Here is a 50,504-nt window from a genome sequence, read left to right as displayed (position 1 = left end):
AGCCCCGGTGGCGGTGTCAACCATCGTCGCAAAGTTGTTGAGCCCGAGGTCGATAGCAAGATACTGATCGGGGTCAAGGGGTTGAGGTTGGGGGGGAGCGTCGTAGCAGAACTCGATCTTGTACGCCTTCCCCCCGTGGACCGGCAGGATCGTGACCTCCCGGATCTGGTGTGGCTTGATGCACGGCGGGATCGGGAAGGTGAGTTCCTTGCCCGTCAGGCCGTGCTGCTTCCGGAACTTGTGGGACATCCCGAGCGTCACGGATCCGTTGCGGATCGTCAGGTGCGCCCGGGGGAACGCCAACTTGAACCGGCCATCTTTCGGCAGATACTTCGGGGAACCGGGGCGGTATTCGAGCTGCCCCTTGCGATACAGTTTCATCAGCTCGAAATACCCTTTGTAAGCTTCTTCAACCGACCGCAAGGTCTGCTGAGCGGTGTCGCTGTGCAGCAATCCGTAGTTCTCGTTCTCTTTTGACTGCACAGAAGTGCTGTACTCTTTGAAGGGGAAGTCCTTCTTTCGGGTGTAGGGGAGATAGGATCCGACCAGCACGTCAACCCTGGAGGTGAGGTCCGGTCGGATCCTCTGAAGGATCTGGCTGTTCTCCTGGTGCGTGGCATAGTGCTGCCGGACGTTGTACAACCCCACGTTGTACATGCCCTTGGCATGGTACGCGAGCGTGTCGAGGATCTGGAACGTCTTCTTGGGAAGACGCAGATAGTTACTGACCGCTCGCAGTGCCATTGGTTCTCAGATATGGCTCTCATCGGTCTATAATCTAACTCATGCGGGGCGAAAGTGTACGAGGCTTGCTGGGGGCAATTCCTCCCCCCGCTTGCGCAGGGGGTCTCCTTGCCCAAGCGAGATGAAACGCATCATCGCAGCAGTCATGATCGTCTTCCTCGTCCTCCCGGGGGCCACGGCGACCCCAGGGGAGAGTTGATCGGGAACGATGAGATGAATACGACACCGGGGGGAGAACACCGGGTGAAGATGGAGGAGAACAGGGCCCCTAAGATCACAGAGAATGAGACTCCAGAGATTGCGGAGAATGAGACCCGGGTGGACAGGGTTCACCGTGACCAGAACCGGGTCAGGCTCGCCGTCCACGCCCTGCTCGCCGCAGAAAACCGGACCGGCGGCATTGGCCGGGACGTCTCCATCATCGCCCGGGAGTTCGACAACTCGGTCCAGAAAACGGTCCAGGCCGAGGAGCAGATCCGGGCCCGGCACGGCCTCGTGCGGTTCTTCTTCGGGGGCGACGAGGACGCCGCACGCCTGATCGTAGAAGAGGCGCAGCGGAACCGGGAACGGGTCACTGAACTTCGGCAGTCAATCGGGAACTGCACCTGCGACGACGGGACCCGGACGATGCTCCGGGAGCAGGTCCGGACGATAGAGCAGGAGCAGGACCGGCTCTCGGCACTCGCAGAAGAGGAGATGCGGGCCCGGGGCCTCTTTTCCTGGGGGTAGGAACCCCCAACCTCTTATTGCCGCTCTTCTAACCTATCGTGGAGCGTCAGGTGGTCGCACTCCGGGCAGGTGGTGAAGACCCCGCAGGCGGAACAGTCCTCGCCGGTGCAGGGCTGCACCCGGATGGTGACGCTCGTGCGGGGGAACTCCCCTTTGACATCGGTCTCCACGTGCTTCACGATACCGTAAGCCTCCTCAAGGGTCGCGGTCTTCGGGACGACCAGGTGGAGGTCCACGAACCGGTTCGGCCCCGACCGGCGGGTCCGGAGCCGGTGGAAACCGATGACGGCCGAGCAGTGTTCGTTGATAATCTCCCGGATCCGGGCCTCCTCCTCAGGGGGGAGGCTCCGGTCGACGAGGTCCTCGAACGAACGCCGGATAAGATCGAATGCCGCCTTCAGGATGATGACGGCGACCCCGAGCGCGACGAAGGAGTCGAGGATCGTAAGTCCGGTGAGCCGGATCAGGACGAGACCGCCCACGACCCCTGCGGAGGTGTAGACGTCCGTCCGGAGGTGCCAGGCGTCGCTCTCAAGCGCAATCGACTCGGTCTTCTTCGCCACCGCCATAAGCCGGGAAGAGACGTAGAGGTTTATCCCGGCCGAAAGCAGCATGACGGCGATACCGAACCCCAGCGCCTCGACGTTCAGCGTCTCCTCTCCGCCGAGGAGGTTTCTCACCGCCTCGTTGATGATCAGGATGGCGGCCACGAGGATAAGGACCGCTTCGAGGAGGCCGGATATGCTCTCGTACTTCCCGTGCCCGAAGGTGTGGCACTCGTCGGGGGGCTGGGCCGAGCGCCGGACCGAGAAGTAGGCAATGATCGCGGCTATCAGGTCGATAGCGGAGTGGATCGCCTCGGATATAATACCGACCGATCCAATGGCGACGCCGACGGTCAGTTTTGTTACGACGAGAAACGTGTTCGATGCAACCGAGAGGCGTGCGGTCTTCTCTTTCAGCACGCCATCCAGGCCCAGAGCATCCTCCTTTCCCGCTCCCGGAGCGATCTCTCCCATGATTGATAAGTGTTCGACCTCCACCGGGATAGGGTTTTTCGTCCCCGGAGGGAGGGGCTCTCAATCGACCGTGAGGATGATGAGCGAGTCGGTCCCCTCGCGCCCGGGGGATACCCCCTCGGTGAGCACCACGCGCTCCCCGGGCTGGATAAGCCCTGAGTCCCGGATCGAATCGAGGATCGCCCCATGCCAATATTCTTTCTCGCTCCGGATCAGGAACGGGCAGACCCCGTAGGAGAACGCCAGGAACTTGAGGGTGCTCGGGTTCCGGGTGAACGCAAGGATCCAGGCCTCGGGCTTGAACCGGGAGATGCTCCGGGGCGTGCTCCCGGAGCGGGTGGGCGTCAGCACGAACCGGATGCCGAGCGCATCCAGCGCCTCGATGACGTTTAAGGAGACGACGTCGTTGACAGTGATCTTCTCCCGGCCCTTCCCCTGCCGGAAGTAGTCGAGCGGGGCGCACCCGGCCCCGACGGTTGTGCGCTTCTCCTCGGTCGAGCGGGCGATCTTCGCCATCATCGCAACCGTCTCGACCGGGTACTTCCCGATGGTCGTCTCCTCGGAGAGCATGACGGCATCCGTCCCGTCGAGGATGGCGTTGGCGACGTCGGTCACCTCCGCCCGGGTTGGGCGGATGTTATCGGTCATCGACATCAGCATCTGGGTAGCGGTGATCACCGGCCTGCCGAGTATGTTGGCTTTCTGGATGATCCGCTTCTGCACCGCCGGAACCTCCTCGATGGGGGTCTGGACCCCGAGATCGCCCCGGGCGATCATGACCCCGTCAGTCTCCCGGAGGATCTCGTCGAGGTTTGCGAGCGCCTCCTGCCGCTCGATCTTGGCTATCACACGGATGGACTTCCCGGATCTGGCCGCATACTCCCGGGCCTTCCGGATATCCTCCACCCGCTCGATGAACGATATGCCGAATGTGTCAAGTCCTTCGGCGAGCCCGAAATCGATGCACTCGAGGTCGCGGTCGGTCACGGCGCTGAGCGCAACGATCCCTCCGCCGCCGACAAGGCTCATCCCCTTGCGCGAGAGGAGGGGGCCGCCGATGACCACCGTCGCCCGGACATCGCTCTCGGTGACCTCGTCGACCCGGAGTTGGAGGAACCCGTCGTTGAGGAAGACGGTGCTCCCCTCTGAGACCAGCTGCGGAAACTGCTCGAACTCGACAGGGATCCGCGAAGGGTCCCCCGGCGCCGGGGAAGTCGTGAGGGTGACGACCTCGCCCTTGTGGAGTTCCATAGGCTCGTTCGCGAGGTCGCCGATCCGGATCTTCGGCCCCGGGAGGTCGATCAGGATCGTGACAGGGATCCCGGTATCCTCCGCTGCGGCCCGAATGTTTTTGATGTTCTCCCGGTGCTCGTCGAACGTACCGTGGGAGAGGTTGAGTCGGGCGACGTTCATGCCGGCGCGGACCATCCGGGCGAGCACCTCCCGGGATCGGGATGCGGGCCCGATGGTACAGACAATCTTGGTCTTCTGGTCAGGCAGGGTCATCCGCTTCCGTTTTGCCTGCTCGGATATCCGCTGCAGCACCTCTTCGAGCATCATAAAGTATCTTCAGGTTCCGACATCGGATTAACCTTCGCCCGACAGGGTCGGCAGGCCTCGGGAAAAAAGAGTATGCAGGGGTTACGCGCCTGTCCGGGGGCGGTGCGGCTCCATCACTCCAGGACGGATTCCTGGCCGGGCCCGGTGCTCCCCGGCTCCCGCACCGGGGTCACAGCGAGCGCCCGCCCGCTCTCGGCGCTGTACTCCCCGATACGCCGGTGGACGTGCTCGACCATGCCTCCGGTGGTGATGATGAGCGAGTTCTCCCCGATGAGGGCTTTTAAGATGCACTTATCGATGACCCCATAGGTGTAGTCGAGGAGGATCCGCTCCCGGTTGGCGAACTCCTTGGCGCGGGTGCCCATCGCCCCGACGTGGTCGACCGTGCCCTGCTCCACGAGCGCCCGCAACTTGTCGCCGCCGGTCCGGTCGGCGTTGCAGAGGTAGATCGTCCCGGGGTCGTCCCGGGCCGGGGCGTGGCCGTGCATCGCCCGCTCGATCCGGTCGGTGAACTCGAGCACACTCTTCGGGGGAACGCCCCGGTCGATGACGCCCCGGAGGCCGAGCTCGTTGTAGAGGTCGAGGAGGGCCGGCGGTTTTAAGCGGGCGGCCGCGAGGAGGCTCGCGTCCGAGAAGACCTCCTCCGGCGGCCCCCTGGCAAGGACCCTTCCGCGCTCCATGAGGATGACCGAGTCGGCCCAGCGGTACGCGAGTTCGACATCGTGGGTGGATATGAGCACCGTCCGGCCGCCGGAGGCGAGTTCGTCGAGGAGTTCCATCACCTCCTCGGAACTTGCGGGGTCGAGGGTGTTGGTCGGTTCGTCGAAGACGAGGACCGCTGGCTCCATAGCGAGGATGCCGGCGATGGCGACCCGCTTCTTCTCACCGCCGGAGAGGTGGTGGGGAGGCCGCTTCTCGTAGCCGTGGAGCCCGACGTAGCCGAGGGCGTCCCGGACCGCCCGCCGGACAGCGTCGGGGGGGAGACCGAGGTTCACCGGCCCGAAGGCCACGTCCTGCTCGACGGTCGGGGCGATGATCTGGACGTCGGGGTTCTGGAAGACGAACCCGACACGGCGGCGGAGGTCCCGGAGACTCCGGTTGTCGTAGGCGAGCGGTCGGCCGGAGAAGCGGATCTCGCCCGTGGCGGGCCGGAGCATACCATTGAGCATCAGGAGGAGCGTCGACTTCCCGGCACCGTTCGGGCCAACGAGGGCGGTCTTTGACCCGGCGGCGATCCGGACGCTCACCCCGGCAAGGGCGACAGGGCCGTTTGAGTAGGTGTAGGTGACGTTGTCGGTTTCAAGCAGTGGTGTCATACGAGTACAAGACCTCCGGTGCAGAGTGAGGCGCCGAAGACGACCCCGATGTAGAGCAGGGCCGCCGCGAGCGCAAAGCAGGAGACCGGCCGGGTATCGCCCGGGATGCAGAGTCTGCCGTCGTAACAGCGTGCGTCCATCGCGAGGACCAGGGCTTCACCGCTCTCCCAGGTCCGGAGGAAGAGTGCTCCCGAAAGCATCCCGAACGACTGCACCGACTCCCGGAACCGGCCGTAACCGAGACGCATCACCTGCGAGCGGTAGATCTGACCGGCCTCCTCGATGAGGATGAAGATAAACCGGTAGGTGAGCATGGCGAGATCGATGAAGACGGTGGGCACCCGCAGCCTCCGGAGGATATCGAAGACCTCGGTCATCGGCGTCGTGAGCGCGATGAAGTAGAGCGAGCACATGCCGCCGAAGACCCGGGCGAGGAGGAGAACGGCGAGGTTCACGCCGTCGGCCGTGATGGCGAGTGGGAGGCCGGGGACCTCGAGGAGCACCGCCCCGCCAGCGGTGATGAAGAGGACCACGGCGATGCTCATCACAGCAAATGAGACCGGGATGAGGAGAAGCCGGGCGTAGAACCGCACGGGGATCCTCGCGAGGGCGAGGATGACGGTGCTCATCGAGGCCGCGACCAGGAGGGGGGCGACGGGGGCCGGCGAAGAGACCGAGAGCAGGATGCTCGAAAGTCCTATGAGGAGTTTGAGGCTCGTGCTCGTCTGCCGGAGGCCGTTTTCCTGGGCAAAATCTTCGAGCACCTCGTACATCCTTCCAGTCCTCTTATCAGGTTCGTGGGAGTACCAAAAAAATCAAGCGGTTTTCCTGCTGCCCTGCCAGTAGCCGAAGATGTAACCGATGATCACGGCACCGATGGCAGCCTGCAGGGCGAAGAGGAGCGACTCAATCTCGCCGCTTGGGGGTTCCCAGAAGGGCTTCGCCCAGGGCTCGTAGCCGGAGGCCTCGATGAGGTCGGCGGCGTTGCCGTCGGCTCCGCCCCAGGCCTCCTCCCCGGTGGCCCTGATCGCGGCGTCCTGGAGGAGGAAGACAGCGGCAAAGACGAGGATAAGCGCAGCGACCGCAATCTCCATACCGTATTTCATGCGGCGGCCTCCTGGAGTTTCCGGATTGTGCTCTCAGGGAGGAGGTTTAGGCGGGTGAGGATCTCGGGTTTGAGCTGGACGATGTACTTGAAGACGAGCGCGATGACCGCGCCCTCGACGATGGCGAGCGGGACCTGGGTAACGGCAAAGATCGCGGCGAAGGCCGAGAACGCCCCAAGGAACCCGGCGGTCCCGGGGAACGCGAGTGCGAGCTGGACCGAGGTGACGACGTAGGTGGCGAGGTCGGCGAGGGCTGCGGCACAGAAGACCGTCGCGTAGGTGTTCGCGCCCGCCCGGATCCCGACCTTATAGATTAGATAGGCGACGGCCGGGCCTGCGATCCCCATGGAGAAGACGTTCGCCCCGAGGGTGGTGATCCCGCCGTGCGCGAGGAAGACCGCCTGGAAGACGAGGACGATCAGCCCGAGAACGGCGGCGATGCAGGGGCCGAAGAGGACGGCGCCGAGCCCGGTCCCCGTGGGGTGCGAACAGCTCCCGTTGAACGAGGGGAGTTTGAGCGACGAGAGGACAAAGACGAAGGCACCTGCGACCGCAAGGAGCGGCAGGGCTTCCCGTTTCTCCTGTACGAGTTTGTTTACCTGGTAAAGTCCGATGACGATGAAGGGCAGGGAGACGAGAAACCAGACCTGCCACCAGGGGCTAGGTAAAAATCCTTCCATGATGTGCATGATTATCCACCAGTAGACCGCCGTGCCGGCGCGTCAGCCAAATTAACTTGAGTTAATACAAATTAATCTGACATATCGAGGTTATCTCAGGTCATATTTATCTTCTGCGGTATTCAACACTACTGGAACGATATGCGCCCGATTCCACGAATTGTCGTCGCCGGAACCCACAGCGGCTGCGGCAAGACAACGCTTGCAAGTGGCCTGATGGCGGCGCTCGCCGCCCGGGGACTCGCTGTCCAGCCATTCAAGGTGGGCCCGGACTTCATCGATCCCGGTCACCACTCGGCCATATGCGGCCGGATGTCGCGCAACCTCGATCCGTTCATGATGGGGGAGGCGGGGGTGCGAGAGACGTTTGTCCGGGCCTCTGCCGGCGCCGACGTCGCCGTCGTCGAAGGCGTGATGGGACTCTATGACGGCCTCGACGGGACCGATACCGCGAGCACGGCGCACGTCGCGAAGATCCTCGACGCCCCGGTTCTCCTCGTGGTAGACGCGAAGGGCGCGTCCCGGAGCGTCCATGCGGTGGTCCGGGGCTACGCAGGGTTCGACCCGGCGGCCCGGGTTGCCGGGGTCGTCTTCAACCGGATCGGGAGCCCCCGTCACCGGGGGCTGATCGAGGCCACACAGAGCCTCCCGGTCTACGGGTGGGTCCCCCGGCGGGACGACCTCGTGGTCGCGAGCCGGCACCTCGGCCTCGCTATGGCGGCCGAGACGGGAATACTTGCCGGGTTCGGCGCGGTTGTGGAAGAGACCTGCGATCTTGACAGAATTATAGGCCTCGCCCGGGCGGTCCCGCCCCTCCCGGAGCTGCCGGAGGTGTTGGATCGGCCGGAGGCAGGGATCCGGGTCGGCGTCGCCCATGATGCGGCGTTCTGCTTCTACTACCAGGACAACCTTGAGGGGCTCGCGCGAGCCGGGGCGGACCTGGTCTCTTTTTCGCCGGCACAGGACCGGCTCCCGGACGTGGATGCACTCTACCTCGGGGGAGGCTACCCGGAACTCCACGCAGAGGCGCTCGCGGCTTCCCGGTGCCGGGATGATATTCGTCGGGCGGTCGACGACGGCATGCCGGTCTACGCGGAGTGCGGCGGGCTCATCTACCTCACAGAACGACTGGTGACCGGCGACGGCGACCACCCGATGGCGGGGGTCCTCCCGGCGGTGGCGGAGATGACGGGCCGCATCCAGGGTCTCGGCTACGTGGAGGCCCGGGTGGTCGGCGGGGCGCCGGTCCTTGCGCCGGGTTCCGCCTTCCGGGGCCACGAGTTTCACTACTCACGCATCGAGTGTGCTCCCGACGCAAGGTTTGCCCTGGAACTCCTCCGGGGCCGGGGGATCGACGGCGGTCGTGACGGACTTGCCGTGCAGAACACTGTAGGGCAGTATACCCACGCTTACTTCCCGGTCGGGTTTGCCGAAACACTGGTGCAGGCTGCCGCGGCATACCGGCGGGCGTAGGGGAAGTCCCCCGCACCCCGCCGGTACGGGCGAAAAATGAGGGTTAAGCGGTTGTGTTGCTGGTGACGATGATCGTTCCGACAAACCCGGACTCCTGTGACTGGTAGGTGTAGTTGTCTTCTGTGGAGAAGGTGTAATTATACGAGTCCCCCGGCTGGAGCATCCCCGAGTTGAAGAACCCGGCTGCCCCGGTTGCCGAGACGGTCTCATTCGTGGCGGCGTCGTTGGTCCATGTCACCGTGGTGCCCGGGGAGACGTTGAGCGTCTGCGGTACAAATCCACTATCGGTGATGGAGACGGTCTCTCCCCCGGCTGCCGGCGGTGCGGGCGGGGTCTCCGTCACGTTCGTGGCGGAGGTCGTTGTGGTCGCTATGGTGGTCCCTGTCCCCATGGGCGTCGCCGTCGTCGCCGTCGCCATCGGGGTCTCGGTTGACATGGTCGTCGTTGTCGCTGCAGGAGTCTCGGTCGTCACGGGCGTTGTTGTCGCCATTGGGGTCTCGGTGACTCCCGGTGTTGTTGTGCCAGGGGTCACCGTCTGGTTACCCGCCGGCTGCACACACCCTGCGATCATGATGCTCGCGATCACCATGAGGGCAAGGATACCAAATATGTTCTTCATGGGGTGGAGGATGCTTCTTAGCGTAAATAAACTTTACCCCACACTTTGAAACTAAAATACGGGGTTTAAATTCGTCGTCGGATGATTACGACCGGCGATCCCGGCATCTAAAGGCGACTGGATGCTCTACCGCGGATAGCGTGACGCACGCGCAGCAACCAGCTGGATAGTGGCTAATACGCCTCGATAAGTCCTGAGGAGAGGGGGCGCACCAGTTGGACGATATACCGGTATGGTGGGCACCCCGACAGGGTCGCCGTGAAGCGTCTCCCAGTTTCCAGGAACGCTACAGGACTGCGAACATCCTCTCCTGGGACAGTCTGGGTCCCGGCCGGGACTCCGGGCACTGTGTCACGCATCCGCGCCTCAATCTCCTCGCGATCGCTCCGGAACGGCATCCACTTCCCGGAGCAGGAAGGAGAACGCCGCTCCTTCTCCGGGGCGGCCCGGCACCCGGTCTTCCACCCAGAGCCTGCCGCCATAGCGGTCGATGAGTATCCGGACCAGGTAGAGCCCGAGCCCTTCGCCCACGCCCCGCTGCTTCCTCTCGTAGCGGTGGAAGATCTCCTCTTTCCGGTCGTCAGGGATGCCCCGGCCGGTATCCGCAACCGTCACCCGGAGAAACCCGTTACCCTCCGCCTTGACCCGGATGGATACCTCGACGTCGGGACCCCCGTGCTTTACGGCGTTGCCGATCAGGTTCATGAAGACCTCGCAGAGGAGGTCGTCCGCAAGAACCTGCCGGGGAGCGCCCTCGTAGCGGATGGAGGTATCCGGGAAGTGGGCGATCTCCGCCTGGATGACTGCGTCGAGGTCGGTAGCCCGGAGCCCGGGCGGCCCTGCGTGAATCCGCCGGATCTTCGAGACGGTCCCGAGGATCTCGATGCTCTTTGCTATGCTCCGCTTCAGGTTCGCCACGTACCCGGCAGCCTCGCCCTCCACGGAATCGACGAGTAATTCGGCATAAAGGTTCGAGACGTTCTCGGTGTTCCCGATGTCGTGGGTCAGGATGTCGAGGTAGAGGTTCGCCTCCCGGTGCGCAGATTCAAGGTCCCGGTGAATCCGGGCGAGTTCACCGGCGTGGCGCATAATAGCTTCCTCCGTCCGCCTGCGCTCGGTGACATCACGGACGATGCCACCCCGGAAGAGCGGCTGGCCAATCGAGTCGGGGATCACCGTGAAGTGGTCCTCGAGCCAGCGGTACCGGCCGTCTTTCGCCCGGAACCGGTAGACGAGGAGCCCCCTGCCCGAGGCGGCAGCGGTGTTAAGCTCTGCTTCAACCGGCAGGCGGTCGTCGGGATGAATGCGGTCCACGACCTCTTCAAGGTTCATGGCAGCCATCTCCTCCGGTGTAAAGCCGAGGATCTGCTCGATGACCGGGCTCATGTAATCGTAGCGGTCCGCCTGCAGGTTGCGCCGGTAAGCCGCATCGAGGGAGTTTTCCAGGACCGCCCGAAACCGCTCCTCACTCTCCCGGAGAGCCTCCTCAGCCCACTTGCGCCTCGTGATGTCGGTGAAGAACGCTGTAATATATCCCCGCTGAGATGAAAACGCAGTGACTTCATACCATCTCGAGAGAGAAGGCAGCGGATATTGAAACGTCGCCGGTTCGCCTGTCAATGCCACGTTCCCGTAGCTCGCAATAAGATCGCCGATCTCATCCGGGGCGAAGATCTCAGTCGCCCGCCGGTTCAGAATATTCTCCCGAACAAGCCCGGTAAATTCTTCAAACGTCCTGTTAACCCTTAAATAGACAACATCGACGGGTCTCCCGCTGCCATCGGTGATGATCTCGCAGAAAGCGTACGCAACGAGGGGGTTATCAAGAGCCTGCCGGTACCACTCCATGTTCTCCTGGAGAGCATCCTCAGCCCGTTTACGCTCAGAGTCGTCGTAGATGTAGCCCTGGGCCTCGAGGAGTTCGCCGTCCGGACCGAAACGTCCGACCACGTTCTCGACGACATGGATCCGGGTGCCGTCCCGGCGCTTCCGCGTTCGACCCTCGTTCTCTACCTTCCTCTCCCTCCGGATGCGCGCGAGAAGCCAGTCCCGGTCCCCGGGGTCTTCGTAGAGATCCCCGATATTGGTGTCCAGCGCTTCTTCTACAGAGGCAAACCCGAATATCCTGACAAACGCCGGGTTGCAGGCGAGTATCCGGCCATCCAGGGCGGTGACAAAATCTCCAGTGAGATCGTCTTCAAAGAGCCGCCGGTACCGTGCTTCGCTCCCTCGCAGGGCTTCTTTTACAGACTGCAACGCGGCGTTCTCGCGCCGGAGCATCTCGTTCTCGGCCTGGATCGCGGCCATGCACTCATGGGCCGGCCGCTCCCCCGCTGCAGTGTTAGGCGATTTCCTGATCGATTTATCTGAGCGTGCCGGCATCAGAACTCCAGGGACAACTTCACTGCTGATCCTAGCTGAATTTGCACGGGGAGTATTAATGCTACCTCCCGGCAGGCAGGGTCAGAGGATTCTTCGTGCACCGCCTGTGAAGGCAAAAGCCAATCGGGAACTGGTGGATATCTTATGGTCATACAGCCAAGATGATGTACGTTACAACCCGGAATATTTGTAACCACACTGATATCGCCACAGAGCGTTCGCGAAGCCCGCAGAGGAGAAACGTATGAAGTTCGAGGAGATCAACGGCAACATCTTCTACAACGGCGATTGCATTCCTGGGGCAAGGGAGCATATCCCCGACGGCACGATCGACCTCATCGTCACCGATCCTCCATACGGCATCAACGGCGACCGGTTGCACCGGCACTACAACCGGGATGAGGGGTTCGTCGTAGAGGGTTACGTCGAGGTTCCCGCATCCAGCTATGGAGAGTTCAGCCAGAACTGGATACAGGAAGCCGAACGCATCCTCAGGCCGGGCGGAACAATCTACATCGTCTCGGGGTACACGAACCTCTACCACATACTCCATGCCCTGCGGCAGACAAACCTCCGCGAGGTCAATCATATCATATGGAGGTACAACTTCGGCGTCTACACCAGCCGGAAGTACGTCTCCTCCCACTACCACATCCTGTTCTATGAAAAGCCGGGCGGCAAGAGGACGTTCAACCTGGAGTCACGGTACGGGGTCAGGGAGAGGGCTCCGGATGATGGGTCGCTGAATTACCGGGACCGTGAAGATGTCTGGATGATCAACCGCAAATACAAACCCGGGCAGGTGAAGAACAAGAACGAACTGCCGGCAGAGTTGCTCATGAAGATGATCCAGTACAGCAGCAGCGAGGGCGACCTCGTCTGCGATATGTTCCTTGGCGGGTTCTCGACTGCCAGGGTGGCCATCGGCCTCAACCGCCGGGTGACCGGGTTTGAGGTATCGGGGTCGGTCTTCGACCTTCAGGTCGAAGAGTTGAGGGATATCAGGCAGGGATACTTGCTGCCGTCGGTAAGGGTTCCCCGGATCGAGGACCAGGAGAACCGGGGCAAGCCCTGGACAGACAGCGACCGCGAGACCCTGGTCTGCCGGTTCACCCGACTCATCGAATCCGGCAAGACGAAGAAGAAGGCCATCGAGATACTGGAGGGAGAACTTGGCCGGGGCCGCTGGTCTATCGAGAAGATGCTGAATAAACAGGGTATTAAGGCCGGCGGCAGGCGGGGCGGGCTGAAGAACAATGAGAACGCTGATAACTCCAAACCATCGTTGGCCCTTCGTTCCCGGGATGAATGAAGTTTATCCATGCAAACGGCTGCTATGTGGGGAGGTCGCCGGGGTGGTGGTGGTGCCGGTGCGGGTGCTCGGCAGGGAGTGGACTGGAACACCTGGCAGAACACGGAGAGAGGCGGACTACCGGCGCACGGGACCGGGCCGGTGAAGGTCCGGGTGAGTAACTACACTGGAACACGGTCGTCGAGCATCGGCAACACTAAAACGGTTCAAAAAAAATGTTTTACGGATACCCCGGAGAATTCACGCCGGATGGAAGATACCGATGACAACACCCACCGCGCGACCGTTCCTCAAGTGGGCAGGCGGAAAGGCGCAGCTGCTCGATGTGTTCACCCGGAGAGTCCCTCAGGGACTCAACGAGGGAACCCTCCCGGTCTTTGTCGAACCGTTCATTGGCGGTGGGGCGGTCTATTTCAAATTTAACAGCATCTTCAGATTTAAGGAGTGCCACATATTCGATATCAACGAGGAACTGGTCCTTGCCTACAGCGTTGTGAAGAACGATGTTCGGGGTCTCATCGACTACCTTGGCGACGTCTCGGATGACTTTTTATCCCGGAATGATTCCGGGCGGAAGGATTACTATTACACCATGCGGGATACATTCAACCGCGCGAAAGGAGCCATCAATTTCACGCAGTATGGTGAGGAGTGGATAGAGCGGGCAGGCCAGCTCATCTTCCTCAACAGAACGTGCTTCAACGGTCTTTACCGGGTAAACTCCCGGGACGAGTTTAACGTCCCGTTTGGCAGGTACAGGAACCCGAGGATCCTGCATGAAGGTGCGCTCCGGGCCGATTCCGTTGCGCTCCGGAATACGACCGTCCATCTCGGCGATTTCACACTGGCAGAGCCCTACATCTCAAAAGACACGTTCGTCTACTTCGACCCGCCGTACCGGCCCCTGAATCAGACATCATCGTTCACGCAGTACTCGAAGGACAGGTTTACCGACGAGGAACAAGAGCGTCTCGCGGCATTTTATGCCCAATGCGATGCCCGGGGGGCCAGCCTGATGCTGAGTAACTCTGATCCGAAGAACATCGACCCGGACGACGAATTCTTTGATGATCTCTACGCCGGATACAACATTGACCGGGTTCCGGCGAGGAGAACGATCAACTGCGACGGAACCAAACGAGGGAAGATTCACGAGATCATCGTCACGAACTACAGTCGGGAATGACCCCAAAGGACGATAGCGCCAGGGCATACGCTCTATTCGGGAGCGTGAACGCCCGGGTCAGGACCATCCCACAACTATAAGACCTCCCGAAGATATGCGGACCCATGGCGTTCCGGGAGATCGACGACGACCTCTGGGAGATCGTCCTGAGACACCTTCCGCCCCAGAAACCCCACGTCGGCCGGCCGCGCCGGGATCCCCGGCACCTCTTCAACGGGGTTCTGTACGTCCTCTCCACCGGGTGCACATGGAGCGATGTGCCGGCGAAGTACGGGACGAAATCGACGGTGCACCGTTACCACCTCGAACTGTGTGAGCGGGGGGCATACCAGGCGATCTTCCTCGACCTCCTCCGGTCGGGCTACGAGTTCCGGAAGGGGGAGGCGGACCGGTGTGTTGTGAGGAGGCTCAGGGCTCCCGTGCCGTAGGCAGCGATGCTGGCAACCACTCTAAAACTCCCCCGCCACCACCACAAACAGGTCCCCACGGGGGGCCGGGGGCTCTGCCCCCGTCCCGACGACGATCCGCTCCTCCGGGTAGCCGAGATCCTCGCAGACGGCGATCCGGGTCCCCGGCGGGAGGGCGGCCGCGAGCGCCTTAACGTCGAAGGCCGGGTCGGCTATGAGGAAGACGACACGGCCCCGCAGGACCTCCTCCCGGGTGTCGGCGACCGCCCGGGCATGATCTTTCCCGTGGGCCGAGACGACCACCGCCCGCGTCAGCGGGACCTTCAGGCGGGCGAAGGCGACCTGGAGCGAGGATATCCCCGGAACCACCTCGCCCGGGAGGTAGCCAAGGCCGGCAAGCATCGGGTCCCCTGTCGAGAGGACGACTGCATGGGCCGGGAGGGACCGGAGGCTCCGGTAGTCCGTGATCTCGTGGACCTCGCACCCCGGCGGGACGACATCCCGCGCAAGCGTGATCGCCCGGGCCGAACCGTAGATGAGCGACGCGCCCGCGATGACCGCCACCGCCTCCGCGGTCAGCATACCCGGGCCGCAGCCCACCCCGACAACCTTCACGGCGACTCCCCGATGACCCGACCGTCACGGTCGACGATCACGACCCGGAGACGGGGGTAGCGGAGACAGAACGCTGAAATTTCCCGACGAGCAACCTCCTCCCAGAGCGGAGTCGCCGAGAGTTCTTCCACCGTCGCGCACCCGGTCCCCTCGAGGACATCAGGGTTCATGAACTTCAGGATCAGCCCTGGAAGCCCGCAGATCACTGCATCGCCATCGACCGCCCGGAGCGCCTCCTGAAGCTGGCTCCCCACGAGGACCGCCTCCCGCTCCGGAAAGAGGAGCCGGGAGTAGCGGAGCCCGAGCCGTCCGGTCGTCAACACGACCGCACGAGCCCGGGCGATACGGTCAAGCACCCCCTCCGCCATGTGGTCATCCCAGGGCTCCACGAGTCCGGTCGTCCCGAGGACCGATATACCGGCCTGCACTCCCACCCTCGGGTTCAGCGTCTTCTGCGCCACCTCCGCCCCCCGGGGGATCGTGAGTATGACCGTCGTCCCGTGGAGGCCCGCCTCCTCCACCGCCTCGTCGATCGATCGCCGGATGCAGTTGAGCGCCGGAGCGCTGATCGCCGGCGTCCCCTGCCGGTGGCGGGGAGTGTCGCGACCGAAACTCCCGATGCCCTCGCCGGGGACGAACTGGACCCCCCCCGAGAGGGAAGGAACCGCGGTCGCGACGAACTCGAGCCCCGCGGTCACGTCCGAGGGGTAGTCCCCGGCGTCCTTCCAGCACGATGCCCGTCCCCGGTAGGCGTCCACCGGGATTCTGACCGCAATACCGCAGGGAAGGGTGACACCCACCCCCGTGACCGTGTCAAGGGCAAGCGAGAGAACCGCCGCCTTACAGGCCGCGGCCGCCGTCGTCCCGGTCGTGAACCCCCTGCGGAGGACCGTTCCCGACGCCGTCAGGACAGCAAGGCCCCGCCGGACGTCGGGGAGGAGGTCGGGAGAGCGGCAGGCCGAAACCCACGCCTCGGGGTATTCGAAGTCAGTAATCGGGTCCCGCATGACCTGCACGCTCGGCGAGGATCGTTATGATCTCGTTTATCGCCGCCACCGCGACCGGTGTGCCGCCCCGGGTGCCGGCGTTGGATACCGACGGCACGTCGAGGGCACGGAGCGCCTCCTTCGACTCCGCCGCGTTCACGAATCCCACCGGGGTCCCGACGACCAGTGCCGGCCGGACATTGGCCCGCACCATATCGCAGACAACGAGAAGCGCCGACGGGGCGTTCCCGATGATCACGATTGCACCTTCTATCCGGTCCCGCAGGGCGACAAACCCCGCGGATGTCCGGGTGATCCCGCGCTCGCGGGCGATATCCTCACCGAAGTCAAGGGCGCAGAGGACCTCGCTCTCGTGCCCGCGCTTCAGGATGCCCGCCTGCACCATCCGGATATCAGTGATGATCGGCGCCTGCCGCTCGAGCGCAGAGAGCCCTGCCGCGACCGGGTCGCCGGTAAAGCGCATCAGGTCCGCCATCGCAAAGTCGCCGACCGCGACCGAGCACCGCTGCCGGACCCGGTCCTCGGGGGTGGCGTTTCCCACCCGCTCCCGGGCCAGATTCCGGCTCTTGCTCGCTATCGCGTAAGCCTCCGGGGTGACCGCCGCAAGGTCAGTATACGTATTTCCGGTGGTATCCCCGGGGCGTGATGATTCCTCTCTCATCAGTCTCACTCCTCCAGATCCTCGTCTCTTCTCCGCCGACCAGGACAATCGAGTGCATGTCCACGAAGGCGAAGTGGTCTTCAAACTCACCGAGCGTCGTTACCAGCCGCTCCTCACCCTCCCGGTAGGCGTTCCTGACCACCCCGACCGGCGTTCCGTCGGGGAGGTGCCGGCGGGCGATCCCGACAGCAGCGTTCAGGTTGTGCGGCCTTCCCCGGGAACGGGGGTTGTAGAGGACGACCGGCACCCGCATCCGGAACGCGAGGTCGAGCCTCCGCTCGATCTCCTCCCAGGGCGTCAGGAGGTCCGAGAGGCTCATCGTGACGTAGTCGCCTGAGAGCGGCGAGCCGAGGAGCGCCGCCGCCGAGACCGCGGCCGTGATGCCGGGGATGATCTCGACAGGGACCTTCGTCGCTGATCGCTCAGCCACCTCGAGAACGATGCTCGCCATCCCGTAGACCCCGGCATCGCCGCCGCTCACCATCGCGACGACGCGGTCCTCCGCGAGGGCGAGCGCCTTCGTCGCCCGGTCGACCTCCCGGCCCATGCTGCTCCGGATAACTTCTTTCCCGGCGAGCATCGGCAGGACCAGGTCAAGATAGAACCCGTTGCCTATGATGCAGTCGGCCTCCCCGAGGGCTTTCAATGCCCGGGGCGTCATCTGCAGCAGGTTGCCGGGGCCGGTACTGACGATATACAGTCTTCCTCCATTATCGCGCGATTGCAACGGTAACACTCCCATAGGCCTGCTTGGCAAGCACCAGTTCTTTCCGCTTCGAGGCCGCGAGGGCCGAGGGTTCCGCGACCCCGGCAAGCCCGATCAGGGCGGCCCGCGAGGGGGTAGGGCCCTCCTGTGCGTTCAACATTTCGTCGTCCAGGAAGACAAGGTTGCCGCCGAGGTCCGCGACGGCACGGAGGAGCCCTGCCTCCCCGCGCTTCTTCACGGTCGTCGCGTAGACGAGGACCTCGTCAGGGGCGATCCCGACCTCCTGGAGCGCCCGTCCGACAGCGGCAGCCACATCGGCCGCCGGGACACCCTTCCGGCACCCGACACCGACAGCGTACTCTCCCTTCCGGACGAGGAGGGAGACCCCCGGACCCGCGACGACGATCCCGGGGCCGGTGACGGCGTAGAGGGGCACGTCGGCGTCCAGCACCGCGGCGTTCACCGCACGGGTGGAGTCACGATTCACGATATCGCATCCCGACCGGGCGGCTATCCCCTCGACCGACTCCTTTCCCCGGGTCTCGGTCGCGGTCGTGATAACCGGTTTGATCCCAAGAAGAGCAAGTTCCCGGGCAAGATCGTTTCCGCCGTGGTGCCCGCCGACGACCGGGACGGCGTAGCGCAGGTCCGGGCCGACCACCACCACCGCCGGGTCCCGCCACTTGTCGGTGAGGAGGGGGGCGATCCCCCGGACGGCGATCCCGGCCGACATCAGCGCGACGATCCGGCGGTATCCGGTAAACGCCGCCCGGAAGGCTTCCGGACCGTAGGAGATAACATCCGCGCCGAGCGAATCGGCGATCCGATGTGCGTCAGGAAGGAACCGCTCGAGCGCTATCACGGCCGTCTTCCCGGTCATGAGTAGAGGACCGACCTCCCGAACCCCGACATCGCCCCCTCGACCACCTTCCCGATGACGATCAGCGCCGTCCGCTCGATCCCGGCCGCCCGGGCCTTGGCCGCGATATCAGATACCGTTCCCCGGACGACCTTCTGGTCGGGCCACGAAGCGTGGTAGACGACCGCCGCCGGGGTATCGGAAGGGCACTCCACCCGGGCAAGGACCGCCTCCATCCGCTCGGTCCCGAGGAAGACCACCAGCGTCTGCCCGAGACGGGAGAACTCGGCGATCCGGTCCTCCGCAAGCGTCGCTCCCGCCGGACGGGTGACGATCAGGCTCTCGGAGACGTCGCGGAGCGTGAACTGGGTCTCGAGGGCCGCCGCGGCCGCAAAGAGCGACGAGACACCGGGGACAATCTCAGCCTCGATCCCGCGCTGGCGGAGTTCCGCCATCTGCTCGACGATAGCCCCATAGAGCGCCGGGTCGCCCGAATGGAGTCGGACGACGAGTTTTCCAGCCCGGACATGCTCCTCGATAGTGCCGACGATCTCCGGAAGTGCCATTCCCCAGCTGTCGAGTTTCAGCCCGGCACCGGACTCCGCAACAAGCACCGGGTTCACGAGCGAACCCGCGTAGATGAGAACATCCGCCCGCCGGAGGAGATCCATCCCCCGGACGGTGATGAGGTCAGGCGCCCCCGGACCGGCACCCACGATGTAGACCTTATGCATCCGACCGCCTCGCAAAGAGAATCGAGAAGTAGTCGCTCTCCTCGGGGATGTCGTCTCCCCGGTAGACCCGCTGTTCTGGCAGGTACATCCGCTCGACAAGGACGAACTCCGAGTAGCCCTTCCCCTTCAGGTCAGCAGCGAGCGCCGCAGGCCTCCGGACCTTCATGAAGATCCGGGACTCGGGACCGTTCCCGTCCGAGACCAGAAACCCGCCGGCCACCGGGACGTTCGCCACGGAGGCGAACGCGGTGATGGAGCTGATCCCGGGCGCTGTCGCAAACGAGACCTCCGGGTAGCGCCCGGCGATCACATCGCAGAGACGGGAGAAGGTCGAGTAGAAGTTCGGATCCCCGATGATCCCGAAGACCACAAGGCCATCCCTGGCCCGGGGGGCGATCCGGTCAGCATTCTCTTCGAGACACTCCCGGATGTAGCCCTCGTCGCTCGTCATCGGGAAGTTGAGGACGGCCGCGTCAGGACGGTAGGGCCGCACCAGTTCATAGGCAAGGTTTCCAGGGACAAAGACCGCCGCCGCCTCGCGGAGGAGGCGGACTGCCCGGAGCGTCAGGAGTTCCGGGTCGCCGGGGCCGAGCCCCACGCCTACGAGCATCCGGCACCCCCGACGATGATGTAGACAGGGTTTACAGGCTTGAACATCATCCCGCCGGCGATACCGGCGGACCGGGAGACCTGCAGGTGGACGGCCTCGATGAAGATCCCGAGGCGCTGCATGCTCGTTATCGCCTCAGAGAGTGTCCCGACCATGACCGCGTTCACGACGATCCTCCCCTGCACGTTCGCGGCGAGGAGGTCGAGGATCTCCGGCAGGCGGCGGGACCCCCCAACAAAGGCGGCGTCGAGCCGACCGATGCCCGGGAGCACATCCACCGCGTCGCCCTCGAAGAACTCGATGTTACCGGCACCGGCGACGGCCGCCTCCTGCCGGGCATAGGTGACCGCCTCCGGCCGTTGATCGATCGCGTAGACCCGTTCTGCCACCTTTGACGCGGCGATGGCGACCTTTCCGGTCCCGCACCCGACATCGGCCACCCGGTCACCCGGGCGGATACCGAGTTTCGCGAGCGAGACCGCCATGACTTCGTCCTGCGTAGGTCCACCCTTCAGTCCCATAGCATCCCCATTTCCCAGATAAATTTGTGCTAACTCCTATTAAATAGGCCAGTGAACAACTCCGCCGCCCGGGGCCCCGGGGCAGGGGATGACAGTCCACCGATACCCCCATCGGGCAGAGATTCCGGGGTATCGCCGGAAGCGAGGATCATAAAAGTATTTGCGAGACCAACAACAACATGAGTACAATGCTCAGGATAAACCGAGACAAGTGTGGATACTGCGGCACCTGCGTCGCAGTCTGCCCAGAGGATGCGCTCGAGCTGATCGACGCCTATCTCAGCCTTGAGCGGGAGTGCATCGCCTGTGGCATCTGCGCACGGGCATGCCCGCTCGGAGCACTGGAGGTCGTCCATGAAGAGTAACTACGACATGCTCGTCATCGGGGGCGGACCTGCTGGCGCTCTTGCGGCAAAAACAGCAGCCGAGGCGGGGAACTCGGTCTGTATCATCGAGAAGCGCCCCGCCATCGGCACACCGGTCCGGTGCGCGGAGGGGGTCGGCAAAGAACTCTTAAAACAGTTCATCAAGCCCGATCCCCGCTGGATATCCGCGGAGATCGAGCGTGCCCGGCTCATCGCCCCGAACGGCACCACCGTCAGTCTCGAACAGGATAGGGCGGGAAACGAGGTCGGCTATGTCCTTGACCGGAAAATCTTTGACCGGGAACTCGTCTGGCAGGCCGCCGAGGCCGGAGCGGACGTGATCGTCAAGACCCGGGCGACCGCGCCGATCATGGAGAACGGAGCGGTCCGGGGCGCGAAGGTGCTCTCGGTCGGGACGCCGGCCGAGATCCGGGCCGACGTGGTCCTCGCCGCCGACGGCACGGAAGCGCAATTCGCCCGCTGGGCCGGGCTCGACACCACCGTACCCCTCCGGGAGATGATGAGCTGCGCCCAGTACCTGCTCACCGACATCGATATCGACGCAGGCTCCACGGACTTCTACCTCGGTAACGACATCGCACCAGAAGGCTACCTCTGGGTCTTCCCGAAGGGCGAACGGACGGCGAACGTCGGGATCGGCATCTCCGGCCGGAAGAGCCGGGACGGTGCTCGGGCGAAGGACTACCTGGACCGGTTCGTCGCGAAGAACTTCCCGAACGGCAAGACGATCGAGGCGATCGCAGGCGGCGTCCCGGTCTGTCGGCCGCTCCCGTGCACGGTCGCCGACGGCCTCATGGTCATCGGGGACGCGGCGAGGGTCGTCGACCCCCTCACCGGCGGCGGGATAGGAAACGCCATGTTCACCGGCCGGCTCGCCGCGCGGGTGGCCTCCGGGTGCATATCGGCAGGCAACTGCTCGAAGAAGGCGCTGATGCCCTACGATACAGAGTGGCGGGCATCCCGGATGGGCGCGTTCCTCGAGCGGAACTACAAGGTCAAGGAGTATTTCATCACCCTTGACGATGCGAAACTCAACACCCTCGCAGACTCGATCGCTAACATCAGCCTCAAGGAGTTCTCGGTCTCGGCACTCATCAGGGAACTGATCAAGCGGAACCCAAAGATGCTCTTCGAGCTTAAAGCGCTCAAAGACGCTCTAGCCTGACCGTTTCAACTGTCTGCTGAGAGTCTTTATCGTCTCCCCTTCCGCTTCCTTTTTTGTAAAGACCGTGATGATGTCCCCGGGTCGGATACGGACGGTGCCGCTCGGTATGATGAGATCTCCCCCAGCACGCCGGATGGCGATGAAGACGAAGTCCCGGACCTCAAGGTCCCGGATCTCGTGGTCGACGATGGGCGCGCCTTCTTCAGCGATGATCTCGAAGATGGTGCCGCCGGGTATCGAGGCGACCTGCTGGAGGTTTGGGCTCTTCGCCCAGTAATAGAGCCGGGTCGCCACCAGTTCGTCGGGGTTCTCGCTGATCTTCACTCCGACTTCATTGAAGAGGTCTGAGTGCTCCTTCTGATTGACGATCGAGACGACGTTCCTCACGTTGTAGCGTTTCGCGAGCCAGCAGGTCATCAGGTTTACGGCGTCGTCGCTCGTGGTAGCGACCAGGGCGTCGGCCCGATCGATCCCGGCGTCCTGCAGCACCGATTTATCGGTCGCGTTCCCGGATATGGCGAGAACGTCGTAGTGCTCCAGGATGTCGCTCGCACGCGCCTCGTCCTGGTCGATCACCACCACGGAATCACCGGCGTTCACGGCTATCGCAGTCAGGTTCCGGCCGATTCCGCCCAGGCCAACGATGATGGTGTACATTCCATCTGGATTCAACCGTCGCCATTGAAATACCTTGCGAATAAACCAGAAAGGTGTGATCTGCGGGGTGGATGAAGCGGGGAAGGGTTCGGTCCTCGGTCCGATGGTGGTTGCCGCTGTCGGGTGCCGGGCGACTGAGGACCTTGCGGCCCTCCCCATCCGGGACTCGAAGGTCCTCCGGCCGAAGCAGCGCGAGGCGCTCTATGAGATCCTCTTTCGCGACTTCTCGATCGCTATCGTCACCATCGACGCCGCCGGGATCGATGATGCACGGAGCAGGATGAGTATGAACGAGTGCGTGGCCGAACTCCACGCTGAGGCGCTCACGGGGCTCCGACCGGAGTATGCCTACGTGGACGCCTGCGACGTGAACGCCGAGCGCTATGGCCGGACGGTCGCGGCTCACCTCGACTTCCCCTGCGCAATCGTCGCTGAGCACCGGGCGGACGCCCGGCACAAGATCGTCGGCGCGGCGAGCGTCATCGCGAAAGTCACCCGGGACAGGGCTATCCGGGAGATCGGGGAACAGTATGGGAAGGTCGGGAGCGGCTACCCCTCCGATCCGGTGACGATCGAGTTTCTCCGGGGCTACATCCGGGAGTATGGGAACCCGCCGCCCTGCGCCCGCCGGAGCTGGAAGACGGTCGCGAACCTCTACCAGACGACGATGCGGGATTTTTCATAACCCGGAAGAATTTATGCTTCCCGCGCGCTAACCGTGAGTGATGACCTGGCTCCAGATACTCCTCCTTCTCGTCGCGGCCTATGCCTTGATAGCCTTCTACATCCGCGACCGGGGGCTGTTTCGCGATCACATCATGTTCTTCGGCCCCATCATGGCGATCAAGACCGAACGGGTCGGTTTCTTCGACTGGTTCCAGAAGTTCCGGACCCTGCTCCGGACCTACGCGACGCTCGGGGTCATCATGGTCGTGGTGGTCTCGGCCTTCATGACGCTTGCCCTGCTCCTCGCGGTCCCCCAGCTCCTGGTGCATACCCCTGAACCGACCGGGATCTACGACCCGAGAAACCTCCTCGCCATACCGGGGGTCAACCAGGCGATACCGATCACCGCGTCCGTCATCATCGGCCTCCTGCTCACCATCGTCGTCCACGAGTTCGGCCACGCGATCCTCGCCCGGGTCGAGGATATGCGGGTGCGGAGCATGGGCCTCCTCATCGCCGTCATCCCGATAGGGGCGTTCGTCGAGCCCGACGAGGAAGACGTGGAAGCGGCGAAGGGGATGCCCAAGATACGGATGTTCGGCGCCGGGATCACGAACAACATCGTCATCGGCCTCGCCTGCTTCGTCGTGATGTTCCTTCTCGTGGGGATGGCGACGCCCCTTGCGGTACCGCTCGTCCAGGGGGTCTACCAGGATTTCCCGGCGGCTGACGCGGGGCTTCAGGGCTATTCGGTCATCACGGGAATCAACGGTGTCCCGGTGGCGAGCCAGGAAGATGTATCGGCGGCCATGGACGGGACGCGGCCGGGGGAGACGGTCACGCTGACGGCCGAGAAGGACGGGATCGAGCAGACATATACGCTCACCCTGGCCGAATGGCCGGAGGCGCTCAGCAGTGACCGGGACTCCGGCTTCATGGGGGTCTACTACTACAACGCACCTGCGGTGAAAGAGCATATCGAAAACGTCGCGGATCTCGGGCTGCTTGCCCCTCTCTACCTGACGATAGCGCCGATCGATGCCTTCATCCAGGGCAACACCCAGCAGCTCGCGATCCTGCTCGCAGACACCCCTGAACAGATAGCCTGGAAGGAGCCGTTCCCCTTCTTCTGGGGCACAATCCACCTCTTCTTCTGGACAGGGTGGTTCAACCTGCTGGTCGGTATGTTCAACGCTATACCGATCGTCCCGCTCGACGGCGGCTACATAATGAAGGAAGGGGTGGAGCGGTTCTTTGAGCGGCGGGGCTGGTCCCGGTACGCGCCGCGAGTCGTCGCCTCGATCAGCGGGTTTGTCACGGTGATGCTGATCCTCCTCATCACGATGCCGATGATCGTCGCGGCGGTGCGGTTTGTGCTGACGATGGGGTGAACTACCCTACCCATTTTCGTATGAAAATGACCCCCGATATTTTCATCCGGTATGCCTGTGGCCCCGCGGGCATCATGTGGTTTTTTCCCGGTCGGAGCGGCTTTCCAAACTCTCGCGCGTGCCTCTTCCACGTCAGGATCCGGACGGGCGACATCATCGCGATTGACCCACCGCTGACGATGGGTCAGGGCCGGGGTTACGCTATTTCGTAAACCGTTCAACCTCCATGAGGAAATATTTTTCTTCAATCTCGACGCTGATGCTGTTTCTGCCCCACCGCGCAGCAGCGAGGGCGGTCGTTCCCGTGCCGCCGAAGGGGTCGAGGACGGTGTCGCCCACGAAGGAGAACATCCGCACAAGTCTCTCGGCCAGATCCAGGGGATAAGGTGCAGGGTGCTCTTTTGTCGATGCTCCCTTAAGGTCCCAGACCTGGCGGAACCACGCCTTCTGGTTCTCCTCCGATATGACCGAGAGCAACCGTGCTTCAAGCGTGGGTTTCCGGTAACCGCCGGATTTTCTCTGGAAGAGGATGTACTCGATATCGTTCTTGACGATCCCGTTGGGTTCGTAAGGTTTGCCCAGGAACGACCCCGGCGAATCTGCCTCAAAGCAGGCGTTGGCGATCTTGTACCAGATGATCGGCGCCAGGTTATCAAATCCAATCTTCCGGCAGTGCTCCTGAATGCTGGCGTGGAGAGGCATGACAACATGACGCCCGGCCTCACGCCGGGGCAGGCAGACATCACCGACAACGACGACCAGGCGGCCCCCGGGGACAAGAACCCTGTAGATGTGCCTCCAGACCCTGTCGAGTTCTTCCAGGAAGATCTCGTAGTCCTCAATCTGCCCGAGCTGTTCGTCCTTCTCGGGGTATTTTTTCAGGGTCCAGTAGGGAGGCGACGTCACGACCAGGTGGACGCTCTCATCAGGGAGAAACGCGAGATTGCGGCTATCTCCGTTTATGAAACGGTGATGTGTCGGAAGATTGCCGGATATCGCTTCAATCTCTTTCATCAGCGAGAGGTTCTTTGCTATCTTCGGGATGGCACGCTGTCCCTCGCTCTCCGCTACCTCAAGGATCTCGGCCGGCACGTACTCCTCCAGCGGCCGATCCTGGCCGGTTTTATTGATGAAAAACGATCTCTCAGCAACGATGGGGAGCGTTCCCGGCGGGTGAAATGGTCTGGAGCTCATGCCACTGCTTCTATGATTGATATCCTGATAACATAACTGCACCGGAGATTCTCCCTCGCGGACTCACCGCGCGGTCGGGGAGACACCGTCACCCCCTTCAGGCAGGAGGGGGCAGGCGCGATCCGTGAGTTACCCCGCGCGAAGGCAAGAACTACATGGGGCGATCAAAACCCACTGATACGCTCCTTAGCGACCGATACCGACCCACACAGGGGTCCGGTGAAAAGAGGTGAGGGCCGGGCCGATACCGATCTACGGCTTACAGCTCCTCTTCTTTCCCGATCTTCAGGTCCCGTGCCTTTTTCTGTATCTCCACGTCGATATCGGTCTCGATGCTCTTTGCAGCCTCTTCCGCGGCCCTGAGCGCCTCCGGACCCGGGATCTCCCCGAGGATATCCTCCGGCGGCAGTTCCGTGCCTTCGGGAACATCCGGGGCCTCGACCGGAGCGCCGAGGTACTCGGCGGCCTGCTTGACGATGCTCGAGAGCTCGAACGGGAATATGATCTTTGTCGCCTGGCCTTCGGCCATCTTCTTCAGGGCGTCGAGCGAGAGGACCGTGATCGCCCGGCGGTCCAGCGGCCGGGCGCCGACCGAGAGGATGCGCAGCCCCTGCGCCTCGCCCTGAGCCTGCAGGATCCTTGATAACCGTTCGCCCTCGGCCCGCAGGATCTTGCTCTGCCGTTCTCCTTCAGCCTCGAGGATGATGCTCTGCCGGTTCCCCTCCGCCTTGAGGATCGCCGCCCGCTTCTCGCCGTCCGCCCGGAGGATCGCGGCACGCCGCTCCCGCTCGGCCGCGGTCTGCTCGGTCATCGCCTGCTTGACCGCACTGGCCGGGTCGACCTCCTTGATCTCCACCCGCTCGACCTTCACGCCCCAGGCGTCGGTCTCCCGGTCCAGGATATCACGGAGACGCGCGTTGATGACGTCCCGATTGTAGAGGACCTCGTCGAGCTCCATGTCGCCGATGATCCCGCGCAGGCTTGTCTGGGCGAGCGCCACCGTCGCCGCCCGGTAATTCATCACCTCAAAGAAGGCTTTCTCGGGGTCGATCACCCGGACGTAGACGATCGCATCCACGTTCGTCGGGGAGTTGTCCTTCGTGATAACCTCCTGCCGCGGGACGTCCATCACCTCTGTCCGGAGGTCGAGTTTCTTGACCACCGTGATCAGCGGGACCACCCACCGGAACCCGGGGTTCATCCTCCCGATGTACTGCCCCAGACGTATCTGGAGCCCCTGCTCGTACGGCTGCACGATCACCACGCCGCGGGCGAAGATGATGACGATAACAATGATAAGAAATACAGTAATTAACCCGGTCCACGGGATCGACCCTATCGGAAGCACTTCACACAACCTCCTTCACAACAATATGCACTCCCTCGGAGTGGACGACAACAACCCTTCTTCCGGCCGGTATACTCCCGGACTCGGAACGGGCGCTCCATTCCATGCTGCCAAGCCTCACCTTCCCCGCGAGCGTCGCCGCATCGACCGGCGTGACCACCGTCCCCTCGAGACCGACGAGCGAATCCCGGGAGAGGGTCGTCGGCGGCCTCTTCTCGGGCGTGAGACGCCCGTAGAGCCAGACCGTGACCGAGGCCGCACCGATTGCCGCCAGAACCCCGACGATGAGACCCGTGGGAGAACTGAGGATATCGACGCCGAGGAGGAGGAGAACCCCGAGGATGATCAGGACCGTAGCGGGGACGGCGATGAAGAACCCGGGCTGGTAGACCTCAACCAGGAGCAGCACTGCCCCGAGCACGATCAGCACCCAGCCAAGAGCGATCCCCTCTGCGAGCATAGAGAGAAATGGGCCTGAAGAGTTAAAAAGAGTATGGAAAGAAGGCTCCTTCAGGAGCGATCCGCCAGGTTCAGGCGGGAAAAGACCGCCGGGGCGCCGAACGAGACCCAGGCACCGGCGGCGGCAGCCCGGAGATACTGGAGGACGCAGGCGGCGGAGACGGGGTCGGGTGGGATGAGGAACCCGATCCCGAACCAGATCACCCCCGTCACGGTGATCCCGAAGGCGTAGCGGAGCAGGCGGACGGACATCTTCCCGACAGCGCACATGCTTCCCCGGTGATGCTCTGCGGCAGCCCCGGCCGCGAACCCGAAGAAGAGCCCCGACGCTGTCACGGCGTCGCGGAGGTCGAGCGGGTGGATCGGCTGCCCCGACCGCTCGAGGGCTCCTGCCGCCCAGGACGCCGGGACCTGCCAGTCCCCGAGGGCAATGAGAGCGGATGTGGAGACCAGCGCCAGGGCGAGAGAACCCGCGAACGCGACGAGCACCTGACGGAAGACCGAGAGGGTGGCTACCCGGCGGCCCACCGGTCCTTCGAGGGCAAGGAACCCGAGGAGGATGACGGCGCCGAATGCCCAGCCCGCGATGACATCGATCGGGAAGTGGACCCCAAGAGCAACGCGCGATACGCCAACGAGGAAGATCAGAGCGACCGCAACGATCAAGACCCACCTGCGCCGGGCGTCGGCGGCGATCAGCCCCCAGAACGTCACCGCTCCCTGGGCATGCGCCGATGGCAGCCCGAACGACGGGTAACTCCCGAGCGCCCGGACCTCCGGGCTGACCCAGTAGGGGCGGGGGAGGTGGAACGCGACTTTGAGAGCCTCGTTGATCCCGCCCGATATCCCCATGAGGAGACCGAGGCGGAGACCAAGGCGCGGGTTCCAGCACCAGTAGAGGGCCGGAATGACGAGCAGGTAGAACTCCGGCTGTCCGAGGAACGAGAAGAACTGCGCCGGGGCCTCAAGCCACGCCGTCTGTTCCTGGAGCGCCCGGATAAGCGCGATCTGGATATCAGTCATACGAGCCAGGTTAGGTCAAGGTTCGCGAGCAGTTGGGGCATCGCCGCCGCGGTCCCGTTGATGATGAACTGGATGGCGATCGCGAGGACGATGATTGCCATCAGCTTCGGGACGACCCGCAGCCCGCCTTCCCCGATGAGGGAGAAGATCCTGGGTCCATAGAGCATTCCGACATAGGAGACGGCGAGAGCTACGATGATCCCGAGAAAGACAGCGACCACGCTCCAGATACCCTCCGGACCCGAGGCGAGCAGAATCACCGTCGTGATCGTCCCCGGGCCGCACGAGAGCGGGAAGGCCAGCGGGACGACGGCGATGTTCTCCAGATCCGCGGTTGAGTACGCCTCGCCCCTTGTGCTGAGCATCCCGGTCGCCACGCTGATTAAGAGGATACCGCCTGCGATCTGGAATGCCGGAACGGTTATATTGAAGATCGAGAAGATCAACTGCCCGGTGAGGGCGAAGAAGGCGAGCACAATGAAGGCTATCTTCATAGAGGTATAGATGACCTTCTTGCGTTCGCTCCCGCTCATCCCCTCAGTGAGCGCCGTGTAGACGGCGATCGTGGAGGCGGGATTCATCACCGCGATGATCGACGCGACCGCGATCAGGCTGAACCCCAAAAACCCGATGAGTTCAGTTACCAGGTCCATCCTGGATCACCACACAGCAAAATCATGGGCACATATGCGTCCCGGCCCCATAGGTACCTTACGGTTTCCCCGTCGCCGCCGCTTCGGAAACGTGAACAGCGGGAAACGCATCGAGGAGTTCCCGCGCCAGTTCGGCACCGAGCGACGGCCGGACGGACTCGAGCCAGAGGAAGAACCCGGCCATGTGAGGCGTCCGCCGGCTCTCGAACTTGAACCCGCCCGTCCGGCTGGGCACCATCTTGAGATACTCTTTCTTATTCCTTGCCCGGAGGTAGATGATCGGCCGGTACTCCGGTATGTTCACGGCCAGTATGACCTTCGAGAACTGCTTCTGGATCGCGTCCGGGTCATAGGTCTTCCCTTTGATACGGATGGGGTACCGGGCGTCAAGCATCCGGACGGCGGAAGGGTAGAGCCCGCCGAAGAGAACCTTCTTCACGATCGGCGGGATCTCATCCGGGGTGCCGAGTTCCCCGACGCCACGGCCGGTCGTGACGGCGGCGACGATGCTCTGTAGCCGCTCGTCGTGCAGTTTTTTGTAGTCGAACGGCCGCCGGGGGGCGATATCCCGGATCGATATCAGTTTCACGTGCCGGATCTGGCGGGGTGGGCTCCGCTTCAGGTCCCGGGGGCGGATCAGGGCCTTTAAGTCCTCGCAGGTGGGGGTGGTGAGGAGGACGTTGTCGGGCTCCCTGAGGAGGCGGCGGACGACGGCCGTCCGGGAGATGTCGACTGAGGAGATGAGGAGAAACGGCACGGTCGGCTGCCCGTAGAGGTAACCAAGGAGCTGTTTCTTGTAGCGGATCTCTGCTTCAAACTCTTTTAAGTCGGCAGGAGAGGTGATGATCTCGCCAAACGTCAGCGCTCCGGTATGGTCGACGAGCATCATGTCGACCTCGGCGAGGTCCTGGCCGTTTCCCCGGACCTTGATATCCCCGATGTTCGAGTAGAAGAGCCCGTTCTGGCCGAGTTGCGCACGCTGGACCCTCCCGGGACCGTCGGCCCCCCGGGCCACGACGGAGAGGATGAGGTCGGTCTCAAGCGAGAGATCGAGGATCATCTCGTAGACGATCGCCTCAAACCACCGCCCTTCGGCGGTCCGCATCTCAGGGATATCCTCGGAGAAGAGTTTTTTTCGATCCGCGGGGCGCAAGTGGCGCAGCGCTCTCATGATGATCGCCCGCGTCGGCTGAAGCGAGCTGAAGTTTTTGTCGAGCCACGTAATCATCTGTAACATTCGTTTCACGCAACTTGGGTATTGCTATCGTATTGAGGCCGGATGGGGGCCGGAGCACTTCCTGGCAGGGAAGTCTATCATCCTACAAGTGCTCATAGAGTTTCCGGTCTCCTGAACTATGAAATTACGCAAAGACTTCCGCGGGGAGAGACCGGGAACATCCGGCAGTCGTGCCCACTGCCGGGCTCTTTCAGCCGATTCAGGGGAATCGACCGCGTTTTGCGAGAGCCCCGGCACCGGCCGGCGGGTGGGCCCCGCCCGGGCCGGATCGGGGAACCGCATCCCCGCGGGTGGACCGCGCGGTGGTCCAGCCCCTTCACTCGTGGCGGAGCGCCTCGATGGGGTTTAAGTTTGCTGCCTTCCATGCCGGATAGATGCCGCTTACGATGCTCGTCACAGCACCGAAGATCATGCCGTAGATGATGTAGACGAGGCTGGAGGGGGCGAAGAGGAAGTCCGGCCGCCCGAGGACGACGGCATCCACCACATAACCGGTCCCGATGCTCAGAATACCGCCGACGGCGCTCCCGGCCAGCCCGAGGATCAGGGCTTCGTAGAGGAACATTCGGAGCACATCTCCCTTTCGCGCCCCGATGCTCCGCATCACCCCGATCTCCCGCGTACGCTCGGAGACCGACATCATCATAACGTTCAGGATCGAGACCCCGGCGACCACCAGTGATATGCCGCCGATAGCGAGCGTAAAGACCGATATCTGCTCAAACGCAGTAAAGAGACTCTCAAGGACCATCCGGGTATCCATGACGTCCACGACGGTCTCCCTGCGATTCAGGGTCCCCTCAATGGCACTCTTCACCGCGTCGATATCGCCGACGTCCCGCACCCTGATTATCACAAAGTCGTAGCCCTCGGCGCCGTAGGCGGCGGTGTACCAGGCGCGGGGAACGATCAGCGCAAAGTCGGGGTTGATGTCGAACCCGATGCCTCGCTCTTCTGCGATCCCCACCACCCGGAGGGTCTTCTCCTCGCCTTCGGCACCGACCTGGATACGGCTCCCCACGCTGATGTCGAACTCGCTGGCGAGGCGGCTCCCGGCGATGGCGCCCGAGGAGGCGCGTGGGTAGCGTCCCAGAGCGAGGTTGAGAAGCACCGGCATGTCCCCGGTCTCCACGGCGTAGATGACGGCAGCGCCCACCGTATCCCCCACAGCAATCCGGTCTCCGCTCTGGATGACGGGGATCACCCTGTTGGCACCGGCAGCACGCTCGATCTCGGTGACCTGCCGCTCGGAGATGGTGGCACCGGCCGGTCCCCCGCCCGGGGGCCCTCCTGCGCCGGCCGCTCCTGCATGAGGCGTCACCACAATCGTGTCGCCGACGTCGGATATCGTCCCGGATATCGAGAGGATCAGGCCGTTTCCGAGGATCCCGAGGGAAGCGATGGCAATGACCCCGATGACGATCCCGATCACCGCAAGGAGCGACCGAAACCAGTGGAGCCGGACGTTGCGCCGGGCGAAGTCGAAGAAGATCACCGCTTTCGGATGAAGCGGATCGCTGATAAAGATTTCTCCGGGACCGGTGAACCGACCACAAAAGAGGGGGTGTTGAGATCCTGGAGACTCCCATCAGACGGCTTTGATCGCCTCTTCTATCGACATCGCCGGCGCAACGTGGGCAACCCCATAGGAGCTGAACGGCGCGGTGATCTTCAGGATGGAGCGCTCATCCGGGGCTTCAAAGATAGCAACCGACATGTGCCTCCCTATGAGGAGGTAGCGGTGGTGGACCTTCACATCGGAGGGGAACTGGAAGTACTTCCAGAGTTCCAGGACCTGGTGTGTGTGCTCCGGTTCAAACTTATACCACAGGACAAAAAGCATCGTCTTCACCGGATTCCCCATATCACCTCTAGTATAAAAAGCCTGCAACCGGGGATCCAGGGGGTGACCCCGGACCTTCAGGAAACTCCCTAAAGTCCTTTACTCGTAGCGGAGCGCTTCGATCGGGTTCAGGCCCGCCGCCTTCCACGCCGGGTAGAGCCCGGCGACGAGGCTTGCGAGAACCCCGAACGCCATCCCGAAAGCGATGTAACCGGCGACCGCCGGGCCCATGGCCGCCGCTCCCTCCGGGACGAAGAACCCTCCGAGGAGCCCCGAAGCGACGGCGCTCGCGTAGTAGCCCACGAGAGCGCTCGAGATCCCACCGATGATGCTCCCCGCAACTCCGAGGATCAGGGCCTCGGCGAGGAACATGATGAGCACCTCACGCCTCTCCGCCCCGATACTCCGCATCAGCCCGATCTCGCGTGTCCGTTCAGTGACCGAGATGACCATGACGTTGAGGATCGAGACACTCGCGACAAAGAGCGATACCGCACCGATGCCGAGCAGGAAGAGGGAGATGGCGTCCATCGTCTCGTAGTAGAGTTGGAGCACCTCACGCGAGTCCAGGACGTCCACCTTCTCCTTTCGGCGGTTGACCTGACTCTCGATGGCGGCCTTCACCTCCCCGATATCGGCGGGGTCCGCGACCTTCACCACCACCATGCCCGGGTCCTCGTTCGGATAGCGGGCATCGGTGACGATGACGGCGTAATCGGGGTTGATGTCAATCCCCATGCCCCGCCCGGCGGCGATCCCGGTGACCCGGACGCTCTCGTTGCCAAACCCGATCCGGCTCCCCACGACGAGATCGAGGTCGTCGGCGAGAAGCGAGCCCACCATAACCCCGGGCGACGCGGGGGCCGGGTAGCGACCCGCCTCCGCATCAAGCAGAAGCGGTATATCGTCGGGGTGGAGCGCGTAGACCGTTACGTAACCGGCAGTATCCCCCGCGGTGAGCCGTTCAGCCGTCCGGATCATCGGGATTACGCGATTCTGCCCGGCCGCCTTCTCGATGAGCGCCACGTCGCGGTCAGATATCCGTGAAGCGAGGATGTTTCTGGGGTCGAAGGGGGCGCCGCTGGATACCGCCACGTGGGGGGTGACGAGGATGGTGTCGCTCACGTCCGAGACCAGGCCACCGACGAGCGCCGAGAGGCTGGCGCCGAGGATCCCGAGCGATGCGATGGCCGCGACGCCGACGACGATCCCGATGACCGAGAGGAGCGACCGGAACCAGTGGCGCCGGAGGTTCCGGACCGCGAAGGGGAGGAAGATCATACCAGCCTCCCGTCCACGATCTGGATCCGGCGGCGGGCGTAGCCGGCGATCCGGGAGTCGTGGGTGACCATGACGATTGTCTTTCCCCGGCGATTCTCGGCCGCGAGGAGATCCATGATCGCGGTCCCGGTCTTTGTGTCCAGGTTCCCGGTCGGCTCGTCGCAGAGGAGGAGGTCGGGGTCGTTTGCGAGCGCCCGGGCGATCGCTACCCGCTGCTGCTCGCCCCCGGAGAGTTCGCCCGGCTTATGGGAGAAGAGGGCGTCGTCGAGGTGCATCGCCGCGAGGACTTCGGTCGCCCGACGCCGGCTCTCCTCCCGGCCGGCGGTGAGGATGACAGGAAACTCGACGTTCTCGAGCGCCGAGAGGAGCGGGATGAGGTTGAACTGCTGGAAGATGAACCCGATGTGCTCACGCCGGAGCCGGGTGAGGTCATCGTCGCTCATACCGGAGATATCCTGCCCGGAGAGGTAGATCCTGCCGGTAGTCGGGACGTCGAGGCAGCCCATCAGGTTTAAGAGCGTCGACTTCCCGGAACCCGACGGCCCCATCACGGCGATGAACTCGCCCGGCTCGACGGTGAGGGAGACGTGGTCGAGCGCCACGACCGCCCCTGCCGGGAGGGGATAGACCTTGGTGACGTCGTCGAACCGTATGATGGGCTCGCCGTTCATCGCCGCCGTCTCCGGATAAACCAGAGGACCGCCAGGCCGACGGCGACTACCAGCACTACAGCGACTGCGGCCGGGACCAGAACCCCGGCGGCCGTTCCCCCTTCTGCCGTCCGGTTCTCAAGCGAGACAGGCACGGTCACCGTGGAGGGGTTCCCGTCGCTGTCGCGGTAATCGATGATGAGCGGGACCTCGGTGACATCGGCCCCGGCCCGGAACGTCACCTCGAACGGGGCAACGTCGTCGGGGTCGAGGGTGCCCACAACGTAGACCCGGTAGGGGTCGGTGGGGGCCGCGGGCGGGCCGACGGTGACGAGCACCGATCGTGCAGACTCGAGGCCAGCGTTCGCGATATCGCCTGTCGTCCGGTAGGCATCCCCCTCCGGGACTACCACAATGTTGCTTGCGACCGGGTCTGCCCGCCGCTTATCCTCGCCGAAGGCAACCGGCTGGGTGAGGTTTGCGGCATGGGTGTTCGGCCCGTTCCGCCAGGCCACCTGGAAGGTGACGTTCGTCTCGCTTGCCGGGGTCAGGTTGAAGTGGACGGTTGCGGAGCCGTCGGGTGCGAGGCTACCGATGAACGCGCCGGTCGGGGTGACCGAGAACCCTTCCCCGAACGGGGTCACCTGGACACCGGAGACAGCGTTCGGACGGGGGTTACCGACCCGGATAGTGATATTGGCCTCCCTCCCAGGAGAGAAGGTCTCCGGTTTCCCGGCCATCGCCGCACGGAGCGGGGTATCGTCGACCCGGACCGGGACCGGGTAGTTAAGGGTCCCGTTCTCCCGGAAGTCGAGGGAGAAACGGGGGTAATAGGTTCCATCGGAAGCGTCCGCCCGGACAGCGAAAGAGAACGTCCTCCCGGTCCCCGCACCGATATCCCCGACCGAGGGATAGGGGTCGCTCACCGGGACGACGCCGTCACCGTAGAGGCGGGCGCGGGCGACCGGGACAACCATGGGGCCGGTGTTCTGCACGACAACCGTGACGGTGCCGGTGTCGCCCTGCATCAAGACCGGAGGGTCGACCGCAACGGAGGTCACCGCCATATCCGCCGGCCCGGCGACGACTGGGGAGACAAGCAGGCATACCGCGATGAGCAGGACGGGGACGAGCCCGGTATAATCGGTTCCCACATCCCGTGAATGGAGAGAGCCCCTACTTCAACATTACTCCTGCGCGACCAGTGGCCAGGCATAAGACCTTTGATGCCAGAGAGCGACATACCTCCAGACAACCGCGGCCCCACCGGGGCACCTGCGGCGGGCGGGAACGCCACCCGCACGGGATCCGAGGAGAGAATGGGACTGAACAACATCTACATCATCGGCCACAGGCAGCCCGACACCGACAGCATCTGCAGTGTCATCGGCTACGCTGAACTCCGCAACCACACCGAGCCGGGGAAGTACATCCCCGCCCGGTGCGGGGAGGTGAGCGTGGAGACCCGGTTTGCACTTGAGACGTTCAACGCCGAAGCACCGGTCTACATAGCAAGCGTCGAGCCCAGCGTATCCGATATACCGCTCGATACCCGGAGCGCCCGGCAGGACGTCCCTACGGTCGACGTCGCCGCCCTGATGGATACTTACGACATGCGGAACATACCGATCACAGACGAGGAGGAGACCCTGGTCGGCCTCGTCAGCGAGTACGGCCTCGCCCGGGCCTACGTCCGGAAGAACCCCCGGGAACAGCTCTCGCTCATACCGATGCCGCTTGAGACCCTTGCCCGTATCCTCGATGCCCGGACAGTCGTGCCGGCGCACGAGACGCTCGGGGAAGGCCGGGTCTACACGGTCATCGACGCCCTGCATGTCACTCTCTCCCGGATGACGCCGGACGACATCGCCATCGTCGGGGACAACGAGCCGGCGCAGCTCGCCCTGATATCGGCGGGGGTCGCCGCGCTCATCATCGCCGAGGGGGCGCCGGTGGGCGAGCGGGTGATCGCCGCCGCACGGACACGGGGAGCCTCGGTGCTCGCGACGACACTCGACGCGTTCAGTGTGGGCAAGATGATCAGCCTCTCACTGCCGGCGAGCATGATCATGGAGACCGATGTCCCCACGGTGCGGCTCGAGGACTCGCTCGAGTATGCAAAAGGGGTCGTCTCGAACTCCAAGTTCAGGACGGCCTGCGTCATCGGGGAGGGGCGGCAGCACATCGGGCTCATATCCCGGACGACACTGATGCAGGACGTCCAGAAAGCGGTGATCCTCCTCGATCACAACGAGTACTCCCAGGCCGTGGACGGGATCGAGCAGGCGGATATCCTCGAGATCATCGACCACCACCGCCTCGGCGCGATATCCACCCTCAAACCAGTGAAGTTCCTCAACGACCCCCTGGGGTCGACATCGACGATCGTCACGAACAAGTTCATCGAGGCCTCCGTAGAGCCTTCGCCATCGACCGCCGGCCTCCTCCTTGCGGGAATCCTCTCGGACACGATGGTGATGAAACTCTCGACGACCACGCCCGTGGATATCCGGGCGGCGGACTACCTCGCGGAGATCACCGGGGTCGACCCGGCTGAGTTCGGGCCGGAGCTGATCCGGAAGGGCATGGATCTCGACGCCCTCCCAAAAGAGGAGCTCCTCACCCGGGACATGAAGCGTTACAACCTCTTCGGACGGAGCATCATGGTCTCGCAGGTGATGGCGTCGTCGTTTGAGTTCGCGGAGACCCATGCCGACGATATCCGCGCCGAACTCGAGCACCTGCGGACGACGATGGGGGTCGACTGCTTCTTTGCTCTCTTCACAAACGTCTTTGCGAACGCGAGCGACCTTTTCGCCGCCGGGGACGAGGCCTGCATCACCAAACTGGACCTGCGGGACCAACCCGTCCGGCTTGAGGGCGTCATGTCCCGGAAAAAAGATTTTATACCGAAGTTCGGGCAGATGTTCCGGCGGCTCTAGCCGGACGGTTCACTCTTTTTTCTGCCGCCGGAGCATATCAGCAGCGTAGCGGGCGAGCCCGTAGACGCCGTCGGTCGAGGGGTGAACCTCGACGATATCGTCAAATTCGCCGACGGTGATGCCCCGCTTCATCAGGTAGCCGAGGTAGGAGAGGAGCGTCGATGCGCCCGGGACACCGGCGGCGGCCCCGACGAGCCGGCCGGTCTCCGGATCGACCCGGACCTGCGCAAGCCCCGCCCAGCCTCCCGCCACGTCCCAGAACGAGCCGGGGCCCGCGGGAGCCGGAGCCGAGAGGGTGACGCACCCCCCGTCGGCTCTGGCTGTAGCAAAGGCGTAATCGTAGCGGAGGCTCATCGCCTGCGGGATGCCCGTATAGTCCATGACGGTAGGGTGGCCGAGGATGTTTTCGGCCGCCACCACGCCCTCCCGGCGGGCCGCGGGGGTGAGGTAGGGCGGGCCGATGACGTCGCCTGCGGCGTAGACGCCGGCGACGCTGGTGCGCATCTGCCGGTCCACGATGACCGCGCCGCCCGGTCCTTTCCGGAGGCCCTGGAGCGGCTCCGACCGCGGGACAAGCCCGGTGGCGAGCAGGACAGCATCGGCCGTCAGTTCCTCGCCGCCGGCGAGCAGGACCGACCGGACTCGTCCGCCGCCCTCGATGCCGGTGACGACACTCTGCTCGCGGATGCCGACCCCGGCGAGGTCGCGGAGCGCGGCGGAGCGCACCTTGTCGTCGAGGTCCCGGAGCAGCCCGTGCCGGGCGATGATCTGGACTTCGGACCCGAAGGCATGGAATATGTGGGCGAACTCCGCCGCCACCACCCCGCCGCCGACGATGACCATGCGCCGTGGGAGGTCGTCCATCGCATGGAGCGTCTGGTAGGTGTAGACGCCGGAGAGGCCGTTCCCGGGGATATCAGGGACGGCCGCCCGCGAACCGGTGGCCGCGAGGACCGCATCGGCCCGGACCTCCTCGTCGTCGACATAGACCCGGTCGCCCGAAAGCCGGCCTTCGGCACCGTAGATGATCTCGACCCCCGCCCGGCGGGTCTCGGCGTCGAGGACCGAGGAGAGTTTCTCCTGGACCTCGCGCATCCTCCGTTTGACCGCCGGGTAGGAGACGGCCGGGACCGAATCGAGGATACCGAGGTTCTTCTGGGTCCGGGCATACTCGACGAGTCGGGCAACGTCGTTTAAGGCACAGATTGTCATGCACCGGTCGTGCAGGCACTGTCCGCCGATCTTGTGCTTCTCGATGAGCTGGACCTCCGCTCCGGCCTGGGCGAGGCGCATCGCCCCTATCCTTCCCGCAGGGCCACCGCCAATGACAATGAACATGGGTTACCTACAGGAGTTCAACGCCCTCGTCCATCGGCATCGAGAGAACCTCGCCGGTGAACGCGTTGACCTCAACGATCCTGCTCCCACCCCGCACCTGCCAGACCGGCACGTAGACGACCTCGAGGTCGACCCTGATGTTGCTCCGGTCGGGTTTGAGGGTCTTCTCCTCGTAGAAGATAGCGTCACCCTTCTCGTAGCGGAACCGTACCCGCTGGGTGAGCCGATCGACAACATCCCGCACGAGTTGCCCCTCGACGTCCTCCCGCACGAGCCGGGCGGGCACGATCTCGGAGCCGAACGGGACCGGTCCGCGCTCGATAGTGCCGGGGTCAAGTTCCATCTTCATGCCGTTGATGGCGTTGACTGCTCCGGCTCCCTCGGCGTCGAAGGAGACCAGCCGGTCCTTCACCTCGCGCTCGCCGCTGCTCACGTAGTGGTAACTCCAGTACGGGATGAACCGGCACTTCGCCGACCCATGCAGCCCGGCAATGCCACAGGCACGCTTCTCGGTAACCCGGACAGGGAGGTGGGGCAACTCCGGCCCCGCTTCCGGCTCTTCCTCCTCCGTCGCGGGGGCGGCCTCTACCGGTTCACCCCGGATAGCCGGGACAGGGAAGTCGAGAATCAGGCTCCGCCCGAGTACCTCCGCAAGCGCGGCCTCGCCCGCGTAGCGGACGAACTCATCCGCGCCCCAGCGGATGCAGTCCTCCGTCTGCACCGCTTGATCGAGGGCGAAGAGTAGTTTCCTGCAGACCAGGTCGTCGTCACCGGTGCGCAGCCGGTAGGTCGTCGAATCAAACTTCCTGATCGTCTCCGGGTCGTCGGAGCAGAGCGCCACCAGGGCGTCTCCGTTCCCGATTGCGGAGAGATCCAGCGGGTCGCCGACCTCCTCGACGTCGTAGGAGGCCGCTATCAGAATCCGCTTCAGCACGTTCCGGGCTTTTTCCCGAGTCCCACTCTCCATTCACCTTACAATACCACAGGTAGGTAGAACAAGTTTTCCCTCCCGGGAACCGGCCTGCCGGAGAGGGAGGGCGAGAGAAGGGGAGGTCAGGGGCAGGGACCAGGGCCGGCCCTCAATCCAGAGGCAACACTTTTTCCCCTATCGCACAAGAGATCTGATAATGCATGTCCCCCTGAAGTTCACCAACCACCGCATCGAGGAGTACGCGCTCAGGGTGACCTACCGTCCGGAGGAGAACACCGGGACAATCATATACAACCTCTCGCTCATCGAGAGCCGCGACCTCGAGTTCACGCTCTCCATTATGAAGGAGGCCCACAGAACGGGCATCACCATCAGCGATCGGATCCTGGTCGCCGGCCCGGGAGAAGAGGTCGGCGACTACACCGTGCCGGACGGCCGGCACGCCGTCTGCACGATGTGCAGCATCACGCTCGATGCCCTCCTTCTCCGGCGTGGCATCCCGCAGAACCCGATCGGGGGCGGTGTCGTCGAGGTCGAGGCGCGGATCCCCCGACGGTTCACGAGCATGATCCTCTACCGCGACACCACGCTCGACCCCCTCGAGGTCCTGATATCCCAGGAGGCCACGTCGATCCTCGACGTTATGCACCACGGGAACGGCAACATCCTCGCGAATATCCGGGAGTGCCACATGGAGGCCGAACCACTCATGGGCACGGTGCTCGATGAACTCTCGGCAATCGGGTTCTCCGGCATCCTGGACATCGGCGCCCCGAACGTCCCCCTGCTCGGGGTTCCGGTGAGCCCACAGTACGTGGGCGTGGCGATGGTCGGGGGCACGAACGCGATGGCCGCCGTCAGGGAGGCAGGAAGGCCGGTCGTAACCCGGGCGCTCAAAGGGCTGATCGATATCCGGGAGATGGGCTACCTCGAGGACTACTGACCGGCTGCACCCACCCACTCCGTGACGCTGTTGAGGTAGCGCCTGACGAACTGGACGAGCCCGGCCGACTCCGAGTAGAGCGCCGAAGGCTGCTCGCCGCTCGACCCCATCCAGACCAGCGCCCTGGCGTCGTCCACCAGGAAGACGCCGGAACTCTCGTACCGCAGGCCTTTTCCCGGCGGCGCGTGCGTCTCGTAGTGCGCGCCGAGGGGGTGGACGTGGACCCTGAACCCAGAAGGCTGCTCGCCCTTCCAGTTGTCGGTGACGATATCGACCTGCACGGAGTCGGGGACAGGCTCGAGCAGTGCGAGCACGCTCCCTCGAAGAAGGTCCCACGCGACCAGCATTTCCATGTTCCGCTCCGCGCTCCGGAACATATCAGCGAGGCGGGTCTTGATGTTCTCCTCGCCGTAGATAGTCCATATGAGTTCCTGGTTGCCCCGGCCTTCCGCATCCTTCTCCTGGTAAAATGCATCGAGGGCCGTGCGGGCGTTTTCCGCATCCATCTCAATCCGGCGCATCAGGTTCTCGATGCCCCGGACGGGAGGGATCGCTTCGAAACGTTTTGGCGTCGTGTGGGAGACGCTGACCAGTTCTTTCTGGACGAGCCGGTCCAGGACCGGGTAGACGGACGCGCGCGGCACCCCGGAAGTCTCGTGGACCTCCGTCGCGGTCGCACCCGTCATTCTGATGAGTCCTATATACACGAGGGCCTCGTACTTCGTAAGTCCCAATGATTTAAGAGATTCGAGGAGGTCGTTTGGTATATCCCGGAGAGCCTTCATCCATCATGTATATATACTGTCCAGCAATAAATGTTGTTGTTAAAATAACAACAAGGTGAAAAGATGCGTTGGCAGCACTTACCGGTACTGATGCTCCTGCTGGCACTCCTGGCTGTTCCGGGGTCGGCGGCAGGGGCCAAGTACCTCTACGGAAACCCCGAATTGTCAGCAACGATCGCCGGTACCAACGAATTTGCACCCGGTGCCGACACCAGCCTGACCGTTATCATATCTAACAGCGGCCTGAATACCCACAAGATCGTCGGCTCGACGATCGTCACCCCCGACGACCTGCCGAACACCGCGAAACTGGCTACGGTGGCTCTCAAGAGTAACGACGCACCGCTCACCGTCAAGACGGACCCCCAGTTCCTGAGTGACATTATGGGCGGCGCATCCCGGACTGCCACGTTCAACGTGAAGGTGGCCGATTCCGCGACACCGGGCACCTACACCCTGCCGCTTGAGGTGACCTACACCTACCTGCAGGAGGCGGAAGATTACGGCGACACCCTCCGCTACAACTACCAGAAGAAGACCGAGATCCTGCCGCTGACCGTCCGGGTTACACCCGATCTCCGCGTCGAGATCCTGAACGTACGGTCCGAATCGCTGAACGTCGGCACGGAAGGCTATGTCTACCTGACCCTGAAGAACATCGGGCACGACACGGCAAATAAGGCCATCGCCAAGGTTGTCAGGAATGGCGCGAGCCCGCTCATCCCCACCGACGGCAACGCCTACATCGGGACGTTTGAACCGGGAGAGACGGTGGATGTAAAGTTCAAGGTCGCGGTTGCCGACAGCGCCGAGCCTCAGTCGTACCCGCTGGATGTCATGGTCGCCTACGAGGACTACGAGGAGAAGACGGTAACCTCCAGGGCGGCGACGATCGGTCTTCCCGTCGGCGGCAAGATCGCCTTTGACGCCGTCTCGCCGACGGTGACGCTCCACCCCGGCGATAAGAGCATCCTTGAAGTTGTCTACAAGAACACAGGAGCAGCGAAGGTCTACAACGCCCAGGCCCGGATCAGCGCCGTCGACCCCTTCACCAGCAGCGACGACACTGCCTACCTCGGCGACCTTGCCCCTGGCGAGACCGCAACGGCACGGTTCGAGGTGAGTATCGATGCTGACGCGACTTTGAAGGAGTACGGGATCGACTCCGAGATCCGTTACCGCGATGACCTCGACAACAGCAAGATATCAGACACCATGAAGGTGCGGGTCGCGCTCGATAAGAAACAGGGCGCTCTCTTCACCAATCCGGTCTTCCTCGTCGCTATTGCGGCTGTCATCATCGGAGCAGGGTATTATATATTCGTGTACCGTAAGAAAAGGTGATGAACGGGTACTGGGACGGGCCTAAACCGGAGCCGCAGATAAGAGTGATCGAAGAGATGCGAGAGGTTCTTGCAGATCCCGGCTGCACCTCCGATCAGCCCCTCTATTTTATGTACCGAGATCTCGCCCGGAGCGAGAGCGACCGGGAGTGGCTCCGGCAACAGCACGTCCGCTACGACATCACCGTTATTCCTTCCCGGACCCTCTGTGGGGAGTACGTCAAGACAAAGGGGCACTACCACACTGCGAACCCGGCCGGGATGCTCTACCCGGAGATCTACGAGGTGCTTTCGGGGACGGGACACTATCTCCTCCAGACTGAAGACGCCGGCGACGTGGTGATGGTCGAGGGCTCCGCGGGCGACAAGATCCTGATCCCACCGGGGTACGGCCACGTGACCATCAACCCTGCGGGGAGTGACCTCGTAATGGCAAACCTCGTCTCGACGGAGTTCTCCAGTAACTACGGTCCCTACATAGATCAGCAGGGCGCCGCCTACTACGAGATGGAAGGGGGAGCGCTCGTGAAGAATCCGCATTATCCTGATGCCCCGCCGGTGCGCTACTGCGACCCGGTGGAGGTCCCGGAACTCAGGATCGAGAAAGGCGTCGGGCTCTACGATCTGATTGGACACCCCAGATCCGTCGCCTTCCTCAACCACCCCGAACAGTTCATGGAGATCTTCGCCGGCGTGACCGGCGGGTGCCTGCTGGTGCGGTGAGGGGGACGGAGAACCCCGACTTCAGTCGGGGATAGTCGACGTTCCCTTCCGTACCTCATCAAGGACCTGGCAGACCCGACACGTCTTCCCGCACGGTTCCCCGCACCGCTCGCAGACCCGGAGCCCATCGCCTGTGTGCTTCCCCGGATTCCGGAGGGTCTCGCCGAGGTTGACGAGCGAGTATTTCGTCGCCGGGTGGCGGTAGGTGTAGTCGTCGAGGATGCCACGGACGTCCCCCCGCAGGGCGCCGACTGCGTAGGGGCAGCCAGCAAGGTCGATCCCCTTGACGTGGAGGAAGGCGTAGAGCGCCACCTCACGCTCCGGTATGTACATAAACGGCTTGATCCGGGGGACAAAACCCTCCACTTCCTGCACCGGACGGGTGAGTCGGTCCGGGTCGCCCCGGAGGACGTTCATCAGTACCGACTGGGCCTCGTCGTCGAGGTTGAACCCGTAGGCGAACTTCGTGACACCCTCCTCGCGGGCGATCCGGTTCATCAACGCTCGCCGGAGCACGCCGCAGTAGGAGCAGGAGAGCCGGGTTCCCTTTCGGCCTACGATCTCGTCGAGCGTGACCCCGTACTCCTCGACAAACGAGGCCGTCACCCAGGGGACGCCGATACGGTCGGCGATCGCCCGGGCCTGGTTCGGATCGCGGTAGCCCGAGATCCCCTCGTCCACCGTTATCGCCATCAGCCGGACGTCACGGCGCTCGTGGAGGAGTTGGTGAAGAAAGAAGAGGACGGCGCTTGAGTCCTTGCCCCCCGAAAGCGCCACTGCCACCATATCCCCCGACTCGATCCAGCGGTGCTCCCGTATCGCCCGCTTCGCCTTCGCCTCAAAATCGCGGTTGAAGTGCTGCTCGCAGAGATGCAACCCCGAGTATCGCTGGTAGATGACCGCGTCGCGGCGGCACTTGCTGCACTGCATGCTCTCTCGATCATTCTTTTATCACCGTGGCACATAAATGGTGTAGAAGATGCCTGTTCCTGCAGAATACGTGCGATCCCTGCACGCCTACGAACTCCGGATCCTGCTCGCCCTCGAACGTCTCATGCGCCGCTACCAGTGGGTGCCGCTCGATGTGCTCAGGTCGGCCACAAAGTTCTCGGAGTCCGAGCTCTCCTACCGGCTGGGCAGGCTGATGGCCATGAACATGGTCAGGTATGAGAAAGTCCCTTACGAGGGTTACGCTCTCGTCTTCAACGGCTACGACACCCTGGCCCTCAACACCCTCACCCACCGGGGCACCATCCAGGCGCTTGGGACCCTGATCGGCGTCGGGAAAGAGTCGGAAGTCTACGAGGCAATGGGGCTCGGGCCTGTGGTGTTGAAGTTCCACCGGGTCGGGCAGCGGTCGTTCCAGTCAGCCCGGCTGAAGCGGGGCTACATGCCGGAGGGCGGGCACTGTCCCTGGCTCTTCGCTTCGAGCAACTCGGCGAAGATGGAGTACGATGCCTTAAAGATCCTCCACCCCGCCGTCTCGGTGCCGCTTCCCATCGACCAGAACCGGCACGTCGTGGCGATGTCGTTTGTGCCGGGGGTCAACCTCTCGCGGGCGGCCCTTGCGGAGCCGGAGATGATCCTCGACGAGATCCTTGATAACATCCGCGAGGCCTACCGTCTCGGCATCGTCCACGGCGACTTAAGCGAGTTCAACGTCATGGTCGACGAGGGGCAGTGCTGGTTGATCGACTGGCCCCAGTGGGTGGAGACCGCCCACCCCAACGCCGGTGAGATCCTCACGCGGGATATCGAGAACATCCTCCAGTACTTCAAACGGAAATACGGCCTTGAATACGCCTGCGACGAAGCACTGGCAAGGGTGGTGGAGTGAAGGTCTTCGGGATCGATATCATCAAAGGTTCGGTTCGTTCCCGTACCCGGCGGCCCGTCTATGCCCTCGCCCAGGTGGAGGACGGCGAGGTCCTGGGCGTCGAGGAGGTCACCGGATTCCGGCTCCAACGCCTCCTTGCGAGCGAAGAGCCCGATATCCTCGCGGTGGATAGCCTCCAGGAGATCGCCGCCGACCAGCGCGAACTCCACGCCTTCCTGCAGGCGCTCCCGCCGTCGACGAAACTTGTCCAGGTGACCGGCGGCGAACGGAAAGAGACCCTTGGGAAGGTCGCCGCCCGTTACAACATCAGTTTCAACAAGTTCGACCCCTACGCCGAGGCCCGGACCACAGCCCGGGTGGCCTCCCTCGGGGCGGGCGTCGAGGTGATAGCGTTTGAGAACACCACCGACATCACGGTGAGCAGGCACCGGTCGCCGGGCCGGGGCGGGTGGAGCCAGAACCGCTACGTCAGGAAGATCCACGGCGCCGTGTTGCAGAAGGCCCGGGAGATCGAAGCCAGGCTCCGGGGCGCCGGGCTCGACTACGAGAAGAAGGAGACAAAGGCCTTCGGCGGATTCTCACGGGTCGCGTTCCGGGTCATCGCCTCCCGGGACAGGGTCCCGGTCCACTCCTCCCGGGGCGCCGATGTCCAGGTCCGGGTGACAGGCAAAGAGCTCGATCGGATACGGTTTGAACCGCTCTCCAGCCGCCCCCGCTACCTGATCGTCGGGCTCGACCCCGGGACGACGACCGGCATCGCCGCTGTGGACCTCGACGGCAACCTGGTCCTCCTCTCAAGTTCCCGCCAGATGACGATGTCCGATATAGTCGAGGAACTCTACCGCGCCGGAAAACCACTCATCGTCGCCTCCGACGTCCAGCAGATGCCCTACTCGGTCGAGAAGATACGCCGGGCGTTCAACGCCATCCCCTACACCCCGAAGCAATCGCTCTCGGTGGAAGCGAAGTATGACCTGACCGCCCGGTTCTCGTACACGAACGACCACGAGCGCGACGCCCTCTCGGCGGCACTGGACGCCTACCGGAGCCTCCAGAACAAGTTCCGGAATATCGCGAAGCGGGTGCAGCCGGGATTCGACCTCGATGAGGTGCGGGCACGGGTGCTCCGGGGCCAGCCGCTCGATGCGATCCTCGCGGACCTGCAGGGAGCACCGGCGGCGCCAAATGAGGCCGAACCGGCGGCAGCGGTCCCGAAGCGGCCGGTCGAGGACGAGCGGGTGATGGCGCTCGACGGGATGGTGAAGCGGCTCCGGAGTTACGTCCAGGACCTGCAGGAGGACCTCCGGGAGCGCGACCGGGAGGTGGAGCGGCTGCGGCAGGGCCTGCGGCGGGCACGTTCCGCGACCGAGCAGAAGGTCCGGCGGGATGCAGAACTCGCGACGAAAGACGCGACCATCGAGAGCCTGCGCGAGCAGCTCCGGGGCGAGCGGCGGCGGACCCGGCGGCTGAAAAAACGCCTGGAGCGGATAGAGACTGTCGCGAAGATCGAGGTCTCCGAGGACTACACCCCGCTCAAGGTGCTCGACTCCCTCACCCGGGACGGGGTGCGGAACCTCCAGGAGGGGATCGGCATCTCCGCGGGCGATATCCTCTACGTTCCCCGGGCTCACGGCTGGGGGCGAGGCGTGGTGAAAGACCTTGCGAGGACGGGGGTGCGGGCGCTGGTCGTCGGCGGGGAGCCTCCCGACCCGCACCTGGTCCGGGTCGCCCGGGAGGCCGGCCTCCCCCTGCTCCCCGCCGAAGCTGTGGGCCCGGATATCCGGGGCAGGACCGGGGCGGCAAAGACCGGGGGCGTCGAGGAGGCGATCAGGGAGTGGGAGGAGGATCAGAAGGAGTACCGGCGGGAGAAGGAGGCCGAACGGGTCGAGTACCTCTTCAAGGAGTACCGGAGCGAGCGGGAGAAGGAGGTGCGTCGCGGTGGATGAGCGGGGCCTGCACCGGCTTATCGGGACGGTCATCGCCCCGGAGCGGCTTCGAGACGACTGCGCCGTCATTCCCTGCGGGGATACCCTTCTGGTCGCGAGCACCGATATGCTTCATGAGACCACTGATTTTCCGGCGGGGATGACCGACTGGCAGGTCGGCTGGATGGCGGTGGCGGTCACGCTCTCGGACATCGCGAGCATGGGGGCGGCGCCGGGGCAGGTGCTCCTCGCGGTCGGTCTCGACCGGCCGGAACGCCTCCTCAGGATCATGGTGGGCGCACGGGACTGCTGCACTGCGTTCGGCGCTGAACTCGTGGGGGGGGATCTCGACGCCCACCGGGAACTGACCATCGTAAGCACCGGGCTTGGGACCGTCGCCCCGGAGCAGATCGTCCGGCGGCGGGGAGCGCGGCCGGGTGACGTCATCGCGGTCACCGGGCCGCTCGGGGAGGCCCAGGCTGCCCTGGACGGCTACGAACAGCATAGAAAGGAACTCCTCGAACCGCAGCCCCGGGTAGCAGAGGGGCAGGCGCTCGGTCGTGCCGGGGCCTCGGCGATGATGGACATCTCCGACGGCCTCGCCCTCTCGCTCTACGATCTGTCAGCGGTGAACGACTGCGGGTTTGCCGTCGATACCGCCCGTCTCCCGCTCCCGGCCGGCGTCCCGGAGGACGAGGCCCGAGAACTCGCACTCTACGGCGGAGGGGACTTTGAACTCCTCTTCACCGCCCCTCCTGCTCTCTTTCCGATCCCGGGGGTCACTGCGCACGTCATCGGGGAGGTCGTAGCAGAGCGAACGGTCCTCGCGGACGGAACGCCGCTCGAACGCCGGGGATACCTGCACGAGTGGAAGGGTTAGGCTGCCGCCCTTACCCCCATCCGCCGCCACTCCCAGAAGATATACGCGAGGGCGAGCACAGCAAAGAGGAATATGACCCCCTCGGTCACCAGGATCCCCTGCGTCTGCGCGAGGTAGACGGCGGCGGCGTCCACTGCAGCGTGCCAGAGGATGGCGAGGGCGAGGAGCGCTTTTTTACCGTAGACGACGGCGGCGAGCACCATCAGCGACCAGGCGATGTGCAGGGTGATCGTCATCATCCGCTCGGCGAGACCGGGGAGGATGTCGAGCGGGGTGAGCGCCTGAAGGGCCTCGATCTCGGCCTGGGGGAGGGGGTCGTCGGGCAGGGGGATCGCTCCCCCGTCGCCGGTGAGAAGGATGTAGGAGACCATGCCCGCAAGCACGACCAGCGCGACGATCATGCTCTCGACACCGCCCCACCCGGTCCCGAAGAGGAGGCCGTTCTCCCGGGTGAGGGGGATCTCCTGCCGCCGGAAGAGGTAGCGGTAGACGAGGTAGCGGCCGACCTCCTCGAAGAGCCCGGCCATGAGGCCGAGGTAGAGGGCGAGGACCGCGACGGCCGCCGTCGTGCCGAACGGGAGGACAGCGAAGTAGAGCGGGGTCTGCGTCAAGATGACGAGCGGCGCGTGGAAGACCTGCACGACGATGAAGAAGAGGGCGCCGAGCCCGAAGACACGCCATGAGAGGCCGAATTTTTTGACGATCCAGTAGCCGAGCGCGAGCGGAACGATGATCTCAAGCAGGGCGACGACGGCGAACGTAGCGACAACCAGCGGGTCCATGGGGGAGAATGCTTTGACTAATTATTTAACAATTGTCAATGTATAGGTGAAGAGGATATCCCGATCACTATGCATATACAGCACCCGGGAACGGCCCCGGAGGGAGGGGGCAGGTCCGGAGGTGCAGGCCGGTTCTCGAACAACTTCGACTTTCTGCGGTTCGCCGCGGCGGTGGCAATCGTCGTCACGCATGCCTACGCGCTCAGGCTCGGCTATGTCGGCATAGGGCTGTACGACCCGTTCGTGCTCATGGGGCAGACGGGGCTCGCCGTCCTCCTCGTCACCAGCGGCTACCTGATCACGGCGAGCTGGGAGTCGACCGCATCGCCGCTCCGCTTCGCCTGGAAACGGTTTCTCCGTGTCGTCCCGGCATTTGTCCTCGCGATCTTCGTTACGCTCTTCGTCATCGGCCCGTTGATGACGAACCTCCCCCCGGTAGAGTACTTCGGTGCCCTCTTCTCCCCGGCAGGGCTCGCCACCATTCCGTTCTTTGAGAACGGGTCGGCAATTGGCCTCTTCCAGGAGAACCCGTGGACCTACGTCAACGGCTCGCTCTGGACGATACCCGTCGAGGTCGCTATGTACGGTGTCGTCGCGCTCCTTGGTATCGCCGGGCTCCTGCGGCGGTGGGGCGCCATCCTTGCCCTCGCGGGAATAAACGTCCTTCTCTGGGTGGCCTGGTTCGACGACCCCCGGATGGCGAAGATCCGGTTCACCCTCTACTTCTTCATCGGGGCCTCTCTCTACCTCCACCGGGAGCGCATCACCTACCGGCCGGTTGTCGCCGGGGCGCTTTTCCTGCTGCTCGGCCTCTCGGCCCTGACACCCTACCTGACCGTCGCCGGGCTGGTCTGCATCCCCTACCTCGTCATCTACGCCGCACACCTCCCGGTCCCGTTCCTGAACAACTTCGGGAGGCCGGGCGACTTCTCCTACGGCATCTACATCTACCACTACCCGGTCCAGCAGATCCTGATCCAGGCCACGGAGAACACCCTCCTCCTCCCGACGCTCTGCGGCCTCTCGTTCCTGGTGACGTTCCCGCTCGCGTTCCTCTCCTGGCACGTCATCGAGCGGCGGGCGCTCGCGGCAAAGAACCTCAACACTGCCGACCTGCGGCGGGCGCTCGGGCTGCCGCTCCTGCCGGAGCCCCTCACCGGGTGGTGGGCGGCACGGAAGTGACAGACGCGAGGACCTCTTCGAGGATCTCCACCGCATCCCGGACATACCTGGGGCAGAGGGTCGGGGCGAGGCCCTGCTCGCGGGCCCGGGCGAGCCCCTCGTCGGTCGAGAGATCACAGTCGAGGAGCCCGGTGCAGGAGATTGTCCCGTGCGTCCGGACGAAGCGGGCGATGAACTCCTGTGTGAGGGCGTAGGTCCGGTCCTTCGCCTCTTTTCCCTCAGGGCCGGTGCTCCCTAACAGGAGCCCGAGCGCGAGGACCGCACCCGATACGGCCCCACAGGCGCCCCCCGTATGCCCTACTCCGCCGCCGAACCCGGTGGCCGCCCGGAGGACGACCTCTTCGGGCACCCCGGCATCGCGGGCGAAAACCGAACTGACTGCCTGTGCACAATTACAGCCCTGCATGAAGCAGGCGACCGCTCTCTCTGAACGTTCTGTCGTAGAACTCACCTGATGGGGGTTCGCTACCCGCCCCCTTCAAACTTGCGCGGGAGGTCCGGGGGAAGATATTAAGAACCGGTCAAGGAAAGAAGAGACCTGGAGAAGAGCGTTACCCGAACGGGAACACTTCCTTGGCATCCGCTCCGCCGGGACCGGCTCACCGATCACGGTTGCCGAGGATGCAAAGTCACACCTAGTGCATCGATTCCAAAATAACCGACCATATCTGGCCTTCGTCCCCCTCCCCCACGG

At 63.8% G+C, this 50,504-nt stretch carries 51 protein-coding genes and 1 pseudogene; 17 read left to right on the top strand and 35 right to left on the bottom strand.

All coding sequences use genetic code 11. The annotated features are described in order from the left end of the window. Positions 1 to 744: pseudogene (locus BP846_RS04700) on the bottom strand (RNA-guided endonuclease TnpB family protein); the annotation flags it as partial. Between the two features lie 213 nt (positions 745 to 957). On the opposite strand from BP846_RS04700, the gene BP846_RS04695 reads away from it, so the two are divergent. Continuing rightward, the gene (locus tag BP846_RS04695; protein WP_292392938.1) at positions 958 to 1,473 is read left to right on the top strand and encodes a hypothetical protein; all 516 of its coding nucleotides are present in this window, start codon (positions 958 to 960) and stop codon (positions 1,471 to 1,473) included. A 14-nt stretch (positions 1,474 to 1,487) separates the two neighbouring features. On the opposite strand, the gene BP846_RS04690 is transcribed toward BP846_RS04695, so the two are convergent. From BP846_RS04690 to BP846_RS04665, 6 genes are all read right to left on the bottom strand, one after another. Further along, the gene (locus BP846_RS04690) at positions 1,488 to 2,492 is read right to left on the bottom strand and encodes a cation diffusion facilitator family transporter (protein WP_292392936.1); all 1,005 of its coding nucleotides are present in this window, start codon (positions 2,490 to 2,492) and stop codon (positions 1,488 to 1,490) included. A 60-nt stretch (positions 2,493 to 2,552) separates the two neighbouring features. Then, positions 2,553 to 4,052 (bottom strand): pyruvate kinase, encoded by a 1,500-nt coding sequence (gene pyk / locus BP846_RS04685; protein ID WP_292392934.1) that lies wholly within the window; start codon positions 4,050 to 4,052, stop codon positions 2,553 to 2,555. A 113-nt stretch (positions 4,053 to 4,165) separates the two neighbouring features. Beyond that, complete coding sequence (locus BP846_RS04680) at positions 4,166 to 5,368, bottom strand: energy-coupling factor ABC transporter ATP-binding protein (RefSeq protein WP_292392932.1); 1,203 nt, start codon at positions 5,366 to 5,368, stop codon at positions 4,166 to 4,168. After that, on the bottom strand, positions 5,365 to 6,141 hold the full coding sequence (gene cbiQ, locus BP846_RS04675; RefSeq protein WP_292392930.1) for a cobalt ECF transporter T component CbiQ: 777 nt from the start codon (positions 6,139 to 6,141) through the stop codon (positions 5,365 to 5,367). The genes BP846_RS04680 and cbiQ overlap by 4 nt, the downstream gene beginning before the upstream one ends. Before the next feature lie 42 nt (positions 6,142 to 6,183). Continuing rightward, positions 6,184 to 6,474, bottom strand: a complete 291-nt coding sequence (locus BP846_RS04670; protein WP_292392928.1) for an energy-coupling factor ABC transporter substrate-binding protein — start codon at positions 6,472 to 6,474, stop codon at positions 6,184 to 6,186. Beyond that, positions 6,471 to 7,163 (bottom strand): energy-coupling factor ABC transporter permease, encoded by a 693-nt coding sequence (locus BP846_RS04665; protein WP_292392925.1) that lies wholly within the window; start codon positions 7,161 to 7,163, stop codon positions 6,471 to 6,473. Before BP846_RS04665 ends, BP846_RS04670 begins: the two co-directional genes overlap by 4 nt. Positions 7,164 to 7,295: 132 nt before the next feature. Between BP846_RS04665 and BP846_RS04660 the strand changes: the two genes are divergently transcribed. Next, on the top strand, positions 7,296 to 8,627 hold the full coding sequence (locus BP846_RS04660; protein WP_292392923.1) for a cobyrinate a,c-diamide synthase: 1,332 nt from the start codon (positions 7,296 to 7,298) through the stop codon (positions 8,625 to 8,627). Between the two features lie 43 nt (positions 8,628 to 8,670). Here the strand turns inward: BP846_RS04660 and BP846_RS04655 are convergent, their stop codons facing one another. Together BP846_RS04655 and BP846_RS04650 are read right to left on the bottom strand one after the other, a co-directional pair. Further along, complete coding sequence (locus tag BP846_RS04655) at positions 8,671 to 9,246, bottom strand: cupredoxin domain-containing protein (protein ID WP_292392921.1); 576 nt, start codon at positions 9,244 to 9,246, stop codon at positions 8,671 to 8,673. Positions 9,247 to 9,612: 366 nt separating this feature from the next. After that, a complete protein-coding gene (locus BP846_RS04650; RefSeq protein WP_292392919.1) occupies positions 9,613 to 11,553 on the bottom strand; it encodes a PAS domain S-box protein in 1,941 nt (646 codons plus the stop codon). A 319-nt stretch (positions 11,554 to 11,872) separates the two neighbouring features. Between BP846_RS04650 and BP846_RS04645 the strand changes: the two genes are divergently transcribed. From BP846_RS04645 to BP846_RS04635, 3 genes are all read left to right on the top strand, one after another. Further along, entirely contained in the window at positions 11,873 to 12,940 is a 1,068-nt protein-coding gene (locus BP846_RS04645) for a DNA-methyltransferase (RefSeq protein ID WP_292392917.1), read from the top strand. A gap of 262 nt (positions 12,941 to 13,202) precedes the next feature. Beyond that, positions 13,203 to 14,126: a DNA adenine methylase gene (locus tag BP846_RS04640; protein WP_292392915.1), complete on the top strand. Its 924-nt coding sequence runs from the start codon at positions 13,203 to 13,205 to the stop codon at positions 14,124 to 14,126. A 104-nt stretch (positions 14,127 to 14,230) separates the two neighbouring features. Next, positions 14,231 to 14,554, top strand: coding sequence for a transposase (locus BP846_RS04635; protein ID WP_292392914.1), 324 nt, complete (start codon positions 14,231 to 14,233; stop codon positions 14,552 to 14,554). A 21-nt stretch (positions 14,555 to 14,575) separates the two neighbouring features. Here BP846_RS04635 and BP846_RS04630 read toward each other — a convergent pair whose 3' ends face one another. Genes BP846_RS04630 through cbiT form a run of 8 tightly spaced genes read right to left on the bottom strand, consistent with a single transcriptional unit; the run spans position 14,576 to position 20,246 of the window. Next, positions 14,576 to 15,148: a cobalt-precorrin-7 (C(5))-methyltransferase gene (locus BP846_RS04630; RefSeq protein WP_292392912.1), complete on the bottom strand. Its 573-nt coding sequence runs from the start codon at positions 15,146 to 15,148 to the stop codon at positions 14,576 to 14,578. Further along, positions 15,145 to 16,155, bottom strand: coding sequence for a cobalt-precorrin-5B (C(1))-methyltransferase (locus BP846_RS04625; protein WP_292392910.1), 1,011 nt, complete (start codon positions 16,153 to 16,155; stop codon positions 15,145 to 15,147). Before BP846_RS04625 ends, BP846_RS04630 begins: the two co-directional genes overlap by 4 nt. After that, positions 16,136 to 16,816, bottom strand: coding sequence for a precorrin-8X methylmutase (locus BP846_RS04620; RefSeq protein WP_292392908.1), 681 nt, complete (start codon positions 16,814 to 16,816; stop codon positions 16,136 to 16,138). The genes BP846_RS04625 and BP846_RS04620 overlap by 20 nt, the downstream gene beginning before the upstream one ends. Then, entirely contained in the window at positions 16,764 to 17,558 is a 795-nt protein-coding gene (gene cobJ / locus BP846_RS04615; RefSeq protein WP_292392906.1) for a precorrin-3B C(17)-methyltransferase, read from the bottom strand. Before cobJ ends, BP846_RS04620 begins: the two co-directional genes overlap by 53 nt. Then, a complete protein-coding gene (gene cbiG, locus BP846_RS04610) occupies positions 17,527 to 18,402 on the bottom strand; it encodes a cobalt-precorrin 5A hydrolase (RefSeq protein WP_292392904.1) in 876 nt (291 codons plus the stop codon). Before cbiG ends, cobJ begins: the two co-directional genes overlap by 32 nt. Continuing rightward, entirely contained in the window at positions 18,399 to 19,115 is a 717-nt protein-coding gene (locus tag BP846_RS04605; RefSeq protein ID WP_292392902.1) for a cobalt-precorrin-4/precorrin-4 C(11)-methyltransferase, read from the bottom strand. Before BP846_RS04605 ends, cbiG begins: the two co-directional genes overlap by 4 nt. Further along, on the bottom strand, positions 19,108 to 19,725 hold the full coding sequence (locus tag BP846_RS04600; protein ID WP_292392900.1) for a cobalt-factor II C(20)-methyltransferase: 618 nt from the start codon (positions 19,723 to 19,725) through the stop codon (positions 19,108 to 19,110). The genes BP846_RS04605 and BP846_RS04600 overlap by 8 nt, the downstream gene beginning before the upstream one ends. Next, entirely contained in the window at positions 19,716 to 20,246 is a 531-nt protein-coding gene (cbiT, locus tag BP846_RS04595; protein WP_292392898.1) for a precorrin-6Y C5,15-methyltransferase (decarboxylating) subunit CbiT, read from the bottom strand. The genes BP846_RS04600 and cbiT overlap by 10 nt, the downstream gene beginning before the upstream one ends. Positions 20,247 to 20,377: 131 nt before the next feature. Between cbiT and BP846_RS04590 the strand changes: the two genes are divergently transcribed. Together BP846_RS04590 and BP846_RS04585 are read left to right on the top strand one after the other, a co-directional pair. Next, positions 20,378 to 20,611, top strand: coding sequence for a 4Fe-4S binding protein (locus BP846_RS04590; RefSeq protein ID WP_292392942.1), 234 nt, complete (start codon positions 20,378 to 20,380; stop codon positions 20,609 to 20,611). Continuing rightward, positions 20,601 to 21,797, top strand: a complete 1,197-nt coding sequence (locus tag BP846_RS04585; RefSeq protein ID WP_292392896.1) for an NAD(P)/FAD-dependent oxidoreductase — start codon at positions 20,601 to 20,603, stop codon at positions 21,795 to 21,797. Before BP846_RS04590 ends, BP846_RS04585 begins: the two co-directional genes overlap by 11 nt. Here BP846_RS04585 and BP846_RS04580 read toward each other — a convergent pair. Then, positions 21,789 to 22,454 carry a potassium channel family protein gene (locus BP846_RS04580; protein ID WP_292392894.1) on the bottom strand — a complete coding sequence of 222 codons (666 nt, stop codon included), beginning with the start codon at positions 22,452 to 22,454 and terminating at the stop codon, positions 21,789 to 21,791. The genes BP846_RS04585 and BP846_RS04580 overlap by 9 nt on opposite strands. Before the next feature lie 55 nt (positions 22,455 to 22,509). Between BP846_RS04580 and rnhB the strand changes: the two genes are divergently transcribed. Both rnhB and BP846_RS04570 read left to right on the top strand, forming a co-directional pair. After that, the gene (rnhB, locus tag BP846_RS04575; RefSeq protein WP_292392892.1) at positions 22,510 to 23,139 is read left to right on the top strand and encodes a ribonuclease HII; all 630 of its coding nucleotides are present in this window, start codon (positions 22,510 to 22,512) and stop codon (positions 23,137 to 23,139) included. A 40-nt stretch (positions 23,140 to 23,179) separates the two neighbouring features. After that, a complete protein-coding gene (locus BP846_RS04570) occupies positions 23,180 to 24,511 on the top strand; it encodes a site-2 protease family protein (protein ID WP_292392890.1) in 1,332 nt (443 codons plus the stop codon). Between the two features lie 201 nt (positions 24,512 to 24,712). Here the strand turns inward: BP846_RS04570 and BP846_RS04565 are convergent, their stop codons facing one another. The 11 genes from BP846_RS04565 to BP846_RS04515 all read right to left on the bottom strand — a co-directional run bounded on the left by BP846_RS04565 (position 24,713) and on the right by BP846_RS04515 (position 35,353). Further along, positions 24,713 to 25,705 (bottom strand): DNA-methyltransferase, encoded by a 993-nt coding sequence (locus tag BP846_RS04565; RefSeq protein ID WP_292392888.1) that lies wholly within the window; start codon positions 25,703 to 25,705, stop codon positions 24,713 to 24,715. A gap of 259 nt (positions 25,706 to 25,964) precedes the next feature. Then, entirely contained in the window at positions 25,965 to 27,044 is a 1,080-nt protein-coding gene (locus tag BP846_RS04560) for an SPFH domain-containing protein (RefSeq protein WP_394339956.1), read from the bottom strand. Between the two features lie 10 nt (positions 27,045 to 27,054). Continuing rightward, positions 27,055 to 27,513: an NfeD family protein gene (locus tag BP846_RS04555; protein ID WP_292392883.1), complete on the bottom strand. Its 459-nt coding sequence runs from the start codon at positions 27,511 to 27,513 to the stop codon at positions 27,055 to 27,057. 50 nt (positions 27,514 to 27,563) lie between these two features. After that, a complete protein-coding gene (locus BP846_RS04550) occupies positions 27,564 to 28,535 on the bottom strand; it encodes a phosphatase PAP2 family protein (RefSeq protein ID WP_292392881.1) in 972 nt (323 codons plus the stop codon). After that, entirely contained in the window at positions 28,532 to 29,188 is a 657-nt protein-coding gene (locus BP846_RS04545; protein WP_292392879.1) for a MarC family protein, read from the bottom strand. The genes BP846_RS04550 and BP846_RS04545 overlap by 4 nt, the downstream gene beginning before the upstream one ends. 58 nt (positions 29,189 to 29,246) lie before the next feature. Further along, positions 29,247 to 30,425, bottom strand: coding sequence for a hypothetical protein (locus BP846_RS04540; RefSeq protein WP_292392877.1), 1,179 nt, complete (start codon positions 30,423 to 30,425; stop codon positions 29,247 to 29,249). A gap of 316 nt (positions 30,426 to 30,741) precedes the next feature. After that, positions 30,742 to 31,920 carry an ABC transporter permease gene (locus BP846_RS04535; protein WP_292392875.1) on the bottom strand — a complete coding sequence of 393 codons (1,179 nt, stop codon included), beginning with the start codon at positions 31,918 to 31,920 and terminating at the stop codon, positions 30,742 to 30,744. A gap of 93 nt (positions 31,921 to 32,013) precedes the next feature. Further along, positions 32,014 to 32,268 carry a DUF3303 domain-containing protein gene (locus BP846_RS04530; protein WP_292392940.1) on the bottom strand — a complete coding sequence of 85 codons (255 nt, stop codon included), beginning with the start codon at positions 32,266 to 32,268 and terminating at the stop codon, positions 32,014 to 32,016. A 99-nt stretch (positions 32,269 to 32,367) separates the two neighbouring features. After that, positions 32,368 to 33,549: an ABC transporter permease gene (locus BP846_RS04525; RefSeq protein WP_292392873.1), complete on the bottom strand. Its 1,182-nt coding sequence runs from the start codon at positions 33,547 to 33,549 to the stop codon at positions 32,368 to 32,370. Next, positions 33,546 to 34,220 (bottom strand): ABC transporter ATP-binding protein, encoded by a 675-nt coding sequence (locus BP846_RS04520; protein ID WP_292392871.1) that lies wholly within the window; start codon positions 34,218 to 34,220, stop codon positions 33,546 to 33,548. Before BP846_RS04520 ends, BP846_RS04525 begins: the two co-directional genes overlap by 4 nt. Next, the gene (locus BP846_RS04515) at positions 34,217 to 35,353 is read right to left on the bottom strand and encodes a COG1361 S-layer family protein (RefSeq protein WP_292392869.1); all 1,137 of its coding nucleotides are present in this window, start codon (positions 35,351 to 35,353) and stop codon (positions 34,217 to 34,219) included. Before BP846_RS04515 ends, BP846_RS04520 begins: the two co-directional genes overlap by 4 nt. 165 nt (positions 35,354 to 35,518) lie before the next feature. Between BP846_RS04515 and BP846_RS04510 the strand changes: the two genes are divergently transcribed. Further along, the gene (locus tag BP846_RS04510) at positions 35,519 to 37,141 is read left to right on the top strand and encodes a putative manganese-dependent inorganic diphosphatase (RefSeq protein ID WP_292392867.1); all 1,623 of its coding nucleotides are present in this window, start codon (positions 35,519 to 35,521) and stop codon (positions 37,139 to 37,141) included. Between the two features lie 9 nt (positions 37,142 to 37,150). Here BP846_RS04510 and BP846_RS04505 read toward each other — a convergent pair whose 3' ends face one another. Together BP846_RS04505 and BP846_RS04500 are read right to left on the bottom strand one after the other, a co-directional pair. Continuing rightward, positions 37,151 to 38,479 carry an NAD(P)/FAD-dependent oxidoreductase gene (locus tag BP846_RS04505; RefSeq protein WP_292392866.1) on the bottom strand — a complete coding sequence of 443 codons (1,329 nt, stop codon included), beginning with the start codon at positions 38,477 to 38,479 and terminating at the stop codon, positions 37,151 to 37,153. 7 nt (positions 38,480 to 38,486) lie between these two features. Beyond that, positions 38,487 to 39,446 (bottom strand): hypothetical protein, encoded by a 960-nt coding sequence (locus tag BP846_RS04500; protein ID WP_292392864.1) that lies wholly within the window; start codon positions 39,444 to 39,446, stop codon positions 38,487 to 38,489. Between the two features lie 160 nt (positions 39,447 to 39,606). Between BP846_RS04500 and BP846_RS04495 the strand changes: the two genes are divergently transcribed. After that, positions 39,607 to 40,353 (top strand): DUF128 domain-containing protein, encoded by a 747-nt coding sequence (locus BP846_RS04495; RefSeq protein WP_292392863.1) that lies wholly within the window; start codon positions 39,607 to 39,609, stop codon positions 40,351 to 40,353. On the opposite strand, the gene BP846_RS04490 is transcribed toward BP846_RS04495, so the two are convergent. Next, entirely contained in the window at positions 40,347 to 41,138 is a 792-nt protein-coding gene (locus tag BP846_RS04490) for a TrmB family transcriptional regulator (protein ID WP_292392861.1), read from the bottom strand. The genes BP846_RS04495 and BP846_RS04490 overlap by 7 nt on opposite strands. 63 nt (positions 41,139 to 41,201) lie before the next feature. Here BP846_RS04490 and BP846_RS04485 point away from each other — a divergent pair, with 63 nt between their 5' ends. Further along, on the top strand, positions 41,202 to 42,482 hold the full coding sequence (locus tag BP846_RS04485) for a COG1361 S-layer family protein (RefSeq protein WP_292392859.1): 1,281 nt from the start codon (positions 41,202 to 41,204) through the stop codon (positions 42,480 to 42,482). After that, on the top strand, positions 42,482 to 43,204 hold the full coding sequence (locus tag BP846_RS04480) for a glucose-6-phosphate isomerase family protein (RefSeq protein ID WP_292392858.1): 723 nt from the start codon (positions 42,482 to 42,484) through the stop codon (positions 43,202 to 43,204). The genes BP846_RS04485 and BP846_RS04480 overlap by 1 nt, the downstream gene beginning before the upstream one ends. Positions 43,205 to 43,225: 21 nt before the next feature. On the opposite strand, the gene BP846_RS04475 is transcribed toward BP846_RS04480, so the two are convergent. Next, complete coding sequence (locus BP846_RS04475) at positions 43,226 to 44,134, bottom strand: TIGR00269 family protein (RefSeq protein ID WP_292392857.1); 909 nt, start codon at positions 44,132 to 44,134, stop codon at positions 43,226 to 43,228. 49 nt (positions 44,135 to 44,183) lie between these two features. On the opposite strand from BP846_RS04475, the gene BP846_RS04470 reads away from it, so the two are divergent. The 3 genes from BP846_RS04470 to thiL are packed head-to-tail and all read left to right on the top strand — an operon-like array spanning position 44,184 to position 47,846. Beyond that, positions 44,184 to 45,041: an RIO1 family regulatory kinase/ATPase gene (locus BP846_RS04470; RefSeq protein ID WP_292392856.1), complete on the top strand. Its 858-nt coding sequence runs from the start codon at positions 44,184 to 44,186 to the stop codon at positions 45,039 to 45,041. After that, on the top strand, positions 45,038 to 46,987 hold the full coding sequence (locus tag BP846_RS04465) for a DUF460 domain-containing protein (protein WP_292392855.1): 1,950 nt from the start codon (positions 45,038 to 45,040) through the stop codon (positions 46,985 to 46,987). Before BP846_RS04470 ends, BP846_RS04465 begins: the two co-directional genes overlap by 4 nt. Next, on the top strand, positions 46,980 to 47,846 hold the full coding sequence (thiL, locus tag BP846_RS04460; RefSeq protein ID WP_292392854.1) for a thiamine-phosphate kinase: 867 nt from the start codon (positions 46,980 to 46,982) through the stop codon (positions 47,844 to 47,846). The genes BP846_RS04465 and thiL overlap by 8 nt, the downstream gene beginning before the upstream one ends. Here thiL and BP846_RS04455 read toward each other — a convergent pair. Then, complete coding sequence (locus tag BP846_RS04455; protein ID WP_292392853.1) at positions 47,843 to 48,628, bottom strand: YhfC family intramembrane metalloprotease; 786 nt, start codon at positions 48,626 to 48,628, stop codon at positions 47,843 to 47,845. The two genes, thiL and BP846_RS04455, sit on opposite strands and share 4 nt — an antisense overlap. A 69-nt stretch (positions 48,629 to 48,697) precedes the next feature. Between BP846_RS04455 and BP846_RS04450 the strand changes: the two genes are divergently transcribed. Next, positions 48,698 to 49,810, top strand: coding sequence for an acyltransferase family protein (locus BP846_RS04450; RefSeq protein WP_292392852.1), 1,113 nt, complete (start codon positions 48,698 to 48,700; stop codon positions 49,808 to 49,810). On the opposite strand, the gene BP846_RS04445 is transcribed toward BP846_RS04450, so the two are convergent. Further along, positions 49,782 to 50,261: a C-GCAxxG-C-C family protein gene (locus BP846_RS04445; protein WP_292392851.1), complete on the bottom strand. Its 480-nt coding sequence runs from the start codon at positions 50,259 to 50,261 to the stop codon at positions 49,782 to 49,784. The genes BP846_RS04450 and BP846_RS04445 overlap by 29 nt on opposite strands. Positions 50,262 to 50,504: the final 243 nt, after the last annotated feature.

It is taken from the genome of Methanoculleus sp. UBA303, from assembly GCA_002501655.1.
GTDB lineage: Archaea > Halobacteriota > Methanomicrobia > Methanomicrobiales > Methanoculleaceae > Methanoculleus.
Note: the sequence above shows the minus strand (reverse complement) of the source record. Positions and strands in the feature narration are given on the sequence as shown.

Coding starts and splice junctions, on each gene's coding strand:
- BP846_RS04695 (WP_292392938.1), top strand. CDS start 958: ATGAATACGACACCGGGGGGAGAACACCGGGTGAAGATGGAGGAGAAC.
- BP846_RS04690 (WP_292392936.1), bottom strand. CDS start 2,492: ATGGGAGAGATCGCTCCGGGAGCGGGAAAGGAGGATGCTCTGGGCCTG.
- pyk (WP_292392934.1), bottom strand. CDS start 4,052: ATGATGCTCGAAGAGGTGCTGCAGCGGATATCCGAGCAGGCAAAACGG.
- BP846_RS04680 (WP_292392932.1), bottom strand. CDS start 5,368: ATGACACCACTGCTTGAAACCGACAACGTCACCTACACCTACTCAAAC.
- cbiQ (WP_292392930.1), bottom strand. CDS start 6,141: ATGTACGAGGTGCTCGAAGATTTTGCCCAGGAAAACGGCCTCCGGCAG.
- BP846_RS04670 (WP_292392928.1), bottom strand. CDS start 6,474: ATGAAATACGGTATGGAGATTGCGGTCGCTGCGCTTATCCTCGTCTTT.
- BP846_RS04665 (WP_292392925.1), bottom strand. CDS start 7,163: ATGCACATCATGGAAGGATTTTTACCTAGCCCCTGGTGGCAGGTCTGG.
- BP846_RS04660 (WP_292392923.1), top strand. CDS start 7,296: ATGCGCCCGATTCCACGAATTGTCGTCGCCGGAACCCACAGCGGCTGC.
- BP846_RS04655 (WP_292392921.1), bottom strand. CDS start 9,246: ATGAAGAACATATTTGGTATCCTTGCCCTCATGGTGATCGCGAGCATC.
- BP846_RS04650 (WP_292392919.1), bottom strand. CDS start 11,553: ATGGCCGCGATCCAGGCCGAGAACGAGATGCTCCGGCGCGAGAACGCC.
- BP846_RS04645 (WP_292392917.1), top strand. CDS start 11,873: ATGAAGTTCGAGGAGATCAACGGCAACATCTTCTACAACGGCGATTGC.
- BP846_RS04640 (WP_292392915.1), top strand. CDS start 13,203: ATGACAACACCCACCGCGCGACCGTTCCTCAAGTGGGCAGGCGGAAAG.
- BP846_RS04635 (WP_292392914.1), top strand. CDS start 14,231: ATGGCGTTCCGGGAGATCGACGACGACCTCTGGGAGATCGTCCTGAGA.
- BP846_RS04625 (WP_292392910.1), bottom strand. CDS start 16,155: ATGCGGGACCCGATTACTGACTTCGAATACCCCGAGGCGTGGGTTTCG.
- BP846_RS04620 (WP_292392908.1), bottom strand. CDS start 16,816: ATGAGAGAGGAATCATCACGCCCCGGGGATACCACCGGAAATACGTAT.
- cobJ (WP_292392906.1), bottom strand. CDS start 17,558: ATGGGAGTGTTACCGTTGCAATCGCGCGATAATGGAGGAAGACTGTAT.
- cbiG (WP_292392904.1), bottom strand. CDS start 18,402: ATGACCGGGAAGACGGCCGTGATAGCGCTCGAGCGGTTCCTTCCTGAC.
- BP846_RS04605 (WP_292392902.1), bottom strand. CDS start 19,115: ATGCATAAGGTCTACATCGTGGGTGCCGGTCCGGGGGCGCCTGACCTC.
- BP846_RS04600 (WP_292392900.1), bottom strand. CDS start 19,725: ATGCTCGTAGGCGTGGGGCTCGGCCCCGGCGACCCGGAACTCCTGACG.
- cbiT (WP_292392898.1), bottom strand. CDS start 20,246: ATGGGACTGAAGGGTGGACCTACGCAGGACGAAGTCATGGCGGTCTCG.
- BP846_RS04585 (WP_292392896.1), top strand. CDS start 20,601: ATGAAGAGTAACTACGACATGCTCGTCATCGGGGGCGGACCTGCTGGC.
- BP846_RS04580 (WP_292392894.1), bottom strand. CDS start 22,454: ATGTACACCATCATCGTTGGCCTGGGCGGAATCGGCCGGAACCTGACT.
- BP846_RS04570 (WP_292392890.1), top strand. CDS start 23,180: ATGACCTGGCTCCAGATACTCCTCCTTCTCGTCGCGGCCTATGCCTTG.
- BP846_RS04565 (WP_292392888.1), bottom strand. CDS start 25,705: ATGAGCTCCAGACCATTTCACCCGCCGGGAACGCTCCCCATCGTTGCT.
- BP846_RS04555 (WP_292392883.1), bottom strand. CDS start 27,513: ATGCTCGCAGAGGGGATCGCTCTTGGCTGGGTGCTGATCGTGCTCGGG.
- BP846_RS04550 (WP_292392881.1), bottom strand. CDS start 28,535: ATGACTGATATCCAGATCGCGCTTATCCGGGCGCTCCAGGAACAGACG.
- BP846_RS04545 (WP_292392879.1), bottom strand. CDS start 29,188: ATGGACCTGGTAACTGAACTCATCGGGTTTTTGGGGTTCAGCCTGATC.
- BP846_RS04540 (WP_292392877.1), bottom strand. CDS start 30,425: ATGTTACAGATGATTACGTGGCTCGACAAAAACTTCAGCTCGCTTCAG.
- BP846_RS04530 (WP_292392940.1), bottom strand. CDS start 32,268: ATGCTTTTTGTCCTGTGGTATAAGTTTGAACCGGAGCACACACACCAG.
- BP846_RS04525 (WP_292392873.1), bottom strand. CDS start 33,549: ATGATCTTCCTCCCCTTCGCGGTCCGGAACCTCCGGCGCCACTGGTTC.
- BP846_RS04520 (WP_292392871.1), bottom strand. CDS start 34,220: ATGAACGGCGAGCCCATCATACGGTTCGACGACGTCACCAAGGTCTAT.
- BP846_RS04510 (WP_292392867.1), top strand. CDS start 35,519: ATGGGACTGAACAACATCTACATCATCGGCCACAGGCAGCCCGACACC.
- BP846_RS04505 (WP_292392866.1), bottom strand. CDS start 38,479: ATGTTCATTGTCATTGGCGGTGGCCCTGCGGGAAGGATAGGGGCGATG.
- BP846_RS04500 (WP_292392864.1), bottom strand. CDS start 39,446: ATGGAGAGTGGGACTCGGGAAAAAGCCCGGAACGTGCTGAAGCGGATT.
- BP846_RS04495 (WP_292392863.1), top strand. CDS start 39,607: ATGCATGTCCCCCTGAAGTTCACCAACCACCGCATCGAGGAGTACGCG.
- BP846_RS04490 (WP_292392861.1), bottom strand. CDS start 41,138: ATGAAGGCTCTCCGGGATATACCAAACGACCTCCTCGAATCTCTTAAA.
- BP846_RS04485 (WP_292392859.1), top strand. CDS start 41,202: ATGCGTTGGCAGCACTTACCGGTACTGATGCTCCTGCTGGCACTCCTG.
- BP846_RS04480 (WP_292392858.1), top strand. CDS start 42,482: ATGAACGGGTACTGGGACGGGCCTAAACCGGAGCCGCAGATAAGAGTG.
- BP846_RS04475 (WP_292392857.1), bottom strand. CDS start 44,134: ATGCAGTGCAGCAAGTGCCGCCGCGACGCGGTCATCTACCAGCGATAC.
- BP846_RS04470 (WP_292392856.1), top strand. CDS start 44,184: ATGCCTGTTCCTGCAGAATACGTGCGATCCCTGCACGCCTACGAACTC.
- BP846_RS04455 (WP_292392853.1), bottom strand. CDS start 48,628: ATGGACCCGCTGGTTGTCGCTACGTTCGCCGTCGTCGCCCTGCTTGAG.
- BP846_RS04450 (WP_292392852.1), top strand. CDS start 48,698: ATGCATATACAGCACCCGGGAACGGCCCCGGAGGGAGGGGGCAGGTCC.